Here is a 57,671-nt window from a genome sequence, read left to right as displayed (position 1 = left end):
CGTTGCGGGCCAGCCAGGTGATCGCCCCGATGGTGCCGGGTGCGTAGATGAACCGGTAGGTGTAGTACGGGGTTTCCTGTGCCAGCGCGCGGGCCAGGAACGTCGCCACCGCGATGCCCGCCAGGTTGTCGTTGGCCAGCGACGGGTGGCAGACGTGACAGGAGACGATCACCTCGTCCGGGACCTGCCCGGGGACCACGTGTTCGGCGTAGGTGAGGTGGCCGTCGGCGAGGGTGGAGTCGATCCGTACCTCGTAGTCGCCCTCCGGCAGCGCGTCCAGGGTCTCCTGGGCCAGGCAGAACCCCCACTCCGGCCGGTAGTAGCTGGTGCGGTACGGCACCCAACTCGGGTGCTCCGGAAGGGTGTACAGATGCGGGCGCAGCTCGGCCAGCGGCATGGTCGCCGACACCGGCACGCTGTAGCCGAGCACGTGCAGGCTGGACTCGGCGAAGTCGACGACGCGTTTCCCGGTGGCGTCGGCGACGTACGCGTCCCGGATGTTCCACTCCTGCGGCACCGTCCAGTCGAGGACCTGCGTCCCCGTCGGCACCTCGTGCACCTGCAGCGGGACGTACTCGCCGACGATCTCCAGGGTGGCGCGCACCCCGTCGCCCGTGATGCTCCGGCAGAGCGGGTACAGCCGCTCCACCAGCGCGTGCATCTCCTCGCCGACGCCTTCCCTTGCGCGCGTGGTCACCGGCGCCACCGCAGGGTGTCGTCGACGGCCCCGGCCTCGGACGCCGCGCGCAGCACGGCGAGGCGGGTGAAGCGCTGCTCGAAGTCCTCCCGGGTCAGCCCGAACTGCCGGTAGGCGTCGGCGAGTTCGAGCGCGCCCTGCTTCACCGTCCACTCGCAGTCGAAGCCTGGGATCGCGGCGCGGAACCGGGAGAAGTCCACCCGGTACGACCGCGGATCGGCACCCGTCTCCCCGGTGATCACCACCTTCGAGCCGGACACCGCCTCGGCGACCTCCTTGGCGATCTCGGCGACCGTGACGTTGTTGCTCTCGGTGCCGATGTTGAACGCCCGGTCGTGCACCGCTTCCTGGGGCGCGGTCAGCGCGGCCGTGAAGGCCCGCGCGATGTCGGCCGCGTGCACCAGCGGACGCCAGGGGGTGCCGTCGGACATCACCAGGACCTCGCCGGACAGGAGGGCGTGGCCCACCAGGTTGTTCACCACGATGTCGGCACGCAGCCGGGGGGAGTGCCCGAACGCGGTGGCGTTGCGCATGAACACCGGGCTGAAGTCGCCGTCGGCCAGCGCGTGCAGGTCGTCCTCCACCCGCACCTTGGACTCCGCGTACGGGGTCACCGGGCGCAGCGGGGCGTCCTCGGTCACCACGTCGTCGCCGCCAGCGGCGCCGTAAACCGAGCACGTCGACGCGTACAGGAAGCGCCGCACCCCGGCCTCGCGGGCGAGGCGCGCGAGCCGCACGGACGCGTGGTGGTTGATGTCGTAGGTGAGCTCGGGCGCCAGCGAGCCCAGCGGGTCGTTGGACAGCGCGGCCAGATGGATCACGGCGTCCACCCCGGCCACGTGCTCGGCCGTGACGTCGCGCAGGTCCACCCGGTGCCCCGGGGCGTCCGCGGGCGGCGGGCCGAGGACGCAGTCGGCGAACAGGCCGGCGTCCAGGCCGACGACCTCGTGCCCGGCCGCCGTGAGCACCGGGGCCATCACGGTGCCCAGGTAGCCCTGGTGTCCGGTCAGCAGTACGCGCAAGGTTCAGTCCCCCAGAGTGAAAGTGCCGAGAGCGAGCGTGAGTTTGGTGGCGGCGAACGCCTCCGCGTAGCGGGCGTGGCATTCGATGCCGCGGATCCGCGCGAGGCCGAGGAACGCCTCCCGGTCGTACCAGGGCCGGTGCCGCTGCGAGGGGTAGTGCTCCTGCAGCAGCCGCACCTTGTCCTCGGCGACCTCCGGCGACAGCGGCTGGTACGCCGACGGACGGCCGAGATCGCCGTCCCACTTGACGATCTCGTAGGCGAGGACGAGGTGGTCGCGGAACGCGGTGGGGATCAGCCGCGCCAGGCCGCGGTGGTCCTGGTGCGCGTCGTCGGTGCGCGGGGCGAGGACGAGGTCAGGATCGGTCCGCTCGCGCAGCTCCTCGACCGCGGCCTTGGCCTCCTCCCAGTGCGCGGGCAGCCGGCCGTCCGGCAACTTGAGCACGGTCAGGTGGAGTTCGGCGCCCGGGCAGAAGGCGGCGAGCGCGGCCCGCTCCTCCTGCTCCCGCTCGCCGCCACCGCCAGACAGCACCAGGGCGTCGACGCGGAGGCCCGGCCGCGCGCGGCACATCGTCAGGAGCGTGCCACCGGCGCCGATGGCGATGTCGTCGCAGTGCGCGCCCACCGCGACGATCCGGTTCAGGGGCCCGGCCCCGAGCCGGATCACGCCCGCGCTCCGGCGGTGTCCCGCTCCCACACGGCCCACGGCCGGTCGCCGCGGGCGTAGGCGGCATCCAGCGCGGCGCGCTCCTTCACGGTGTCGGTCGGCTTCCAGAAGCCGCGGTGCTGGTGCGCCACCAGGCGTCCCTGCTTGGCCAGTTGGGCACAGCCGTCGGCGACCAGGTCCCCGTTCTCCGGTATGTGGTCGAAGACCTCCTGGCGCAGCACGAAGTAGCCGCCGTTCTCCCACAGCGGCAGCTCGCTCACCGCGGTGATGCCGCCCACCAGGCCGTCCTCGCCCAGGTCCACGCAGTGGAACGAGGACTGCGGCGGCACCACCATCATCGACGCACCCGCGTCGCGCCCGGCGAAGTTCTCGATCATCTCCGGCAGTGGGGCGTCGGTGAGCACGTCGGCGTAGTTGGCGAGGAACATCTCGTCGCCGTCCAGGTGGTGCCGCACCCGGCGCAGCCGCTCCCCGATCGGCGACTCCACACCGGTCTGCGCGAACGTGATCGTCCAGTCCGAGATGTCCGTGGACAGGAGCTCGGTCTTCCCGCCGCGCAGCACGAAGTCGTTGGACGTCGTCTCCTCGTAGTTGAGGAAGAAGTTCTTGATGTGGTGGGCGCCGTAGCCGAGGCACAGGATGAACTCCCGGTGCCCGTAGTGCGCGTAGTAGCGCATGACGTGCCAGATCAGCGGCCGCGGGCCGACCATCGCCATCGGCTTGGGCACGTCGTCCGCGGCGCCGCTGCGCATCCGCATCCCGTAACCGCCGCAGAACAGAACGACCTTCATGACGTCACCTCGACGATGCCCTCGACAATGCTCAGTTCCGGGATGGGAAAGACCAGGCGGCCGCCCCAGTCGTGCACGAAGGACAGCTGCTCGACCAGCTCGGTCCGCAGGTTCCACGGCAGGACGAGGACGTAGTCCGGCCTGTCGGCGGCGATCTGCTCGGGCGGCAGGATCGGGATGCGGGTGCCCGGGGTGAACCTGCCGTGCTTGTACGGGTTGCGGTCCACCGTGTAAGCGAGCAGGTCGGGCCGGATGCCACAGTGGTTGAGCAGGGTGTTGCCCTTGCCCGGGGCGCCGTAGCCGACGACCGTCTCGCCGCGCTCGGCCGCTGTGATGAGGAACTTCAGGAGGTCCCTGCGCACCTTGGCGACCCGGGCGGAGAAGTCGGCGTACCCCGACAGCTCCAGCAGGCCGGCGGCCTTCTCCCGGGCCAGTACGTCCGACACCTGCTGGCTCGGCTCGGCGGCCACCTCGGCCGGGCGGGCCCACAGCCGGATGGAGCCGCCGTGCGTGGGCAGCAACTCGACGTCCACGAGGGCGAGTCCGCCGCTGGCGAGGGCCCGGATCGCGGAGGCGACCGTGTAGTACTGGAAGTGCTCGTGGTAGATCGTGTCGTACTGGTTCTCCTCGATCAGCGTCAGCAGGTGCTGCACCTCGATGGAGACCCAGCCGTCGTCGGCGACCAGGGCGCGCAGCCCCTGCGTGAAGCCGACCACGTCCGGGATGTGCGCGTACACGTTGTTGGCGACGACCAGGTCCGCCGGGCCGTGTTCGGCGCGCACGGCCGCGCCGGTCTCGGGGCTCAGGAACTCGGTCAGCGTGGGCACGCCCTTGTCCCGGGCGGCGGCGCCGACGTTGACGGACGGCTCGATGCCCAGGCAGCGGATCCCCCGGTCCACCACGTGCTTCAGCAGATAGCCGTCGTTGCTCGCGACCTCGACCACGAAGGCCTCCGGGCCGAGGCCCACACGGTCGGCGGCGTCGGCGACGAACGTGCGCGCGTGCTCCACCCACGAGGTCGAGTAGGAGGAGAAGTACGCGTACTCGCTGAACGTCTCCTCCGGCGTGATCAGCGGCGGGATCTGCGCGAGCCAGCAGTCGGTGCAGACCCGCAGGTGCAGCGGGTACGCCGGTTCCGGCCTGTCCAGTTGGTCCGCGGCGAGAAAGCTCTCGCACGGCGGGGTCGCCCCCAGATCGACGACGCTCGCCAGTGTCGTCGAGCCGCAGAGTCGGCATCCTGTCATGTGCTGTCCCCATCCCCCCTGCTCGCGCGGGCGCCCCGCAGCGAGCCGGTGTTTCCATTTCCGGTGTTTCGACTTCCGGTGGTGCCATTTCCGGTCTTGCCATTTCCTGACGGCGGCGGGCTGTCGCCGCCGCCGGCCCGCCCCGCGATCGCGGAGCGGTACCCCTCCACCAGGCGGTCGAGGCCGACGGCCGGGCTGAAGCCCTGCTCGTAACGGCGTCGGGCCGCCCGGCCCATGTCCCGGTTGCGGCCTGGTTCGGCCGCGATCCGGCGTATGCAGGACGCGAGCGAGGCCGCCTCGCCCGGCCGGTGCAGGAGGCCGGTCACGCCGTCCTCGACGAGTTCGACGAAGGCGCCGTGACCGGCGGCGACGGTCGGGACCCCGGCCGCCATCGCCTCCACGACCACCAGGCCGAACGCCTCCAGCCACGTCGAGGGAGCCACCACGGCGACCGACCGCGCGATCGCCTCCTGGCACTGGGCCGAGTCGTAGAGGCCGACGTAGCGCACGTCGTCCCGGCCCGCTGCCCAGGCGGTCACCTCGCCCTCCAGCGGCCCCGTGCCCGCGATCACCAGCGGCACGCCCACACCGCCGCCCGCGGCGAGCTCGTCCCACGCGGCCATGAGCAGCCGCACGCCTTTCGCCTCCGCGAGGCGGCCGAGATAGAGCACGTGCTCGCCCTCGCCCGCCCGGCGGGCGTCCGGGTCGGGCACGAAGTTGTGCTTCACCGCGAGGCGTTCGGCGGGCATCCCGGCCCGCACCAGGACGTCGCGCTGCGCCGCGGAGATGCAGAAGAACCGCTCCACGCCGGACCACCACCGCCGCCGGTTGACCGACAGGCTGACCGCCAACGGCACCGTCGCCAGGCGGGAGCCCCGGTAGCAGCCGTGCCGGACGGCGGGCAGCGGTGCCTTCGCGCCGACGCACTCCGTGCACGGGCGGCCGTCCCGCTGCAGCGTGCCGGGCGGGCAGATCTGGGTGTAGTTGTGGAGCGTCGCGACGGCGGGCACCCCGGCGTCGGCGCAGGCGGCGAGCACCGCGGGCGACAGGAGCGGGAAGACGTTGTGGACGTGCACCACGTCAGGACGCCCGGCGCGCAGCTTCACGGCCAACTCCCGGCGCACCGCCGGGTTCCACGGCACGAGGAGCGGCAGCGCGGCCTTGCCGGGGAGGGAGCGGGCGGCGATGTCGTCGCTGCGCCGCTCGAACAGCTCGACCTGGTGGCCGGCCCCGCGCAGCAGCGCCACCTCCTGGTCGACGACCTTGTTCTCGCCGCTCGGCTGCGCCGAGGCGTAGCGGTTGTGCACCACGAGGATGTGCATGGTCAGGTCACCTCCCGGTCCCGGGCCCAGCTCGGGACGCGTCGGCGGGGAGCTGCGGGCGTCGACCGGGCGACGACGGGCGTCGCCGGGGGAGCGGCCGCGGCGGGTGCCGTCAACAGGGCGGCGGCCAGGGCCAGATGGAGCAGATACGGCGAGGCGTCGCCGAGCCCGGCCTCGGTGTACGAGGCGATCGCGCAGTAGCTGATCAGGAAGATCGCGCAGGCCCGCTGCAGCGACGGCGGCCGCAGCAGCGCGACACCGCCGAGGACGACGATGATCGCCGCCACGAGGGTGACACCGGTCCAGCCCTGCTCGTGGTAGACGGCCAGCCAGCTGTTGTCGATCGGCAGCCCGCCGAACGACTTGTCGCCGAGGCCCATGCCGAACAGCTGCTCCGCGGTCGACCGGGGCGCCGCGAGCAGGGCGTCCCAGACCTTGGCCCGGCCGGTGAGGCTGGACAGGCCCTCCTGGGTCTGGCCGCGCAGGTACCAGGACTGCAGCGCGGAGGCGAACCCCACCGCGGCCACGGTGGCGATCAGCACCGTCCACAGGAAGAACCGGCGGGCGGCGGCGCTGGTCAGGACGAGCGAGCCGATCGCCAGGGCGAGGCCGAGGAGCAGGCCGAGCGTGGCCGTCCGGGTGTGGCTCAGCGCGAGCAGGACGAGGGACGGCACGATGACGACCGCCGCACTGGCCCGGTCGGTCCTGCGGCCCAGGAGGAGCAGCACGGTGAGCCCGATGATCACCGCGGCGTACTGCCCGATCTGCGGCGGGGTGAGCGGCCACAACGCGCCGACCAGGCGCCCGCCGTAGAGCTCGGGCAGGGCCGCGCCCGGCGAGATGACCAGGCCCGCGGCCACCGACCCGAGCACCGCGAAGTACATCCGGATGTGGTGCCGGACGAACGTCAGACCGCCGTCCCACCAGCGGGTGAGCAGCCACAGCGTGCCCACGAAGAGCGCGAGGCGGCCGCAGCGGAACAGCGCGCCGAACCCGGACTCCAGGTTCGCGCTGGCGATCACGCTCGGCACCAGCAGCAGGGTGAGCAGCAGCACGTAGGCGCTGGGCCTGATCCGCAGCCGCAGGTTGACCGCGAGCGCCAGCGTGAACGCGGCGACCAGCGCGCCCATGGTGACCATCTGGATGAGGGAGCGGGGCAGCGGCACGATGGTCTTCGCCCCGGCGGAGCCGAGGGTGTTGAGGACGAGCAGCCCCCAGACGGTGCCGACGGTCCTCGGCGTGCGGTCCGCCGCCATCCCGGCCTCCGCCGTCGTCCCGGTCTCCGCCGCCATCTCAACCACCGTCCCGTGCGCGGAAGGTGCTGCCCGCGTCCTGCCGGTACGGATCGGCCTGCCACTGCCCGGAGTCGAGCACCCGGCTCGGGTCATGGGCGACGAACTGCCACGGCCCGATGTAGGTGTTGTGGTGCCAGCGGTTGTGCTGCTCGCGGGTGATCGCCTCGGCCACCCGCTCGCCCTTGTACGGCGACCACTTCGGATAGGTGCCGTAGTTGGCGAGCACCGCCATGCGGTCGCACTTGTCCGTGCAGTCGACGACGGATTTGTCGAGGGTGAAGCGGTTGTCGTGGATGTCCACCCGCTGGGTCTTCCACCGGCAGTCGGCGTAGAGCGGCGACTTGGCGATCGCCGGCTTCGCGCAGCGGTCGGAGCGCGGCACCAGCAGCGTGCAGTCGCCGGAGGAGGTGTTGGCCGGGCTGTTGCAGAACCGGTCGGCGTTCTCCCACAGGGTGATCCCGGACCAGTTGTCCTCCAGCACGTTCCGGTAGATCTCGACCTTGTCGGTGCGCGCGTCGATCCGGGGTTCGCCGCCGGACTCGGACAAGTAGACGGTCGCGAACGGGAAGTTGTCGCCGCGCTCGGCGTATCTGCGGCCCTCGACCCAGTTGTTCCGCCGGATCGTGTTCTTGCGGATGACCGCGTTGTAGCTGGTCTCATAGATCAGCGCGGCGCCGTCGTTGGCCTCCAGCACGTTGTTCTCGATGCGGAAGTCGTTGTTGTTGGTGTCCGCCCACAGCCCGGTGCCGCGGTTGTCGTGCACCCAATTGCCGCGTACATCGGCCCCGTTGACGGCCCAGAACTTGATGCCGCCCGTGCAGCCGCACCCCTCCTTGCGCCGCTCCCAGTCGCCGGTGTTGTTGCCCACGATCTCGTTGCCCTCGACCACCAGGTCGCGGATCGGGTTGCCTGCCTTGTACGCGTTCATTCCGTACTGGCCGTTGTCGCGCAGGCAGTTCGCGCGGACCTGCTGGCGGGCACCGGCCATCAGCCCGGCGCCGGAGTTGCGCTGGATCGTGGAGTGCTCGATCACCCAGCCGTCGGCCGAGTCGTGGTTGACCACGCCCTCGTCCTGCGGCGCGACGAACCCCTGCACGGTCAGATAGCGGATGGTGACGTCGCGGGCGCTGCCGCCGAACGCGTACTGGTTGACCTTCCGGCCGTCGAGCACCGCGCCCGGCGCGCCGAGGTAGCGGTTCCCCTTCTTGGGGACCACCTGGGAGTAGCGGTCCCGGTCGAGCCGGTGCGTGCCCGGCCGGAGCCAGAACGTGGTGTGCGGGGGGCTGCTCCTGGTCTTCGCGGCCAGGTCGCCGGCCACCTTGGGGTCGACCGTCACCGCGCCCTTCGGCGCCTTCGCCGGCCCGGCCGGGGGCGCGGCGCACACCCGGGCCCGGGTCGTGGTCGCGGACTGCTCGGCGCTCGGCTCCGCCGCCGGGGTGCCCGACGTGCTCATGCAGCCCGTCGCCAGCAGCGTGAGCGCCAGCGATGCCACCGGCACCGCCCAGGTCCGCCACTTGATCCCCATGGGTCTTCCCCCCTCTCTGCTCTGGCGCGCTAGTCGCGGAATCTGAGGACGGTCGTGAACTCGGCCGTGCCGTCGGCGAATCCGGTGCCGACGAGCGTGGTGGCGGGTTCCTTGCGCCCGAAGCCGGCCGAGTACCAGCCGAGGATGGGGTTTCCCCTGCTCGAAGAGCTTGGGGAAGGGTCGCTCTCGCCGCGGTGTGCCCGCCAGGACAGCTGCCCGGGCAGGTCGAGCACGGCGGAGCGGTCCTCGCCGTCCCGGGTCCAGGTGAGCACCGCCCGGTCGCCTGCCAGGACCGCGGTGACCGCCGGGCCGAGGTGGAACGCCAGGCGCACGTCGCGGCGCGGGCCGCGCCCTGCGCCGCGCACCTCGTCGACCACCCGCAACTCCCGTGCTGCGGCGGCCAGTTCCACCCGGCGACGGTGCACGGACTCCCCGTAACCGTCGTGCTCGGCGCACCACGTGGAGGTGTCCGCCGTCAGGACGCGGCTGCGGGCCTGCCGGGTCCACAGGAACGGGCCGCCGGAGACGGACTGGTCGGCGCCGTCCAGCTCCAGGGTGTTGTGGCCGAGGGTCGAGCGGAAGTACCGCCGCCACTCGGGCTGCCCGTGGTAGCAGTACGTCCCCGGGTCGGCGAGCACGTCGACGCCGTCGTGCCGGACCTCCACGGACAGGGCGTCCGCGTGGGCGTGCGCGGCGATGGAGAGGAAGCCGTGCGGGCCACCGTCGCAGCGGCACCAGATCTCGCCTGTGTCCCCTTGACGGCGCAGGACGGTGAGCCCCGCGTCCGCGAAGTGGTGCGGCCGGCGGGCCGGGCGGGTCACGGCCGGTGCGGTGCCCTTCTTCCCGTACGGGCGGACGAGCGCGGCGAGGAGCGGGGTGCGCACATCGGTGCCGGTCACCGCCGGCCACCAGTCGAGGCGGCCGAACACGGCGTCCCCGGTGGCAAGCAGCGAGGCCCAGCGGTCGGTGCCCGCGCCGTCCACGATCAGGCCGTGCCCGTCGTCCGCGTCCCCCTGGCGCGGCGGCCGCAGACGGCTGTCGACGACGGCCGCGAGCGCGTCGGTCATCCGCAGCAGCACCAGGCGGATCGTCCTGGGGACCGGCACCGAGGCGGCGTCCGCCTCGGCCACCGCCGCCAGGCCGAGTTCGAGGACCAGGCCGTGGTACTCGGTGGCCAGCTCCCGGTTGAGGCCGGAGAGGAAGGTGTTGCCGCGCAGGTGCCGCTCCAGCGACGCGAGCGCGGCGGCCCGCCAGCGCGCCGAGGAGGGGAACCACCCGAAGGCGCAGGCCGCGGCGAACTGCCCGGCGGCCTCGGCGATGACGTGGTTGTTCGCCGACGACCCCCGGCTGGGGAAGGCGGCCAGCCAGCGCTGGTGGTGCCAGATCTGGTTCAGGGCCACCGGGTTCTCCTCGAAGAGCCCGGCCGCGCCCGGCCAGCCGTCGAGGAGCCGGCGTATCCACACCCAGGACAGGAGGCGGATGCCCAGCTCGATGCCGCTGATCCAGTGCACGCCGCGCAGCGGCGGGTTGGCCGCCCACCACAGCCGCAGGTGCTGGGCCACGCGCTCGGCGTACCGCTCGTCCCCGGTGACCGCGTAGGCGGCGGCGAGCACGGTGAGGTACTGGTGCCGGGACGGCTCCCAGATCTGCTTGATGTCCCCGACCGCTTCCTCGTTGCGGTACGGCACGTCGAAGGCGTAGCCCCACGGGGCCCGGCGCCCGGTCTTCGGGTCGTACCACCAGTCCGGGTCGGCCAGGTCGTCGCGGGGCACCCCGAAGAACTCGGCGTGCCCGTCAAGGAGCCGGTCCGCCTCGGCGACGAGACGCTTCGCGGCGTCCGGCGGCACCGCGGCGAGCGCCCCGGCGGGCAGGGCCGCGGTGAACCGGGCGCCCGTCACGCTCGGGCAGCTGGGCCGCGCCGAGCGCCACCGGCGCCTGCGCACCGTGTCGCTCACCCGGCCGCCGATCTCCCGCGGCCCCATCCGGGACAGCCGCCGCAGGTACCAGCTCGCGCTCCCTGAGATCACGCTCATCGCGCCCTCGCCAACGTCACCGGTGCACCGCCCGCAAGACCCGCCTGCACGGCGAGGGTGGCCGCCGTGGTGGCGGCCAGGGACTCCAGCGGCACCGGCATCGGCCCGCCGGTCCGCACGGCCCGGACGAACGCGGCCAGTTCGGCCTCCTGGCCCTTGTCGCGGGCCTTGGGCAGCCGCGAACTGACCCACCGCTTGCGCCCGGCCGAGCCGTCGAAGTGCACCGAGGCGCGGACGAAGTCGTCGAGCCGCAGCACCTTGCCGTCCGCGACCAGGTCCAGCGACTCCTTGGGGAAGCCGGGGGCTCCGGTGGTGACGTAGCTGATGGTGGCGGTGGAGCCGTCGGGGTAGCGCAGGACGACCTGGAGGTCCTCGTTGCCGGGCGTGGTGACGGCGTACACGGAGACCGGGTCGGCCGCGAGCAGCCAGCTCACCGTGTCGATGAAGTGGCCGCCCTCGCCCGCGAACCGCGAGCCCTCGGTGCCCTGCCGGAGGTACCAGCTGCCGTGCTCCAGGCGGCCCGCGTTGACCAGGTAGCGGACGCTCGCCGGGCCGGTGCGGACGCCGAACTGCTTCCTGGCCTCCTGCAGCAGCGGCGCGAACCGGCGGTTGAAGCCCACCTGCAGCCGGTCGTTGCCGGACTCCTCGACCGCCGCGAGCACGCCGGAGAGGTCGTCCTCGGTGAGGGCCAGGGGCTTCTCCACGAACACGGCCTTGCCGGAATGCAGTGCCTTGCACGTCAGTTCGGCATGCGAGCTGTGCCGGGTCACCACGAACACCGCGTCGATGGACTGGTCGCCGAGCACGGCGTCGAGATCGGTGGTGGCCCGGGCGAAGCCGAACTTCCGCTGTGCGTTGGCCGCGGACAGCGCCGTCGTGGTGACGACGGTCGACAGCTCGACGCCCTCGCGCTCCGCCAGGTGCGGCAGCAGCATCGACGTCGCGTAGTTGCCCGCGCCGACGAACGCGAGACGCACCGGCGCCTTGGCGGACCGGGCCGGGGCGGACACTCCACCACCGCGCCGCGGCACCGCGGGCACGGCCACCTCGGGGGTCTCCTGCGCCTCGGCAGCGTGGTCGGGGTGGCCGGCGTACCGGAACAGCACGGCCACGGCCTTCAACTCGCCTTCCTTCAGGCGCTGGTACGTCTCGACGGCGTCCTCGAAGTCGGCCGTGTGGGAGACCAGGGGCGCCACGTCCACGCGGCCGCGGGCGACGAGGTCGAGGAAGCACGCCAGGTTGCGGCGCTCCGTCCAGCGCACATAGCCGATCGGGTAGTCCCGGCCCTCCAGCTCGTACTCCGGGTCGTAGCGACCGGGCCCGTACGAGCGCGAGAAGCGGACGTCGAGCTCCTTCTCGTAGTACGCGTTCCACGGCAGGTCCAGCCTGCACTTGCCGATGTCGACGACCCGGCCCCGGTCCCGGCTCAACTTGGCGGCCAGCTCGACGGGTTGATTGCTGCCGCCGCCCGCGGCCAGATACACCTGGTCCACGCCGTGCCCGTCGGTGAGCTCGGCGACGGCCGCCTCCACGGCCGCGGACCCGGGGTCGCCGCAGGCCGCTGCGCCGAGGCCCGCGGCGAGCTCGCAGCGCACCGGGTCGGGGTCGGCGCCGACGACGCGGACGCCCGCGGCGGCGAGGAGCTGCACCACCAGCTGCCCGATCAGGCCGAGGCCGATGACCAGGGCCACGTCGCCGAGTTGGGGCTCACCGCGGCGCACGCCCTGCAGCGCGATCGACCCGACGGTGCCGAAGGCCGCGTGCTGCGGCGCGAGGCCGTCCGGCACCGGGGTGTAGAGGTTCTTCGGCACCCAGTTCAGCTCGGCGTGCAGCGCGTGCTCATTGCCCGCGCAGGCCACGAGGTCACCGACCTTCACGTCGTCGACCCCGGCGCCGACCTGCTCGACCACCCCGCACAGCGAGTAGCCGAGCGGCGTGTAGGAGTCCAGCTTGCCCATGACCTTGCGGTACGTGGCGGGCACCCCGTTGGTGGCGACGCTCTGCACGACCTTGGCCACCTGGTCCGGGCGGGAGCGGGCCTTGCCCAGCATCGACATGCCGGCCTCGGACACCTTCATGAGCTCGGTCCCGGTGGAGATCAGCGAATACGCGCTGCGGACCAGGACACCGCCCGGCTTGCACCCCGGTACCGGAACGTCGAGCACCGCCAGCTCGCCGCTCTTGTAGTTCTGTACAACCTGCTTCACCCGAACTCCTCTGAATTCCTAAGCCGTTAACCGAGTGCTCTGACCGGACCCAGAGGTCGCGTCGCGATACCAGTACTCAAGGGTCAGCACATGCCACAGATGCTTGGAGAAGTCCCGCTGCCCGGCGGCGTCCTCGGCGACCATGCGCGCCAGGGCGTCGCGGCGCAGGAGCCCGCTGTCGACGAGCACGCCGTCGTGCACCACCTCGCGCACCAGCGGCGCCAGGTCCCGGCTCATCCAGGCCCGCAGCGGGGCGCTGAACAGGCCCTTGGGCCGGTACACGATCTCCTTCGGCAGGATCGAGGTGGCCGCCTCCTTGAGCACGGCCTTGCCCTGCCGCCCGACGATCTTGCGGTCACCGGGCACCGCGAACGCCGCCCTGACCACGTCGACGTCCACGTACGGCACCCGCACCTCGGTCGACGCGGCCATGCTGGAGCGGTCCGTGTACGTGAGGTTCAGGCCCGGCAGGAACATCCGGGCGTCGCCCAGACACATGCGGTTCACGAAGTCGTCGAGGTCGTTGTCCTCGTAGACGTCCGCGTGCTCCGTCAGCACGTCCTCGACCGTGCCGGCCAGGTCCGGGTCGACCAGGGCGAGCAGCTCCTCCTGGTCGTACATGGTGTAGCTGCGCCGGAACGCGGTCTCCTCCGGCAGCTCGGCGAAGGAGAGGAACCGCTTGGCGAACCGCACCGACCTGAATCCGCGCTTGGCCGTGGCGACCGGCAGCCGGTCCACGGCCGCGTGCACCCCGCGCCGCAGCGGCCGCGGGACGCGCTGGTAGCGCAGCGCGAGCGTATTGGCCAGGTGCTTGCGGTAGCCGGCGAACAGCTCGTCGGCGCCCATGCCCGAGAGCATCACCTTGATCCCGGCCTCCCGGGCGGCCGAGCAGATCAGATACGTGTTGATCGCGGCGGGGTCGCCGATCGGCTCGTCCAGGTGGTGCGTCATCTTCGGCAGCAGGTCGAGCACGTTCGGCGCGATCTCGATCTCCCGTAGATCGACGCCGAATTGGGCGGCCACCTGCCGGGCGTAGCGCAGGTCGTCCGGCATCGCCTCGAACTTGGCGTCCTCGGCGCGGAATCCGATCGTGTACGCGGCGATCCCGGGCTGGTGCCGGGCGGCGAGCGCGGTCAGCCAGCTGGAGTCGAGGCCGCCGGAGAGGAAGGTCGCCACCGGCACGTCGGACAGCAGATGCTGCCGGGTCGACTCCTCGACAATGGCGGCCAGGTCCGGCCGCTCGCCGGCCAGGGCCCGCTCCCGGCCCTCGGCGGCGACGTCCTTCAGCTGCCAGTACGAGCCGCGCCGCACCGTTCCGTCGGGCCGGATCCGCAGCCAGCTCCCCGGCGGCAGCTTCTCCGCCTCACGGAACGCGCAGCGCGAGTCCGGCACCCAGTAGTAGAGGAGCGAGGCCACCAGCGCCGCGTGATCCACCTCCAGCGTCCCGCCGGTCACGGCCGCGAGGGCCTTGAGCTCGGAGGCGAACACCAGACCCGGGCCGCGCCGGAGCAGGAACAGCGGCTTGATGCCCAACTGGTCGCGGGCCAGCACCAGTTCACCGGTCCGCTCGTCGAAGATCCCGAACGCGAACATGCCGCGCAGCCGGGGCAGACAGCCGGTGCCCCAGCGCCGCCACGCCTCCAGGAGCACCTCGGTGTCGGAGGTGCCGCGGAAGCGCACCCCGGCGGCCGCCAGTTCGGCGCGCAGCTCGGGCGCGTTGTACAGCTCGCCGTTGTACGTCAGCGAGAGGCCGTCCGAGACCATCGGCTGGGCGCCGGTCTCGGACAGGTCGATGATGGCCAACCGGCGGTGCCCCAGGTGCACTTCGCCGTCACCGGCGGCGTGGCTGTAGCGCCCCGCGCCGTCCGGGCCGCGGTGGGCGAGGGTGTCGGTGAGCCGGTCGGTGACGATCTTCCCGTCCGGCCAGCGGTACGTGCCTGCGATGCCACACATGTCCTAGCGCGCCTCCTGGTCGCTGTCCGGGACGCGCGCGGCCGCCCTCGACCGCCGCTCCGCTCGCTGCCCGCCCGACGAGTTGTGCCGGGCAAGGCGCTCGAAATGGCCGCGCAGCGCGGTGTGCTGCCCGTCCCACAGGGTGCCGTCGGTCCGGTCCCGAGGATCGGGGTCGATCAGCACCACACCGATCACCGGGACGCGCAGGTCCGCGAGTTGGCGCGCCACGGTGTGCAGCCACGTGGCGCTGCCGTGCCCGGCCCGTACGACGAGCACGGTCTGGCCGCCGAGGAACCGGAGGTCGGTCCACGCCGTGCCGGGCGCGACGGAGCCGACGCCGATCCGGCGCGCCTGCTGCGGCGCGGCCTCGGCACGCTCGCCACTGACCACGGCCGGGTCTCCCGGCCGCTGCCGGTGCGCGAGGTGCGGACCCGGCAGGCCGTCCACGATGACCACGGGACCCTCCGCTGCCAGCGCGCGGGCGACGTTCAGGGCGAGCACGCTCGTGGTGCGCGCACAGCCCAGTTCGAGCAGCGACACCGGTTCCGCGGAGCCGCGCACGGCGCGGGCCACGGTCGTGGTGAGCCGTTCACGGGCCGCCCGGCTCCGCTTGCGCTGCCACGGCCCGGCCGACCGGCGGGGCACATGGCGCAGCTCCGCGATGACCGAGGCGCCCAGGTTCGACGCGATCGCGCGGCGCAGCACGGGGCGGTCCGCCACCACCGAGCCGACCGCGGCCACCGCGAGGCCCAGGACGAGCCCGAGGACCAGCCCGATCGCGGCGTTGGTGGCGGCGGCCCTGGGCACGGACTGCGGCACCGCGCGCGGGGCGTCCACGATCTGCGTACCGGCGATGATCTTGGGGGTGCCGGTACGGGCGTCCGCGGCGCGCTGGTCGAAGTCGGCGATCCGCGAGTTGAGTTCGGCCCGGCGGGCGAAGAGCGACTCGATGGCCGCCGACGCCTTCGGGTCGGTCTCCGTCTCGGGCGACCGGTCGCCGATCTCCTTGTTCACCTCGGCGAGTTCGCCCCGCATGCGGTCGCGCTGGTCGAGCAGGGCCTTGGCCTCGGCCTTCGCGGTCTCCCGCATCCGCCGCACATGGTCCGCGACGAACGCGTCGGCCAGGGCCTTGGCGCGGGCCACCGCGTCCGCGTCGCTGTCGGCGGTCACGTCGATCTGCATCAGGTTGTTGGTGAGGCCGGTGCCCCGGTAGTCCTTCATGAAGTCCTCGGGTTTCTCCGGGGACTTGAGGGCCCGCAGTGCCTGTCCGGCGATCCGTGTGGTGCCCAGCAGGGCGACGTCGGTACGGATCAGCGTGCCGGAGTCGTTCGGCTGGTCCTCCTGGTGCGTGACCAGGACCTTGGCCTGTGCGGTCGGCGGCGGCGGCCGCAGCACCGCCACGGCCGCGCCGACCAGCAGCCCGAGCAGCGCCAGGGAGCACCAGAGGCGGCGGCGCCTGCGCACCGCCACCACCAGCGCGTGCAGGTCGAGGAGCGGAGTGGCTGCCGACGACTCCGAAGTCGTGCTCGTCGTCACACGGAACCTCCCGTCCCCTGGCCTCGAGCTGAGAGCGCCAACGTGGCGTCGTCCGGAGAAGCACCGGCGGACCGCGCCGTACGGGGCCGGACCGTTCCGGCGACGACGGCGGCGACGACCTCGTGCTTGCCGTCCGCGCACGCCTCGGCGATGCCGGCGAGCTCCCCCGCGGTCCAGCTGCCCGCGCTGAGCACGACCAGGGCGCCGGACTCGGCGCCGCGGTCCGGCACGAGCGGCCGGGACACCGAGACCTCCACCACTCGCAGCATGGGGTATCCCCGGCCCGCGGAGTTCCGGGACGGATCGTTCTCGGCCTCGGTGACGAGCTGCCCGGCGGCCCGGCGGGCGGTGTCGTCGCCGTCCGGCACGACGACCAGCAGCCGCCGGGGCGACGGGAGTTGGTCCCGCAGGCGCGCGCACACCCGCCGGTAGCGGATCCGTCTGCCGGCCTCGTCGCCGGACATCTGCGGGGCCGGTGTGTCCCACCGGATGTCGAGGCCGAGGAGCCGGCGGAACCAGGCCCGCGGGCCACTGCCCTTCGGCCCGTGCGCGGACCGTTCGGCGGGCACGTCGACGGTGCCGATGACCGTCGAGCCCAGCGCCGCGGCGATCTCCGGTTCGGTGCGCAGCCGGCGGTTCATACGGGCGGCGGTGAGGTGGCCGATGACCGCGACCAGGAAGAACAGCAGCGTCCCGGCGACGACGAACTGCGTCCTCGTGGGCGGTGCCTCGCTCGTCGGCCGGGCCGCAGGGCCCATGACGACCATGTTGGCCCGGCCCGCCGACGGGTCGGCGTCGTCCAGCTTCTTCATGGCCTCCTGCAGCGCGGTGCGCAGCTTCTCCAGCTCGGTGCGGGCCTGCACGCCCTCCACGGTCTTTCCCGGGTCGGCCGCGCGCGCCAGTTCGGTGATGCGGCGGTTGGTCTGCGCCACCTTCTTCCGCAGCGCCTCCGGTCCCGCCGATGTGTCGGGGTCGGGGTCGTCGCCCGCGATCCGCGCGGCGAACGCGACGAACTGCTGGGCCAGTTGATCGGAGAGCTGCTGTGCGCGCTCCGGGCTCTCGGCCGTGCCCGAGATCTTGATGATGTTCCCCTCGGCGGCCTTGGCACTCACGTCGTCCCGCACGTCGCTGCCGCTGACGCCCTTCCAGTCGAGCGCGGCGGCCGTGCGGTCGGCCACCGCCGAACTGGTCGCGATCTCCGCCTGCGTCAGCAGTTCGCGCTCCTCCCACTGCCCCGGCAGCAGCACCGACGCAGAGGTCGTGTACCGCGGGGGGAACAGCAGGGAGGCGCCGTAGCCGACGAGTGCGCCCAGCAGGGCGACGATGGCGAGAAGTCGCCAGCGCCGGCGGAGAATCCGCCCGATCGTGACCAGGCGTATCGTGTCCTCGCTCAACGGCGCAGCCTCTTCCCTGTGCGGACCGGGTCGCCCGCCGACGCCGCCGTGCGGTCACGGCAGGCGGCGGCGTAGGCGGCGAGCAGCGACGCCTGCGAGTTCTCCCAGGAGAGCGGTCCGCTGATGCGCTCCTGGCCGATCTTGCCCATCCGGGCCCGCTTCTCCGGGTCGTCGAGGAGCAGCGCGATGAGCCCGGCGAACTCGGCCTCGTCGTTGGCGGGCGCGTAGACGGCGGCGTCACCGGCGGAGACGCGCGCCTCCTTGAGGTCGAACGAGACGATCGGCCGGCCCATGGCCATGTACTCCAGGACCTTGTTCATGGTCGACACGTCGTTGAGCGGATTGCGCGGGTCGGGGGAGAGGCACACGTCCGCGGTGGACAGACAGCGCACCAGATCGGCGTCCGGTATCCGCCCGGTGAACTCCACCTGGTCGTCGAGCCCGAGCTCCCGGGACAGCTCCACCATCGCGTCGAAGGCGTCCCCGGCGCCGACGAACACCGCGTGCCAGTCGGTCCGCCCGACCTCGTCGCGCAGCTTCGCGAGGGCCCGTAAGGCGTAGTCGACGCCGTCCTGCGGTCCCATGACGCCCAGGTAGCACAGCAGATGGGGCTTGCCGCGCTTCAACTCCGGCTCGGGCGGCACCGGTTGGAACCGGTCGGTCTGCGGCGCACTGCGCACCACGAAGACGTCCTGCGGCCGCCGGCCGCCGCGGCGCACCGCGACGTCCCGGTAGCTCTCGTTCGTGGCGAGCACGATGTCGGCGGCCCGGTAGGTCCGCCGCTCCAGCGCGCACACGGCGCGGTAGAGCAGGTCCTTGCCGCGGCCGAACCGCGAGAGGTACAGCTCGGGCACCAGGTCGTGCTGGTCGAAGACGAACCGCGCGCCGCGTCTCCTCAGCCACCGGGCGGCCAGGAACAGCAGGTCGGGCGGGTTGCAGGCGTGGACCACATGGACCGGCCCGACCTTGCGGGCGAGCCGGGCCGTGTGCCACAGCGCCGATCCGTACTCCTGCAGATAGCCGGCGGGTCCGCCGGTGGCCGCGCGCAGCGGGTAGCGGTGGATCCGCACCCCGTCGACCACGGCCTCCGGCTCCGTGTCTCTCTTGGTCCCTTGGGGACAGATGACGTGCACGGTCCAGCCCGCGTCGCGCAGTGTGGTGCACTCCTGCCACACCCGCCGGTCGAACGGCACCGACAGGTTCTCCACCAGGATCAGCGCGCGACGGTTCAGCGCGCCGCCAGTGGTCGTGTTACCAAGCAAGGCCCATGTATCCCGGTTCGGCCCGGCGCGCCTCGGCGTCGGGAAGGCGGATGAGGTCGATCAGTACGGGTCCGTCGCCGTGCGGCAGCGCCGCGAGGACGGCCGGATCCTTGGTCCCGACCAGGCACACCTCGGCGTGCTCGAGCACCTCGTCGACGGAGTCGGCGAGCAGCTGCGCGAGGTGCGGCAGGCGGGTCTCGATGTACTCGCGGTTGGCGCCCATCAGCCGGGACAGGCTCACGTTGGCGTCGTGGATCTTCAGGTCGTAGCCCTTGCCGAAGAGCCGCTCCGCCAGCTCGACGAGGGGGCTCTCGCGGAGGTCGTCGGTGCCCGGCTTGAAGGAGAGCCCGAACAGGCCGACCCGGCGCTTGCCGGTGCGCTCGACCAGGTCCACCGCGCGCTGCAGATGGTCGGAGTTGGAGGGCAGTACGTGGGCGAGGATGGGCACCGAGATGTCGGCCCGCCGCGCCGCGTGGACCAGGCTGCGCAGGTCCTTGGGCAGGCAGGAGCCGCCGAAGGCGAAGCCGGGCCGCAGGTAGGCGGGGCTGATGTTGAGCTTGCGGTCGGCGAGGAACACGTCCATCACCTGGTGCGAGTCCACGCCGAGCGCCTGGTAGACCGCGCCCAGCTCGTTCGCGAAGCCGATCTTGAGGCCGTGGAACGCGTTGTCCGCGTACTTGATCGCCTCGGCCGCCGGGACCGGCACCCGGAACACCTCGCCGGGCAGGCCCTCGTAGAGCGACGCCACCACGTCGCCGCTGGCCTGGTCGAGCTCGCCGATGACGGTCTTGGGCGGGTCGAAGAAGTCCCGCACGCTGGTGCCCTCGCGCAGGAACTCCGGGTTGACCGCGACGCCGACGTCCACCCCGGCCGTGCCGCCGACGTTCTTCTCCAGGATCGGCACCAGCAGATTCAGACAGGTGCCCGGGAGCATGGTGCTGCGGAACACGACGGTGTGCCGCCCGCCGCGCCGACGAGGATCCGCCACCGCGGCGCCGATCTCCTCGGTGACCCGCTCCAAGTACGTGGTGCACAGGCTGCCGTTGGGCTCCGAGGGGGTGCCCACGCAGACCAGTGACACCTCGCTGCCCATGATCGCCTCGCGGACGTCGCGGGTGGCGCGTAACGCCCCGCTCCGCACGACCTCGGCGGTGAGCTCGCCGATCCGCTCCTCGACCACGGGCGCCTTGCCGTCGTTGACCAGGTCGACCTTCGCCTGGTTGACGTCCACGCCGATGACCTCGTGACCCATGCTCGCCAGGCACGCGGCCGACACACAGCCCACGTAGCCGAGCCCGAACACGCTGATTCTCATGACCCGTTCCTCCCCCCAGGCACGCCCTTGCGGCGGCCTGCCTTCCGTGCACCGGCCGGACGACGACGTCCGCACATCAGTAGGCCCCCTGCCCCTGGAGCACCGCCCGCAGCGTCTTCCACAAGATCACTGTGTCCAGGGCGAGCGACCAGTCCTCCACGTACCGCAGGTCGAGGCGGACCGCCTCCTCCCACGGCAGATCGCTGCGTCCGCTGATCTGCCACAGGCCGGTGAGGCCGGGCTTCACGAGCAGCCGCCGCCGGATGTCCGGGCCGTACGCGGCGGACTCCTCCGGCAGCGGAGGCCGTGGGCCGACGAGCGACATCGATCCGGTGAGCACGTTGAACAGCTGCGGGAGTTCGTCGAGCGAGTAGCGGCGCAGCACCGCTCCCACCCGGGTCACCCGCGGATCCCGGCGGACCTTGAACAGCAGCCCCGCGCCCTCGTCGCGGTCGGCCAGCTCGGCGCGTGCGCCGTGGGCTCCCGCGACCATGGTGCGGAACTTGAGGATGGTGAACTCGCGGCCGTCCTTGCCGACCCTGCGCTGGCGGTAGAACGCCCCGCCCCGGCTGTCCACCAGGACGAACAGCCCGACGAGCGCCATCAGCGGGGCGAACAGCAGCAGCAGGACCGCGGCGCCCAGCCGGTCGACGACTCCTTTGACGGCCCGGCGGCCCCCGGTGAAGATCGGCATGCTGACCCGAAGCAGCGGGATCCCGAGGACCGCGTCGACGTGCAGCCGCGGCCCCGCCACCTCCATCAGCACCGGGGCGACGACCATCTCGGCCTCGCTGCCCTCGAGGTTCCAGGCGAGTCGCTGCAGCCGGTCCGGCGACCAGTGCGGGTCCGGGGTGACCGCGACGACGCGGTAGCCGTCGCGGCGGACATGGCCCGCGACGTCCGTCAGTTGGCCGACGACCGGCACTCCGTCCAGTTGGTCACCGTCGAAACCGAGACCGTCCGGCGTGCACACCGCCTCCACGCGCCAGCCGAGGTGCGGGAACTTGCGGACGCGGGTGACCAGATCGCGCACGGTGGCCGGACTTCCGGCGGCGAGTACCGGTCTCAGGCAGCGGCCTTCCTTGCGCTGTTTGTGCAGCCAGAGGCGGAGCAGGTACCGCTCGGTCATGGTGACGAGCGCTATCGCCGGGATGGCGACGAAGATCCAGAGCTTGATGTTGCGCGAGGTGAGGGCGATCCCGCCGAGCGCCAGGACGACCGCCGCCGTGAACAGCGAGCGTCCGAGCCGGCGGAACTCCTCGGCTCCCTGGCCGAGTACGGCCGGGGCCCAGGCCCGGCTCACCGCGAGTGCCCCGAGCACGAGGAGCTCGGTGCCGAAGGCCAGAAAGGCCCAGTTCTCATGCCAGTTGGCAGCGTCCCGGACCCCGAAGAAGCCGCCGATCGCCGCCACCACGAAGGCGGTGGCCACGGTATCGCTGGTGATCACGGTACGGCGGTACCGCTGCTCCCAGTCGATAGCGGGCTGAGTGATTGCCCCGTTCACCGGACGCCCGCGCGCCGGTAGGAACGGGCTGACTAATTCCCCCTGTTGCACAGCCCCCCCCAGGTCGCCAGTGCGCTCGACATGATTGCTCCACACGGTTCCTCCCCCCGGGAGGCCCTCGCCCCCCGCACTGTTGCTCCCCTCGGGAGGCCCCCGCCCCCCGCGCCGCGCTGTTCCTCATCCCGGGGGCTCCCCGCCCCCGGGCGTCACATCCCGGCTGTTGCAGCGCTACATGCACACCCCAGACCGACGGCAGCGGACGCACTTGGCCTGCCGGACTCTTGTGGTGTGCGGGAACCCGCTGAACCCTTGAGTGCTCCCCACACTCAAGGCCCCTCCCCGGGCTCCGAACCTATAGATCATCATTTGTCGCCTCGTGTCCGCATGTGAAGCACGGTCAACATAGACCATCGCGGCCCGTCTGAAGAGGGGATGTGTGGAACTTGTGCTCAACCGTTGAAGCCGGATCCATCCAACTGCGCGCCCCCGCCGGCGCCTTGGCGACGACGGCATGCCGCGTGACCTGGGAGGACGGCCCGTCGGAGCACTGTCGGCGCCCGCGCCCCCGAGGTGTCACCCCACCGTGAACTGGGCTGATAACGGCGCCTGTTGGGTAGATCTTGTTGGTTCAGGATGAGGGAAAGTGGAGTGTCCGGTCACGTGTAGGGCGTGCGCGAGCGGGGTAGCTCGATCACGGCTTTCTGCCGACGGCGCCGAACTGCGGCAGCGCGACGGCGGATTCAGGCTCGGTGCGCCATTGCGGGCACGACACGAGACCGGGTGGAAGGAGTTCCAGACCGTCGAAGAAGGCGCCGATTTCCGTACGGCTGCGCGCGGTGATCGGCGGAGTGGCGTTCTCGTTCCAGAACTTCATGGCCGCGATATTTCCTTCGCCACCGAGTTCGGAATCGGTGGTCGGGTGGGTCAGGGCGAGATAGCTGCCGGACGGGGCCGCGGCCATGATCCGGCGCACGATGTCCTGTGCCCGACCGGTGTCGAGAACGAAATTGAGGATGCCCAGCATCATGACCGCGACGGGCCGGCCGAGATCGAGAGTCGCCGCGGCGCTCTCGATGATGCTGTCCGGGTCGTGCACGTCGGCATCGATGTAATCGGTGGCTCCCTGAGGGGTCCCGACGAGCAGGCTGCGGGCGTGGACGAGCACGATGGGATCGTTGTCGACATAGACGATCCGGGACTCGGGTGCGATCCGCTGGGCGATCTCATGGGTGTTGTCCAGCGTCGGCAATCCGGTGCCGATGTCGAGGAATTGCCGCACTCCGCAGTCGGCGGTGAGGAAGCGGACGGCACGGCCGAGGAAGTCCCGGTCGGCGCGGGCCACGTCCCGGATCACGGGGAACATCGTGGCGACCTGATCACCGACCTGCTGGTCGACGCGGTAGTTGTCCTTCCCGCCGATCCAGTGGTTCCACACCCGGGCGTTGTGCGCGACCCCGATGTTCAGCCGGTCCGACACGTCCTTCGGGTGCTGGCTCTCCCGCACGTCTTCCCCTCTCGTCCGCCTCGCTCACTCGTGTGTCCATTGTCGTGCTCATGGCTCACGGTGTCCGGGAGTTCGGCCCGGTGCTGTCCGGCGCGGTGAGTCCCGCGCGGTACGCGAGCAGAGCGGCCTGGACCCGGTTGGTGACGTCGAGCTTGGCGAGGAGGCGGCTCACGTGGAGCTTGACCGTGGAGGTGCTCATGTGAAGGCGGCCCGCGATGTCGGTGTTGGTGAGCCCCTGGCCGAGGAGGGAGAAGACCTCACGTTCGCGGCCGGTGAGGGTCATGAGCCGTTCACGTTCGGCGGGCGTGAGGGAGTCGTCGCCGTCCTGGACCGCGGTGAGGACGCGCCGTGTGACCGAGGGGGAGAGCATCGCCTCGCCGGCGGCGACCACGCGGATGGCGTGCAGCAGGTCGCGCGGCGGAGTGTCCTTGCGCAGGAACCCGCTGGCGCCCGCGCGCACGGCCTCGTCGATGTGCTCGTCGAGGGCGAAGGTGGTCAGGATGATCACTTCCGGTGGCGCGGGGAGATCGGCGAGGGCACGGGTCACGGCGATGCCGTCCTTGCGCGGCATGAAGATGTCGAGCACGACCACGTCCGGCATGCGCTCCAGGGCCTGTGCGATGGCGGCCTCCCCGTCCGCCGCCTCGCCGATGACCTCGATGTCGTCGGCGGTTCCCACGATGGTGCGCAGGTGGGTGCGGACCATGGCGTCGTCGTCGACCAGCAGGACGCTGATCGGGGGCGTGGTCATCCGGTGTGCTCCTCTGCGCCGGCGGTGCCGGGTGTGGACAGCGGGATCTCGGCGTGTATCTCGAAGGTCCGCAGGGGCGTCCGGCCCGCGGAGAAGGTGCCGCCCAGCAGCTCGATGCCCTCACGCATGCCGGTCAGCCCCCGCCCGGATCCGCTGATCTGCTGCGGCCGGGGCTGCGCCATGGTGGGCGGTCCGTTGCTGACGTGCACGGACAACCGGTCGACCTGGTGGTCGAGCCGTACGAGGACGGCCGCTCCCGGGGCGTGCTTGGCCGCGTTGGTGAGCGCCTCCTGGGCGAGGCGGTAGAGGGCGCGCTGCGCGGCGGCCGGGACGTCGTCGTGGCGGGGGCCGGTGACCGTGAGCGTGGCGTAGGTGCCGACCGGTTCCCAGCTGCGGATGAGGTCCGGGAGGCCGGCCAGCGTCGGCTGTGCGGAGGGGGTGGCCGGCGTCGACGAGGCGGTGCCGGCTGCCTCGGCGGCCGCCCCGGCGCCTGTCTCCGCGGCCGGCCCTTCGGTCGCGTCATCGGGCTCGCCGGTCATCGGGGCTGAGGCGTCGCCCGGGTGCGCGCGATCGGTGTCCGCTCCCTCCGCTCCCTCCGCTCCCTCCGCTCCCTCAGCTCCCTCCGCTCCCTTCGCTCCCGGCGCTCCGGTGGTCGCCTCGGGGCAGGGCTGCATCGTCAACACCCCCAGGACCTCGTGGAGTTCGTCCACCGCACGGCGCCCCGTCTGTGCGATCGCCGCGGCCTCGCGGGCCACCCAGGCGCTGCCCCGGTCCGCGGTGAGTTCCAGGGCTCCCGCCCGCAGCACCATGTGGGTGACCTGGTGGGTCACCACGTCGTGCATCTCCCGTGCGATGCGGGCCCGTTCCTGCGTACGGGCCCGCTGGCGGGCCTGTTCCGCGGTGCGGGCGGCCATCTCCCGGCGGGTGCGGACGAGCATGCCGGCGGTGACGGGGCCCGCGACGAAGCCGAGGAGCTGGGCGGTGATCCGGCTGATGCCGTCGACGCCCCAGATACCGACGAGGGCCGTGTGCACCATCGTGGCCGCGGCGACGGTGCCCCAAGTCCAGACCTTGGAACGGCACTTGGCGGCCACGGTGAAGAGCGCGACGGCCAGCGGGAACGGGGCGAAGGCGACGATGTCGCCGACGACGGCGGCCCAGGCCACCGTCAGGGGGAAGCGCCGCCGGAACAGCAGCAGCACTCCGAGGACGACAGCGGTCGTCAGCTCGTCGCCGAAGCGCCCGGCGAGGACGCCGAAGTCCGCCACGCCCCGGGTCGCGTACGCGTCCGCGACGCCCAGCAGCGTGGCGGCGGCGCTGAGGCCGAGGTCTGTTCTGGTGATGTGCGTGCTGTCGTGGGGCGTGATCGTCGATGTCCTGTCAGCTTGCCTCACGGCCGTCTTCCTCGTGCGTCGTGGAGCGGGTGGCGGTGCTTCTGCGTCGTGGGGCGGGCGGTGGTTCTTCTGCGTCGATGCGGCGGCCTGAATTCGCGGTGTCAATTCATCATGCCTGGCGTCCCTGTGCTTTAAGTTGCCTGCGGCGATCAAATTGGCCGAGCGGTCAGACCCGTATACATCCTTTGGGCAGTCCGGGCGGGAATTCGCTCTCCCAACGTCCCCTTGAATTTCGCCCGTTGCCCGATTCCTGTACCCAAGTGCGCCCGGCACAGTGGGAGTAAGTCATCCGAAAGCGAGAGTTCACAGGGGAGTCGGGTTTGCCTAATCATTGGCGAAACTTTGCCTGCCTCGCGGGATTTCCCGGCCGTGCTCTCCGCTGTGGGAAGGCCGAATCCCGTACGGAACGGAGGTGAGGAATCGTGTCGGCAAGCGTGGACACGAGGACCGGTATTGCGCCGGGAATCCTGGGAACCATCGGCTCGACGCCGCTCATAGGGCTCGACCGGCTGAGCCCGGGTCGCGATGTGAAGGTCTTCGCCAAGCTCGAGGCATTCAATCCCGGCGGCAGCATCAAGGACCGGGTCGCCCACTCGCTGTTGGCCGCGGCCCTGCACGAGGGAGAGCTGGTGCCCGGGCGGTCGACGGTCGTCGAGTCGAGCTCGGGGAATCTGGCGATCGGCCTCGCGCAGCTGTGCCGGTTCCACGGACTGGACTTCATCGCCGTCGTGGACGCCCACACCCCGCGGCACACCCTGGCGCGGCTGCGCGCCTTCGGGGCCCGGATCGAGCAGGTCTGCGAGCCCGACCCGGACAGCGGCCAGTATCTGCCGAGCCGGCTGCGCCGGGTCCGTGAGCTGGTGGCCACCGTCCCCGGGGCGTACTGGCCGAATCAGTACGCCAACCCCCTCAACCCGAGAGCGCACGCGGCCACCTTCGAAGAGGTGCTGACGGCGGTCGACGGGCACCGCGTGGACTACCTGTTCGTGGCCACCGGCTCCTGCGGCACCCTGCGCGGCTGCGCCGACTACATCCGCCGGCACGCGCTGCCGACCAGGATCGTCGCGGTCGACGCGGTGGGCAGCGCCATCTTCGGCAGCCGCGTCGCGTGCGAGCGGCTGATCCCCGGTCACGGCGCCGCGATACGCCCGGCCCTGTTCCACCCCACCGACGCCGACGCCGTCGTGCACGTCTCGGACGTGGAGTGCGTCCGGGCCTGCCGGGCCCTCGTCCGGAGCGAGGCGATCATGGCAGGCGGCTCCTCGGGAGCGGTCACGGCGGCCTTCGAGTCGTTCGGCCCGCGCCTGCCCTCGGGATCCGTCTGCGTGCTGATCTTCCCCGACGACGGCGACCGCTACCTGGAGACCATCTACTCCGACACCTGGGTGCGCGACACCTTCGGCGCCGACGCCCTCCGGGAGAGCGGCCCGGCCGAGGCGGTGACGGCCCCGTGATGCCGGTCCACGCCCTGTTCCCCGGCCAGGGCGCACAGACCCCCGGCATGGCGCGGGGCCTCGCCCGGGCCTTCCCCGAGGCCGACGCGGTGTTCGAGGAGGCGTCCGAGGAGCTCGGCATCGACCTGCGGACCCTGTGCTGGGACGCGCCGCCGCAGCTCCTCGCGGCCACCGAGAACGCCCAGCCCGCGCTCCTGACCGCCGCCCTCGCCACCTGGCGGGTGCTCGAGCGGCGGGGCGTGACCCTCGCCTCCGCGGCCGGGCACAGCGTGGGCGCGGTCGCCGCCGTGGTGGCCACCGGCCGGGTGGAGCTGGCCGACGCGGTACGGCTCGTACGGCTGCGCGGCACCTTGATGGCCTCGGCGCCCGGGCGCGGCGGCATGTGCGCGCTCGCCGTCGCGGGACCCGAGCAGCGCGGCGACCTGCTGGCCCGGGCGCGGGGCGAGGGCCTCGACCTCGCGGCGGACAACAGCCCGCGGCAGTGCGTCGTGTCCGGCGAGATCGCCGCGGTGCGCCGCTTCGCCGCACAGATCGGACCACGGGCCAGACCCCTGGACGTCTCGCACGCCTTCCACTCGCGGCTGATGGCTCCCGTCGCCGACGCCTGGAGGGACGCCGCGACCGCGCAGCGCCTGGCCGACTCGCCCCGGCCGGTCGGGCTCGTGACCCGCGGGGTCTTCGGCACGCGGACCGAGGACGTACGAGCGGATCTGGTCGACGCCCTGTGCGCACCGGTCCGCTGGCGGGAGCTGATGGAGCTGCTCGTGGCCGACCGGGGCGGCACGCCCGTGGCCCTCGGGCCCGCGCGCCCCCTGGTGAGCCTGGCACGGCACTTTCCCGGCCGCCCCGTGACCCGGCTGGTGAGCACGCCCCAGGAGGTCGGGGTGGTCCTGCGGGCGCTGGAGGCGGGAATGGAGGAGGGAACACGATGACGGAACCGCAGCGCCGCCGCACGGCACTGGTGACCGGCGGCTCGCGCGGCATCGGCCGGGCCTGTGCTCTGGCCCTGGCCGACGACGGGCACGACGTGATGGTCCACTGCCGCACCCGCACGGACGCGGCGGAGTCGGTCGCCGAGGAGATCAGGGCCAAGGGCCGGCGCGCCGCCGTGGTCCAGGCCGACGTGGGCTCGGAGACGCAGACCAGGGACATGTTCCGGGCCGTCCGCGAGGAGTGGGGGCACCTCGACGTGACCGTCGTCAACGGCGGCATCACCGACGACGGCTACCTGGCGATGATGAGCCTCGACAAGTGGGAGCGGGTGATCCGCACCAACCTCACCGGCACGTTCCTCGTGAGCCGCGAGTCCGTGAAGCTCATGCGGCGCACCGGCGGCGCCATCGTCCTGATGGCGTCCACCAGCGGCATCCGCGGCCGCCCCGGGCAGTGCAACTACAGCGCCAGCAAGGGCGGCATGATCGCCTTCGCCAAGAGCCTGGCCCGCGAGGTCGCCCCCTGGCACATCCGCGTCAACGTCGTGGCTCCCGGATTCACGGACACCGACATGTGGCGCGGCCTGCCCCCGGACGTCCGCACCCGCATGACCGAGATCATCCCCGCGGCCCGGCCCGGCACCCCCGCCGAGGTGGCGGCCGCCGTGACCTACGCGGCCTCGGACGCCGCCGGCTATCTCACCGGCCAGGTCATCGTCCTCGACGGCGGCATGACTGTCTGAACCCGCCGCCCCGGCAGCCGACATGACCGGCCCGCCGCCCCCGGCCCACCCCGTTCGCACCACCCACCCGAGAAGGGACACCCGTGTCCACGTACCAGGAACCGTCCACGTACAAGGAACTGCTCGACCGGGCGACGGCCCGCGCCGCGCTCAACCACCGCATCAAGGAACTCCTCGTCACCGGCCTCGGCCTGGAGACGCGTCCCGAACTCATCGGTGACGACCAGCCGTTGTTCGGCCGCGGACTGGAGCTGGACTCCCTGGACACGCTGGAGATCGTCGTCATGGTCGACGAGGAGTTCGGCGTCGCCATCAGCGACGACGACCGTGCCGTCTTCGGCTCCGTGAACAAGATCGCCGACTTCGTGGTGACCGAGCGCGGCGACATCCCGCGCGTGGGCGCGGCATGACGGCCGGCACGACGCCCCCGGTGTCCTTCAGCGCCGACGAGATCCGCGGGATGCTCCCGCACCGCTGGCCGCTGCTGCTCGTGGACCGGGCCTACGACGTCCACCCGGGACGCAGCGGCAAGGGCATCAAGAACGTCACGGTCAACGAGCCCTACTTCGCCGGGCACTACCCCAACCAGTCGATCATGCCGGGCGTCCTCCTGGTCGAGGCCATGGCCCAACTCGTCGCCGTGGTCTACGTGGCGGGCTGGCTCGCCGACGGCCAGGAGGACGGGGCGGAGCAGGTCGGCTACCTCGGGGCGATCCGGAACATGAAGTTCACGCGGCTCGTCGTGCCGGGGGACCGGCTGACCCTGGAGGCCGCCCTGGGGCGCCGGTTCGGCCCCCTCACCCATGTGACGGTCAAGGCGTCGGTGGACGGCGAGACCGCCGCCGAGGGAACGCTGACGGTGTCCCGGAAGGGCGGCCGGCCGTGACCCCGCCCACGCGCACGTCCCTGCCGGTGATCCGCCCGTACGACGACGCGGACGCCGAGGACGTCGCCGCGCTCTACAACCGGTACACGGACGTGCCCAACCCCGTGAAACGTCCGCTCACCGGGGACGTCGTCCGCCGTGAACTCGCCGAGCGCGGCACGGAGATCTTCCTCGTGGTCGAGCTCGACGGCGCGGTCGAGGGCACCCTGGGAATGTTCCGCGGCAACGGGCGCTGGCCGGTCGCCGCCGACGAGGTCTTCGGCGACATGCTGTTCCTCAGCCCCCGGGTGCGCGGCGGATCCCTCACCGGCGAACTGTTCGTGACCGCCCTGCGCCGGCTGATCCAGCGCGGCGTCGAGGTGCTCCGCCTGACCGCCAACCCGTGCAACCGGCAGGCGTTCCCGCTCTACCGGCAGCTCGGGTGCACCCTCACGGGCCCGCTGGAGGCGGGCGAGGACGGCAACGTGGAACTCGTCAACCACCTGCTGCGGCTGCGCTCCCGGCTGGCCGAGGAGTACGGCCACCTGGTGCCGGACACGGCACGCACCGGCGCCGTCCTGCGCTACCTGGTGGGCGATCCCGCCCGGCGCGGCCTCGCGGACGACACGGAAGTGGTCGCAGGGCGCCGGGTGCTGCGTACCGAAGTCGTCGTCTCCGGCGTCGAGTTCAGGGCGCTCCTGGACCCGGACAGCGGCGAGGTCCTCTTCTGCGCCCTCGGCAAGGGCGCGGACCCCGAGCGGCTGCCGCCCGCGGCCCCCGCGCCCGCCGCCGCGCCCGAACGCGGGCGCCGCGACGGCGAGTTGAGCTTCGGCATCTGCGCGCGCACCGGACTGCTGCGGGTCCGCCACGACCGGTGGACCGGGCCGGTCCTGACCATGACGTGGCCCGTCTTCGGGCCGCCGTTCCTCACCGGATGGCGCCGCACCCTGCCCGTCGCGCTGCGCTTCACCGAGATCGCCGACGGCTGGCGCGTCGCGCAGGACGTCGGGGCGGGCACCCTGCACCGGGAGGTGCGCCTCCACGGAGGTGAACTCGCCCTGTCCACCTGGTGGGAGGGGAACGAGACCCCGACGGACACCGTGCGCTCCGTACTCGTCAACGGCCTGCGCGGCGCCTGGCTCATCACCGGCGACGAGGGCCGCAGCGAGTACCGGCCCGGCGGGCGTGGCCTGTGCCCGCCGGACACCACCGAGATACCCGCCGCCGGCTGGTCGCTGCCGAGCGCCGGGGCCCTGGCCTGGTGGGAGCCCACCGACGGCTGGTGCGTCCACGTGGACCGCGAAGCCGGTACGGACACCCGGCTGATCACCGACTCCGTGGTCCACCTGGACGCACCGGCCGCGCACCGCCTCACCCTGCGGTTCTCCCGCGCCGACACCCCGGAGCGGGCGGTGCCGGGCAGCGCGCCCGAGCGGAGCCCGATGGCCCGGCCGACGCCCGAGACCGGTCACGCGCCGCCCGCGCCTCCTGTCCCCACGCGGGACCCGGCCCCCGTATGCGACGTGACTGCCGCATGGGAACCGCACACGGTGACCGGCAAGGACTGCCGCAGGCTCCGGGCCGGCGAGGACACCCTGATCCTGTCGGCGGACGCCGGCGGCCTGGTGTCCTGGCGCTCCGCCGACCGCCCCGTGCTGGCCTCCCCGTTCCCCCGGCAGGGGTCGTTCGCCTGCAACCCCCGCTGGCGGGCCGGGATCTGGGCCACCCGCGAGCGCGTCCGGGAGGACCGGGAACACGGCGTCGGCTGGGGCACCGCGCACGACGCCCGACCGTGGCGGTACGCGGCCGACGGGCTCGACGCCCCCGACATGTCCTGGGGAATCGAACCGCGGCCGAGCGCCGCCGGGACCCTGCTGCGCCTGCGCGTGCACGCCGAACCCCACCTGCAGGAAGGGGAGTCGGCACTCTGGCTGACCCCGGCGGCGCCGCGCCGGGCCCGGCTTCTCGTGCCCGGCCCGGGCGGGCGCGTGTGGACCGTCACCGAGGAACCCCCTTGGCAGCTGTGGACCGGCCGCCTCGCCCTCGGTCTCGCCGACGGCCGGTGGCTGTACTGCTCCGCCCGCTCGGGGGACACCCCGCACATCCTCTTCCGCAGCACCCGCCAGGGCCCCCTGCTGGCCCTGCTCACCCGCAACCGTCCCCGGCACCGCTCCGCAGCGGTGTGGGAGGTCGGCTGCCTTCCCGACGCCGCGACCGCCGAGAGGTGGATCGCCGCTGCCACGCGACCCCAGGAGGACCGCACATGAGTGACCACGCCCCGCACATGAGTGACCACGCCCCTGTCACCCTTCGCACCACCACCACCACCGCCACCACCGCCGAGCAGTACGCGCTGCTGCGCACCTCCGTCGGCTGGTGCACCCCGTACGCGAGCCTCGTCCGGATCGAGGGCATGGAGCGGGCCGACGTGCTGGCCCGGCTCCTCGCCCGCGACAGCGCCTATGTGGAGCCCGACACCGTCCGCGACAGCCTCGTCCTGGAGGAGGACGGCGCGATCCGCGACGTGGTCACCCACATCGAACTCGACGAGTCCAGCTGGCTGTTCTCCCCGTCCCGCCCCGACCTGGCGGAGCTGGTGCGCGAGACGGTCCGTGAGTGCGGCGTCGCCGAGGCCGTCACGGTGACCGACGCCGCCGAGGACCATGCCGCCGTCGCTTTCGAAGGGCCCGCCTCGTGGCGGATCGCCGAGAGGCTCCTGGACGAGGAGATCTCCGGCCTCGTCCTGCACGGCGTCGGCCACGTCCGGCTCGACGGCACCGACTGCGTCATGGCGCGCACCGGCACCACCGGCGAGTACGGCTACCTGCTGATCGCGCCCCGACCGGCCGACGCGGCCGCGTGGGTGGCGGAACAGGCGCGGTCCCTCGGCGGCGGCCGCGTCGATGCCGACGCCCTGGCACGGGCCCGCGGCGAGGTCCGCCACCCGGTGCTGCCCGAGCTGACCGAAGGGCTCTCGGTGCGCGAGGCGGGCCTTGAATGGCTGGTGAGTTGGGGCCGCGAGGATCCGTTCCGGGGGGCGGCCGCGCTGGCTTCCTGCGACCGGCGTGCTCGCGGTCTCACGCCCGTGCTGCTCGCCGCTTCGGAGCAGGGACCGGCACCGGCACCGGCACCGGCACCGGCATCGGCACCGGCACCGGCACCGGGCACGGCTGTGTACGCCGGTGACCGGCGCGTCGGCGAAGTGCGGTGGTGTGCACCGGCCGTTGGTGCACCGGTCGTTGACGCACCGGCCGGTGGTGGACCGGCAGCCAGTGGCGGACCGGCGCTGGCCTTCGCGGTCCTCGACGCCCCCTTCGACGTCCCCGGGCTCGACCTGGTGGCCGACGGAGGCACCCCGGTGCGCACCGTCTCCTCGCCCGTCGTCGTGCCGACGTCGTGGTCCGAGCGGCTCGGAGACTGACATGGCCGTCGTCATCACCGGCATCGGGCTGATCACGGCGCTCGGCGCCGACACCGAGACGTGCTGGACGGGGATGAAGCAGGGCCGCAGCGCCCTGGGGCCCGTCGAAGCCGTGGACACCGAAGGGCTCTCGACGCGGGTGGGCGGTGAGGCCCCGTACAAGGACCGCCCCGGCGTGGACCGTTGCCTGGGTCTGGCCACCGCCGCCGCGGGCGAGGCCGTCGACGCCGCCCGCCTCGCGGCCGCGGGCTACGACCCCGACCGCGTGGGCGTCGTCGTCGGCAGCAGCCTCGGCACCATCCGCACGATGGAACGCTGGCACCGTCAGTACCTCACCCAGGGGCTGCGCAAGGCGGACGTCCGCCTGCTCACGGGGTACGCCCTGCACAGCGTGGCCGACGCCGTCGCCGCGGCCACCGGCCTCACCGGCCCGCGCACGCTGCTGTCCAACGCCTGCGCGGCGGGGGCCGTCGCCATCGGGTACGGCCTGGAGCTGCTGCGCGCCGACGAGGCCGACGCCGTCCTGGTGGGCGGGGTCGACCCGCTGGCCGGGCTGTCCTTCCACGGCTTCAACAGCCTGGGCGCGCTGGACAGGGAGCCCTGTTCGCCGTATTCGCGCTCCGGCGGGCTGACGCTGGGGGAGGGCGCCGGATTCCTCGTCCTGGAGCGGGCCCCGGGCGCGGCCCGGCGCGGCGCGCCCGCGATCGCCGAACTTGCCGGGTACGGGCTGTCGACGGACGCCCACCACCAGACGGCCCCCGACCCCGGCGGGCGCGGAGCCCTGCGCGCGATGAAGGCCGCGCTGCGGGACGCGGGCGTGGCCGCCGCGGACGTCGACTACATCAACGGGCACGGCACGGGCACCCCCGCCAACGACTCGGTCGAACCCCGCGCCATCGCCGCCCTGTTCAAGCCCGCGCCACCGGTCAGCTCGACCAAGTCGATGGTCGGGCACACCCTGGGCGCGGCCGGTGCGGTGGAGGCGGCGTGCTGCGCCCTCGCCATCCGGGACCAGATGCTGCCGCCCACGGTGCACACCGAGAAGGGGGCGAGCCCGAGCGGGCTGGACATCGTCGCCGAGCAGGCCCGCCCGGCCACGGTGGACGTGGCGGTCTCCAACTCCTTCGCCTTCGGCGGCAACAACGCCGCTCTGGTGCTGCGCACACCCGGCTCGGGGCGTGGTCGCGGCGCATCGGCGGAGCCGGCCGAGGCACCGCAGGACGTGGTGATCACCGGCATCGCGGGCATCGCCGGATCCGCCGTCACCCACGACGCGCTGGTCCGCGCGCTCGTCGACGGCGAGCCCGTCTACCGGGACACGGTCGACGTCCCCGAGTACGGGCCGCGCACCGTCGGCCGCGTGGACCGCGCCGCTCTCACCCGGGGCATCAACCCCGCGGCCCTGCGCAAGATGGACCCCACGGGCGCGCTCGCCGCCGGGGCGGTGGCCGAACTCCACCGCCGGCACGGCAGGCCGCCCCGGCACGTCGCCGACGAGACCGGGCTGATCTTCGCCACCGGGCTGATCCCCGGCACACCGGTGGAGAGCTTCCACCGCGGCGTGGTGCTGCACGGCGCGAGCGGCGCGAACCCGAAGCACTTCCCCAACACGGTGGTCAACGCGGCCGTCGGCCACGTCGCCATCCTGCACAGGTTCCGCGGCGTCACCGCCACCGTGTGCAGCGGCGGCACCAGCGCGCTGGGTGCGCTGCACTACGCGTACCGGCTGATCCGGCGCGGCGCCGCGCGCCGCATCACCGTCGTCATGGCCGACGACTGCCCGGAGATCCTCGTGGCCGGGCACGTGAAGATCCCCGGCTTCCTCAGCGCCGGGGACGTGCGCCCCTACGCGGGCGGCGGCACGGTCCTGTCGTCCGGTGCGGTGGCCGTCCAGCTCGAATCGGCCGCCCAGGCACGGGAGTCGGGGACTCCGGCGCTGGGCCGCGTCGCGGGCTTCGGGCTCGCCAGTGACCTCAGCGGCATCGCCGGACTGCGCGGCGACGGCCGGGCCTGGTCGCGCTCGCTGACGCAGGCCATGCGGGCGGCGTCGGTCACCCCGGACGACATCGACCTGGTCGCCGCCGCCGCGCTCGGCCGCCCGGCGGTCGACGACGCCGAGGCCGGCGCGCTCACCCTCGCCGGTCTCTCCGGCACGGCGGTCACGGCGGTCAAGTCGGTGGTGGGGGAGACCCAGGGGTCCGCCGGGGGGTTCGGTCTCGTCGCCGCCCTGGAGGCCATGGGCAGCGGCCGGATCGCCGCGACGGCGGGCACCGGGCACGCCCCGGGCGCGGTGCCCGGGCTGGTGCCGTCCTCGGGGGCCGTGGCGCCGGTGGCGCACGCGGTCGTGTCCAGCTTCGCCTACGGCGCGAGCCACGTGGCGATGGTCGTGTCGAGGTGCGCTCCGTGAACGCGCCCGGCAACGTCCTGGAGGCGACCGGACTGACCAAGCGCTTCGGCCGGCGCACCGCCGTCGACGCGCTCTCCTTCGACGTGGCCGAGGGCGAGATCGTCGGCTTCCTCGGCGCCAACGGGGCGGGCAAGTCGACCTCGATCGCCATGCTGTCCGGATCGCTCACCCCGGACGCGGGCACGGTGCGGGTCGGCGGCGTCGACCTCGCGGCACACCCGGCGGCCGCAAAGCGCCAACTCGGCGTCGTACCGCAGGACATCGCCCTGTACCCGACCCTGACGGGCCGCCAGAACCTGCGGTTCTTCGCCGGGGCCCAGGGCCTCTCCCGCCGCGAGCGGGCGCACGCGGTGCGCTGGGCCCTGGACGCGGTGGGCCTGGCCGACCGTGGCCGCGACAGTGTCGCGACGTACTCCGGCGGCATGCGGCGCCGCCTCAACATCGCCGCCGGGGTGCTGCACCGGCCCCGGCTGCTGTTCCTCGACGAGCCGACCGTGGGCGTGGACCCGCAGAGCCGGCACCAGATCTTCGAGACGGTGCGGCGGATGCGCGCGGACCACGGCATGGCCGTGGTCTACACGTCCCACTACATGCCGGAGGTCGAGCAGCTGTGCGACCGCGTCGTCATCCTGGACGGCGGGCGCATCCTGGCCGCCGGCACCTGCGCCGAACTCGTCGCGCCCCTCGGCGGCGGCATCCTCGTGTGGCCCCTGGACCCCGGCGAACTCGCCGCCCTCCCCGAGGGCGTGACCACCGTGGCCGTGGCCCTGCGGAACGCCGGTGACGTCACCGTGGAGGGCGCCACGATCCGCGTACGGGTCGAGGGCATGCGGCGCACCCTGACCGAGGTCCTGCGCGTGGCGTCCGAGCTGAACCTGTGCGTGGGGGGTCTGCGGGTCCTGCACCCGGACGTCGAGACCCTCTTCCTCGACCTCACCGGCCGCACCCTGAGGGACGGTTCGTGATGCTCGCCATGATCCGCAAGGAGATCGCCGTCCTGGTGCGCGACCGCACCGTCCTGATCACCCTGTTCCTGTCGCCGCTGCTGTTCATCACCGTGATGAGCCTCGCCCTCGGCCAGTCGTTCCACGACCTCGGCTCCGCCCCGAAGGTGACCGTCGCGGTCGTCGACGAGGACCACGGCGCGGGGGCCGGCCGACTCGTGCGGGAACTGCGGGGCGAGCAGGGCGTCAAGGTGGACGCCGGGTCCGGCGACAGGCCGCTGTCCCGGGCCGCCGCCGACTCCATGGTGCGGCGCGGGGCAGCGAGCCTGGCCGTCGTGATCCCGCCGGGGTTCACCGCCTCGACAGAGCAGGGCAGGACCTCGCAGCTGTCCTTCGTGGTGGACCCGACGGCGCCCCGCCAGACCGTGGACCCGCTGCAGGGCGCGATCCGGGCGACGGCCGACGCGGTCGCCGCCAACACGTACAACATCGCCCACCTGCAAGGCGAGTTGAAGCGGACCACCGACGAGAACCGACGCGCCCGGCTCGAGCAGGCCATCGCCAAGGCGAGCAGCGGCGGCCGGGTCCACGCGACGACCGGCACCCCGCAGGGGAGCGCCAAGCCGGCCTACCCGTCGGTCTACCAGCAGAACGTGCCGGGCTACGCCGTCATGTACGCCTTCTTCATCGTGACGCTGCTGACCGCCTCGATCATGGCGGAGAAGCGCGAGGGGACCTTCCTGCGGCTGCTGTCCACACCGATGCCGCGCCGGGCCGTCCTCGCCGGGAAGATCGCCCCCTACCTGCTGGTCTCACTGATCCAGGTCGCGACGATGTTCGCCTTCGGCCGCCTCGTCTTCGGGATGGACCTCGGCGCCCATCCCCTCGCGCTGGTCCCGGTCACCGTGGGCCTGGCCGTGTGCGCCGTCGGGTTCGGGGTGCTCCTGTCGGCGTGGGCCACCAGTGAGTCGCAGGCGAGCACCCTCGGCACGATCACGGTGATCGTCCTCGCCGCGCTCGGCGGCTGCATGGTGCCGGGCGTCTTCATGCCGGACTTCATGCGCCGCATCGCGGAGTACGTCCCCCAGGGCATCGCCCTCAACGCCTACCAGGACGTGCTGGTCCGCGGCTCCGGAGCGGCAGGCGTGCTGCCCGCCTCGCTCTGTCTGCTCGGCCTGGGGGTGGCGGCCTTCGCCGTCGCCCTGCCGAAGTTCCGGTTCGCACGATGAAAGGGATCCATGTGAGCGGCACCGATGTGAGCGGCATCCATGTGAGCGTCACCCGCACCGCCACCCCGAAGGACCACTTCGGGCGGCCGGCCAGCCCTTCCGGGCGGGCCCTGCTCACCGCGCTCGGCCGGGGCAGGCCGTCGAGGTGCCCGGACGGGCGCTGGCACTGGCCCGCGTCCGACTGGCGTGGCTCGGTGTCGCACACGGGTGCCGTCGGCGCGGCGGCCATGGCCGAGGGCAGCTGGATCGGCGTGGACATCCAGGAGGACCGGCAACGCCCGGCGGCACTGCGGTGGTTGGCCACCGTCGTGGGCGCGCCCGTCGGCATCCGGGAGTGGGCCGAGGTCGAGGCGCTGCTCAAGGCCCAGGGCCGGGCGGGCAGCAGGCCCACCCGGGTGCCGCTGCCCCCGTGGCGTCCGGGCTGGCGGGCGGCCGGGGACGGCTGGTGGGTGCGCAGCTCGCGGATCGAGCCGTGCCTTCATCTCGCCGTCGCGGCGGAGGGGCCGTTGCCGGTGAGGGGCGAGGGAGCGGTGGTCGGTGGAGGGGTGGTCGACGGAGCGGCGATTGACCGAGCGGTGGTCGGTGGAGGGGCGGTCGGCGGATGGGCGGCTGACCGAGTAGCGGTTGGTGGAGGGGCGGTCGAGGGAGCGGTGGTCGGTCGAGCGGCGATGAACCGAGCGGTGGTCGGTGGAGGGGCGCTCGGCCGAGGAGCGATGGACCGAGCGGTGAGCGGCCGAGGAGCGATAGAGGGAGCCGTGGTCGACCGAGCCGTGGTCGACCGAGCGGGGCGGTGGTGACATGTACGTCCGCAGGATCTCTCCCACCGAACGCCTTTACGTCGCCCGGGCGTTGGCCACCCCGCCGATGGCCATCCAACTCGTGGTCGAAGGCACCGGCAGCCTCGACGCGGCGGCCCTGACCGACGCCGTGGCGGCTGCCTCGCTGAACTGCCCCGGGGCCCGGGTGGTGCGGCGCGGCCGGGCCTGGGTCGACACGGGGCCGGAACCGGCCGTGCGACGCGTCGCGGACGCCGTGGACGGCCGGCGTTTCGAACACCCCGCGCTGCGGGCCCCCTTCCACGCGTCGACCGGGCCCAACTGCGAGGTCCTGCTCGCCGGGAGGGCGGCGGACACCGTCGTCTTCCGCGCCTTTCACGCGGTCATGGACGGGCAGGGCGTCCTCACCTGGGCCGCGAACGTCTTCGCCGCCCTGCGCGGCGAGCCGGGCACCCCCGCCCGGTCCACCGTCACCGAGACCGACGTCGTCGACGCGTTCCCGCCCCGGTCACGGCAGGCTCCGCTGCCCCCGGACTGCGCCTCACCCCTGCTCCGCTTCCCGGCGGTCCCCCAACACCCCACCAACGGGCTGTGGTTGTGGCGGCGCCGGACGATACCCGGCCGCCATCGCGCCCTCGCGGCGAAGGTCGCCGCCGCGGTCGCCGCCCTGGGGGCGGACCCCTGCCGGTTCGTGATCCCGGTGAGTCTGCGCCGCCACGGCGAGGGTTCGGGCCGCCACGGCGAGGGTCCGGGCGGTCACGGCGAGGGCTCGGGCGGGCGCGGAGGCCCCCTCGTCTCCACCGCCAACCTGACCCTCCCCGTCTACCTCGACGTGCCCGCGGGCAGCCCGTGGCCGCAGGTGCGCGACCGGCTGCGCGACGCGCTCGCCGAACGCCGTGAGCTGGGCTCGGGCGGACTCGAGCCCGTGATCGAGAGGGTCACGGACCGCACCATCGCCGCGGGCAGCGCGGTCGCCTCCCACGGACCGCTCCTGCCCTGCACGGCGGTGATCTCCAACGTCGGCGCCGTCCACCCCGCGTCGTTGTCCGCCCCCGGTTTCACGGCCCGCACCGTCTACTCGCTGCCCATGTACGTCTCCTACGCCCCCGTCTTCTTCACCGCCTACCAACTGCCCGGCCACGTCGAGCTCTCCCTGTCCTGTGCCGACGGACCCGGGACGGGTGCCCGCGCCGAAGCGCTGCTCGACCACGTCCACGACAGCCTGCTGCGCCGAGAGGGGACCTGAGGTGACGAGGAACGAGAAGTGGGACGCCATCGTCGTCGGCAGCGGCATCGGCGCCCTGGTCTGCGCCGCCTACCTCGCGGCGGACGGCCGCAAGGTCCTGGTCTGCGAGCAGCACTCCGTGCCCGGAGGCAGCTCCCATGTCTTCCGCCGACGGCGACGGCAGGGACGGTACGAGTTCGACGTCGGCACGCACTACATCGGCGACTGCGGCCCCGACGGGCTGCTGCCCGCCGTGTACCGGGGGCTCGGCCTCGCGGACCGCGTCAGGTTCAGGCCGCTGGACCCCGGCTGTTTCGACACGGTCCGCTTTCCCGGCCGCACCCTGGAAGTCGGCTCGGGCTGGGACGCGTACCGACGGCGCCTGAGCGCGGCCTGCCCGGGCGACGCCGACGGCATCGGCCTCTTCCTGCGCGTCTGCGCGGGCATCGGCGAGGAGAAGCGTGCCGCCCTGCTGGCCGAACGCGAGCCCGCGCCCGCGGAGTTGGGCCGGGGCATGCCGTACGCGACGCGCTGGGCGAACCGTCCGCTGTCCGAACTCTTCGACCACTGCGGCCTGTCGCGGCGGGCGGCGGCCCTGCTGGCCGCGCAGTCCGGCAACTACGGGTCGCCGCCGAGCGAGACGACCGTGCTCACCCACGTGTACATGCTGGACAGCTATCTGCGCGGCGCCTACTACCCCGAGGGCGGGGGACAGACACTCAGCGCCGCCCTCATCGAGTCCCTCCGGGCCGACGGCGGGGAGGTGCGCACCAGGTGCCGCGTCGAGCGCATCCTCGTCGACCGCGGCAGGGCCGTCGGGGTGCGCCTGGCCTCGGGCGAGGTCCTGACGGCACCCGTCGTGGTGTCGGGCGCCGACTTCCCGCGCACCGTCCTGGAGCTGGCCGGCCCCGAGCACTTCCCGCCCGCCCTGGTGCGCAGGACCCGCCAGGCGCGCATGCGCATGCCGGTCGCCGTGCTCTACCTGGGCCTTTCCACGCCGCTCGACCGGCTGCCCGACGCCAACATCTGGTTCCACCGGGGCTGGGACATCGAGGACGCCTACGCGCAGCTGCGTGCGGGCTGCCCTGAGGGACAACTCCCCTTCGTCTTCGTCTCGTCGGCGTCCCGGAAGGATCCGGCGTCGGCCACCGTCTGCCCGCCGGGGCACAGCAACGTCCAGGTGATGACGCCGTACCGGCTGCCGGGCTCCTACCCCCTGCGCTACCGGCGCGACCCGGGCTACCGGCAGGACAAGGAGCGCGTCCAGCGGATGCTCCTGGACGCGGCCCGGGAGGTGTTGGGCCCGGTGGGCGCGCCGGGTGCCCTCGGCCCGCTGGAGCAGCACATCGTGCACGCCGAGACCTCCACCGGGCTGACCCACGAGCGCTACACCGGATCGACCGGCGGCACCCCCTACGGACTGGGCACGTGGGGCACGATCAGCGCCAGGCCGGGCGTCGAGACCGCCGTCAGGGGGCTCTACGTCGTCGGCCAGAGCACCCGTTACGGCAGCGGCATCGTCGGAACCGCCCTGAGCGGAATCGTGGCCGCGGAGGCCGTCACCCACTGCCGCCTGCTGGCCCGCGCCCACCGCGGCGCGCAACTCGCCGCCCCGGCACGGCTGCCGGACCGGCCCGCCGACTGGGACCCCGTGCAGGCCGCCGTACGACCGGTGGCGCCGCGAACGCACAACGGAGCACAGACATGACCGTCGACCACCGCAAAGGGCCGCGCGCAGAAGACAACGGACTGCGCGCGGGAAACACAGGGCTGCGCGCCGGAGACGCCGAACGCGACCAGGCCGTCGAAGCCCTCGGCCAGCACTACGCCGAGGGGCGCCTCGACGCGCGGACCTACGAGACACGCTCGGCGGCGGCACTGCGCGCGACCGGCGTGAGTGAACTGACCGCCCTGTTCACTGACTTGCCCGCCCCGCGGCCGCTGTACGCGGGCAGAAACCCCAAGAGGGAGAGCGGCGGCATCCGTTCCCGGCGCGTCGCCCTGGCCGTGGCGGGCGCCGTCTGGCCGCTCACGTTCCTGATCGTGATCGCCACGGGCATGTGGCAACTCGTCCTCGTCCCCGTCGCGTTCACCTCGATCACCGGCATCCGGCTGCGCAGGAGCAGCAGGCGGCCCCGGCGCCGGGGTGACGACAGGTGAGCGCCCGGGCCACCGCCGCCACCCTCCGGTATCCGGCGCTGACCACGGCCGCCTGCTGCGGCGGCGTGGTGATGAGCCTGCAGGAGACCACGGCCGCCATGGCCACCCTGCGCGCGATCCAGGACGACCTTCATGTGCCGCCGGGCGCCCTGAGCTGGATCGCGAGTCTCTACACGCTGATGGTGGCCGTCCTCGTCCTCACCGGCGGAACGGTCGCCGAACGCTTCGGCCGGCGCCGCGTCTACATGCTCGGCACCGTCCTGATCGCCTGCGGCTCGCTCACCGCCGCGACCGCCGGGTCCTACGCCCAGCTCCTCGCCGGGCGCGCCGTCAGCGGTGTCGGCGGGGCGGTGGTGCTGCCGACCTCGCTGGCGATCCTCTCGCTCAGCACCGACGATCCGGCCCGTCGCATGCGGCGCGTGTCGACGTGGATCACCTCCTCCGGCGTCGCCCTGGCCTGCGGTCCCGTCCTGGGCGGACTGCTGGTCGACCGCGTCGGCTGGCACGCCGCGTACCTCGTCAACGTCCCCCTGGCCGCGATCACCCTGGTCCTGACGCGCTGGGGCGTACCGGAGTCGCGCACTCCCGGGCGGAGCCTGGACCTTCCCGGCCAGGTCTGCGCCATCGCGGGCCTGGGGCTGACCGTCTACGCCATCACCCGCGCCGGACACAGCGGTTACGGCGACCCGGTCACCCTCACCGCGCTCGCCCTGGGCCTGCTCGGTGTGGTGGCCCTCGTCCTGGTCGAGCGGCGGGCCGCCGACCCCATGCTGCGGGTCCGCCCGATGGCCCGACTGCCGCACCTGGCGGGGCTGTTGCTCGCCTGCTGCGCGATGCTCGGCTTCGTCGGCGCCTGCTATCTGCAGTCCCTGTTCTTCCAGAGCGCGCGCGGCCTTTCCCCGCTCGCGGCGGCCGTCCATCTGCTGGCCCTGGTCGTGCCCTTCCTGGTCACCAACACCGTCAGCGGCCGACTCCTGGCCCGCTTCCACCCCCTGAGCGTGGCCGTTGTCGGCTTCCTGCTCTCCGCCGCGGGCGCCTGCGTCCTGGCGCTCTGCCAGACGGCCCGCGCCTCCGACGCCGTGTCCGCGGGCGGCATGGCGCTCCTGGGCGCGGCACTCGGTCTGACCGTCACGCCCGCCACCACCGCCGCCATCATGGCGGTCGGCCCCGAGGACGCCTCGGCCGCGTCCAGCAGCGCCACCGCCTTCCGCCAGTTCGGCTCCGTGCTCGGCACCTCGGTCCTCGGCAGCGTGTTCGCCGCGCGGTTCGTCGCCGGTCTGCCGGGCGCGCTCACCGGCGCGGGACTGCCGTCGTCGATGGCCGAGAGCATCGCCCGCGCCGTCCGCGACGGCGCGGGCCACTCCTCGTCCCCTGCCCCCGCCCGGGTCACCGAGGCGGTCGCCGACGCCCTCGCCGAGGGCGTGTCAACGGCCTACCTCACGGCCGCGGGCGTGCTGCTCGCCGCCGCGGCGCTCGCGGGCTTCGCCCTGCTCCGGGCATCCCGCCCATCCGGACCTTCCGGACCTTCGGGCCCGTCCGGTCCGTCCCGCCCGTCCCGCCCCACTCTGAAGAAGAGGCACAGCCGTGAACGACATTCTGTACTTGGACACGCCCTCCGTAGCCGCCGTGCTGGCGGATCTGCCCGTCGTGGACGCCATCGCGCGGGCGCAGCGTGACCACGCCCGAGGCACGGTCGTCCTGCCGGAGGAGGCGTATCTGCGCTGGGACCACACGGAGGGGTGGGCGCGGAGTCTGTGTCTGCCCGCGGCGCTCGGCACCCCGGCCACCGTCGCCGGCACAAAGATCATCAACAGTTGTCTCGGCAACCCCGCAAAGGGCCTCCCGCGTGCGGGCGGACTGCTCGCGCTGTACGACGTCGAAACCGCTCACATACGCACGCTGATGGCGGCCGCCGAGCTGTCCGCCACCCGTACCGCCGCCGTGAGCGCGCTCGGGGCGCTGCACCTGGCCCCCGCCCCGGTCACCGATGTCGCGATCTTCGGCGCGGGGCCCATCGGCCGGACCCACGCACGCGTTCTCGCCCGCACCCTGCCCGAGCCCCCGCGCACCATCCGCCTGTACGATCTGGACGCCGCACGGTGTGCCGAAGCGGCCCGTGTCCTCGCGGCGGAACTCGGCCCCGTCCGCGTGCGCGCCGCCGCGAGCCCCGCCGAGGCCCTCGACGGGGCGTCGCTCGTCGTGGCCGCCACCACCACGGACCGGCCGTACCTGGACCTCCACGACGTGCCCGCCGGGAGCCTCACGGTCAACGTGGGGCTCGACGACTGCGCCGAGGGGCTGCTCATGGGCGCGGACGTGCTGGTCGTGGACAGCCGGCAGCTGGTGGCGGCCGACCACCGACGACTGCTCGGCAGGCTCATCGCGGACGGCAAGGTCACCCGGCACCCCGTACCGGACATCCCTCCGAACACCCCGCCCGCAGCGCGCGCCGTGGACGCCGAGATCGGTGAACTCGTCGCCGGGCAGCGGAAATTGACCCTCCCGCCGCGCGGCCGCGTCGTGTTCAACCCCTTCGGCATGGCGGTCAACGACGTGGCCCTGGGCAGCGTGATCGACCGCGAGGCCCGCAGGCGGGGGCTGGGGATCCGGCTGCCCAGCTGAGACCGGGCCGTGGCGGCCACCTGATCAGCACGAGTCGACGAGCGAGACGAGGACGCATGACAGAGCACGACCCGCACGCCCACAGCGTGGAACTGGGCACCACCGGCTGGCGCGTCTGGCGCGACGCGGTGCTGCGCACGGCCGGATTCCCGGTCGACGGGCTCACCAGGTTCGGCGCACCGGACTGCGCCGACGTGACGGACCGCCACCTCGCCGGGGCCGGTACCCGCGAGGAGTTCGAGACCGCCTTCGGGCGCGCCACGGACCACTGCGCCCGCGAGATCGGCGCCGTGGCCGCGGACCCGCTGCTGCGCGAGGCCATGACCTGGCAGAACCGCGGCGCCCTGACCCTGCTCGACTCCCTGCGCCGCGGCGGCCCGACGCCCCGCAGGAACACCACCCGCAGGCGCCGCGAACAGGACCTGAGCCGCTACTGGCAGCGCTACTGCGGCAAGGCCGAGACCATCGGCTTCTTCGGCCCGTCCGCCTGGGTCCGGGTGGACCCCGACGCCACCGCTCTCACCCTCACTCCCGGCAGCACGATGCCCGGCCGCCGACAGGTCTTCTTCGAACCCTGGGCGCTGGCCGCGTTCGGCGCCTGGCTCGCCGAGGACCCCGGGATCAGGGCCTGGCTGCCCCCGACCCTCCATCCCCATCTGGCAGTTGAGGGGCAGCGGCTCCTGCGCCAGGGGGCGACGCCGATACGTCTGACACCGCTCCAGGCGGCCGTCGCGGCGCTGTGCGACGGGGAGACGCCCGCCGCCGTGATCGCCGAACGCCTCCTCGCCGACCCGGCCCCGGACCCAGACCTGGATCTGGACCCGGCCCCGGACCCGGCCCCGGGCACCGGGCTGTGCCGCGCGGAGGACGTCCACCGCATCCTCACTCAGCTCTCGCGCCGACGGCTGATCGCCTGGGACGCCAACCTGCCCACCGACGCACGGGCCGAGACCGCCGTGCGCCGACGGCTCGCGGCCATCGGCGACCCGGTGGCGGCGGCCCGCGCACGCGCCGCCTTCGCCCGGCTGTGCGTCGCACGCGACGACGTCGCCGCGGCCGCCGGTGACAGCGAACGCCTGGCCGCCGCCCTGGACGCCCTGGACCGGGAGTTCACCGCCCTCACCCGGCGCGAGCCCAGCCGGGCGCAGGGCAAGACGTACGCGGGCCGGGGGCTCTGCTACGAAGACACCACGCGCGACATCGGCCTGACGATCGGCAGTGAGTTCCTGGACCGGCTGGCCCCGCCTCTGTCCCTCGTGCTCCAGGCCACCCGGTGGTTCAGCGCCGAACTCGTCGACGCCTACGACCGGGAACTGGCCAAGCTGTTCGACAAGGCGGCCGCTGCGGCCGTCACCACCCCTGACGCGTCCGGCCCGGAGGTCACCCTCGCCGACCTGTGGCGTCCCGCACTGCGGCTGTTCTGGAGCAACGACCGCCGCCCCGTGGACGACGTCACCGACGAGTTCGCCCGCCGCTGGCACACCCTCCTCGGGCTGAACCAGGACGGGGCCCGCGACACGTCCACCGTCCGGCTCTCCGCCGCCGAACTCGCCCCCGAGGCCCGGCGGATCTTCGCCGCCGAGCGCCCCGGCTGGTCCCTCGCCCGCATCCACAGCCCCGACCTCCAGATCTGCGCGGAGTCCGCCGAGGCCGTCAACCGAGGCGCGTACGAAGTGGTGCTCGGCGAGATGCACGCCTGCGCGCCCACGCTGCTCGTGAACCTGTTCACCTGGTCCGCCGACGACCCGGCCTTCGCCGGCCGGCAGGCGCACTCCGACTACCGGGCACCCCGCGTCGTGCCCCTGCTGCCCGCCACGTGGCCGCGGAGCACCGGACGCATGGTCCCGGCCGAGGTGATCGAGAGCGACCTGCTCCTCGGCTTCGCCCCGGCCCCGGGCGTCGACCGGCGCCGCCTCGTCCCCGTCTCCGCGGTCCGGCTGCGCCGCGACGGCGAAGCGGCGAAGGTACGGGCGGTGCTGCCGGACGGCCAAGAGCTGCCGCTCATCGAGATGTTCGGCGTCTTCCTCACGCTCATCGCGGTCGACGCCTACAAGACGGTCACGCACGGGGCGCACCTGCCGCGCGTCGTCGTCGACCACCTCGTCCTGTTCCGGGAGACCTGGCGCACCGGGGTGGACGCCGTGGCCCTCCCCAAGCGCAGCAAGAGCGCGGGCGGCAGCGAGCGGGAGGACTATCTGGCGGTACGGCGCTGGCGGGCCGGACTGGGCCTGCCCGAGCGGGTGTTCATCAAGGTCGAGGGAGAGATGAAGCCCGTCTACGTCGACTTCACCAGCCCCGTGTACGTGGCGTCGCTGTGCACCCTGCTGCGCGCCGCCCGGCGCCGCTCCGGCCCGGACGCGGACGCCGGACTCGTCGTCAGCGAGGCACTCCCGGGCCCCGACCGCGCCTGGGTGCACGATGCGCGGGGGCGCCGCTACGTGAGCGAACTGCGCCTGCACGTGGTGGACCCGGCATGACGTCCCAAAAGTGCGTTGACGTCCCACCCGCCACGGCGGAAGGTGCAGACCGAACGGCTTGTCATGTTCTGGTTCTCGTCCTCCGGGCTAGGAGTGAGCCTTGTTCCTCCGTCGTAGACGCATACGCGGCGTCCTCCCCGTCGCACTCCTCGGTCTCCTCGCCGCGGCCCTCGCCGCCGGGCCCGCACAGGCCGACCCGCACGCCGCCGACCGGCCGCACCGGCCCCCGCCCCTCGTCCAGCCGACCGACCCGCAGCACTGGCAGAACCCCGACGACATGACCTGGGCGGACTACCGCTCCGTCCCCGGCACCGACTGGTCCGACCCCCAACACAAGCCCAGTAAGCGGACGTTCAAGGGCGCCCTCGTGCTGCTCGACTACCCCGACGAGGAGTTCACCGCGAGCAAGGCGGCCGGTTCGAGCCTCTTCGGGAATCCGCAGCCCGGCGCCTCCGACATCCCCCGCAGTCAACTACCGGCCTTCTACCGGGACTTGCTGAACAAGCCGGGCGCGCTCAACCACGGGCACACCATCAACGAGTACTGGATGGAGGACTCCGGAGGCCGCATCGGGGTCGACCTGACCGCCTTCGGCGTCTACCGCATGCCGTTCAAGTCCTACCAGTACGGCATCGAGCCGAGCATGAATCCCGGCGCCTGCCCGCTCGGCACCACCTGCGGGAAGAACATCCGGACCGACGGAAAAGCCGCCTGGACCGCCGACGTGGGCGGCGGGGAGACCGCGAAGTACGACTTCGTCTTCTACCTCACCGCCGGACAGGACGAGTCGTCCATCTGGCAGGAGTTCGGGCAGATGAAGTTCGCGGGCCCGCAGGACGTCCCGGCCGCCTGGGGGCCGCCCTCGCCCATCGCCTCCGGCACAAACGCCGCCAACACCCGCTACGTGCCCTGGACTTCGTGGGCCGCCGCCGCCCGCATCTGGCCCAACGCGGCGGACGGCTCGTCCACCCAGGCCGAGAGCTCCGGCATGGCCGTGTACGCCCACGAGCTCAGCCACATCCTGGGGATCGGCGACAACTACAACAACCCGTACGGGACTCCGCTGCGCCGCTCGTACACCGGGATCTGGGGCATGCTCTCGCGCGGCTCGTTCAACGGGCCCGGCGGGCCGCACACGCGCTGGCAGATACCCGCCACCAACGGCGCCTCGATGGGGGCCCAGCACGTCCTGCGCGACAAGCTCAAGCTCGGGATCGTCGACGAGAAGAACGTGCTGCGCCTGGACCGGGACGCCCTGAAGGGCTCCGGAACCGTCGTCGCCCGCGTCACCGCCCGTGCCGCGCCGCCCGGCGACAAGGGGCTCAGCGGCGTCAACGTCACCATGGGCCGCGACCTCTCACCGGCCTGCGATCCGGCCGCCGATCCGCTGTGCGACGGCGGCGGCTACGACAACTACACCGTCGAGGTCGTCGACCGCATGGGCATGGACTCCTTCACTCCCGACCACGGTGTGCTGCTCGCCAAGACCAAGAACCAGGACCGGGCGCCGTTCGCCTGGGTGGTCGACGCGCACCCCGAGGACATCGACATGGTGGACTTCAAACGCCCCGACGGCACCCCTCAGAAGATCACCATGGGCGACTACCGCCAGCTCAGCGACGCCCTGCTGCACGCCGGGGCCGACTCCGGCAGCCAGTACGAGTACGTCGACGAGGCCAACCGGCTGCACTTCTACGTCCTCGACCTGCAGCGCGGCCCCACCGGCGTGCTCTCGTACACCATCGCCGTGAAGTCCCTCGACGGGGCGGGCCCGCAGCTTAGGGGCGTGGATCTCGGCCGCGGCAAGGCCAAGGGCAACCCCGCGCGCCGGGCCGTGTGCTCCTTCGACCTCGCCAACACCGGGCGGGCCGCCCCCGCCGACCAGGGCAAGGGGCTCGACCGGTATCTGGGGTCGGACGTCTACCGGCTGACGGCCAAGGCATCCGGCCGCGGCTGGTCCGCCTGGCTCCCCAACCGGCTCGCCACTGCGAAGACCGGCCGCTCGGCCCAGGTCGAGGTCGCCGTGAACGCGAAGCCGCACGCCGACCGCCACGGCAAGGTCACGCTCACCGCCCGCTCCGAGAGCGACCCGGGCAAGACCGCCAAGGCGTCCTGCACACTGAACAGTTGACCGTTTGAGCTCTCGTCCGCCTGGATCTGGACACCTCCGCGCGAAAAGCGGAGATTTGTGTAGGTGAGCACGGACGACGAGCGGGGTGAGGGGTTCTTCGCGCGGCTGCGCGCCGAGGAGTTCGGCTACCTGGACGAGGCGGGGGAGGTGTATCTCGACCACACCGGCGCCGCTCCCGTACCGCGGCGCCTCGCCGACGCGCAGGCGGCGCGGCTGCGCAGCAGGGCGTTCGGCAATCCGCACACGGAGAGCCCGGCGTCACGGGCGTCCACGGCGCTGGTCGAGGACGCCCGGGCGCGGGTGCTCCGGTTCCTGGACGCGGATCCGGAGCAGTACACCGTGATCTTCACCGCCAACGCCTCGCAGGCCGTGAAGCTGGTGGCGGAGGCATATCCGTTCAACCGGTGGTCGAGGCCGCTGCTGCTCACCCAGGACAACCACAACTCCGTCAACGGAGTACGGGAGTTCGCGCGCCGTGCGCGGGCGAGAGTGCAGCTGGTGCCGTTCTCCGGGAACGAGCTGAGGGTGTCCGGCGGCGCCGTGCGACGCGCGCTCTCGGGGCGGCGGCGAGGGCTGTTCTGCTTTCCGGCGCAGAGCAACTTCAGCGGCGTACGGCATCCGCTGGAGTGGGTCGGCGAGGCGCGCGCCGCCGGCTGGCACACGCTGCTCGACGCCGCCGCGTACCTGCCGACGGGGACGCTGTCCCTGCGCCGGGCGCCCGCGGACTTCGTCGTGGCCAGCTGGTACAAGGTCTTCGGCTACCCGTCCGGCGTCGGCAGCCTGGTGGCCCGGCGCGACGCGCTCGCCGCGCTGCGCCGCCCCTGGTTCGCGGGCGGCACGATCCAGGTCGTCAGCGCCCGCGCCCGGTGGCACCGGATGGCCCAGGCGCCCGCGGCGTTCGAGGACGGCACCCCGGACTTCCACGCCGTCCCGCAGATCGTCACCGGCCTCGACTGGTACGAGTCGGTGGGGGCGGCGGCCGTCGCGGACCACGTCTCGCGTCTCACCGGGCGGCTGCTGAGCGGCGTCGCCGGGCTGCGGCACCGGGACGGGCGGCCGCTCGTCCGCGTCTACGGTCCCCGCGGCACCGAAGGGCGCGGCGGCACGGTCGCGTTGAACGTCCTGGACAGCCGCGGGCACGTCGTCGACGAGCGGATCGTGGCGCGGGAGTGCGCGGCGGCGGGCATCTCGGTGCGGACCGGGTGCTTCTGCAACCCGGGCGCGGGCGAGGAAGCCTTCTCCATCGCGCCCCGGCTGCTGCACCGCGCGGGCGGCGGCCGCTGGCGCGCCGAGACCATCGACGGCTACATACGGCGGCTCGGCCTGCCGTCCGGCGGCGCGGTGCGGGTCTCGCCGGGCATCGCCAACACCGCGGCCGACATCGACCGGTTCGTGGAGTTCCTGCGCGAGACGTTCGCCGCCGGCACTCCGGAGCGGGGTGCGCTGGCCCCGCGCGTCAGCTGCTGAGCGCGCGCACGGCCCCGGCCGGGGGCGAGGGGATCAGCCACCGATGCGGTGCGCCGACGCCGGGCAGCGCCGCCGCAGAACCAGCCAGGCGGCCGCGAGCAGGACCACCGCGCACCCGGCCAGGACCACCCAGCCGCAGCACGCCGGACGCCCGAAGCTGTCCCCGTACGAGACGAGCAGCGCCCGCCCCTCCGCGCCGCCGCCCCGCCACAACTCCGCAAGCCCGGCGCCCGACCCGAGCGCCTCGAACGCCCACCGGTTGGTCATCCCGACGCTGATCCAGCGGCCCCCCGCCGCCATCCGCGGCACCGGCACGAAGGCACCCGAGAACAGCACCTGCGGGAAACAGAGCAGCGGCAGCACCAGGGCGGCCTGGCTCGGCTCGGAGACCAGCGCCGAGCAGCACAGGCCCAGGGCGAGCGCCGCGAACGAGGCGAGCGCCGTCGTCGCGAACAGCGAGGCGTGGACGGACAGTTCGGCCGCGGGCAGCCGGTCCAGGGCGCGCAGCACCACGAGCAGCAGGGCGTCCGCGAGGAGCAGGACCGGGCCGAGCACGGTGAGCTTCGCCAGCAGATACGGGCCGAGGCGCAGCACGGTCCGACGCTCGCGGCGGAGCACCGCCAACTCCCCGCAGATCTGCGGAAGCCCGTATGCGAGACCGAAGAAGAACGCCCCGAACGCGATCCAGAACAGCACCATCGCGGACGCGGCGGGGGACGGGCGGTCCGGGTCGAAGACCCCCGGGCGGAACAGCAGCGCGAACATGGCGATGATGATCAGCGGCGAACCGGTCGTGATGGCGGCGGTGAGGCGGTCGTGCCGCAGGAGCCGCAGATCGCGCCCGGTCAGGACGGCCCACTGGCGGAGCCGCCCGGTGGCCGGGACGAACAGAGCCCGTACGTCGGCCCCGTCGGCCCCACCCGCCTTGTCTGCCCCGTTTGCCCCCTCTGCCTCATCCACCCCGTCCACCCCGTCCTCGGGCTGCGGCACGGTTGCCGTCACCGCCGTCGTCACCGCCGCCGTCGACGCTGCGGCCGCCACCGCGTACAGCGCCTCGAACGTCCCGTCCGGCGACGCCCGCAGCACCTCGGCCACAGTGCCCGACATCCCCGGGCGGCCGTTCGGCGCGATGAACAGCACCTGGTCGCAGCGGTGCAGATCGGCGGGCGTGTGCGTGGTGAACACGACGGTGACGCCCGTGGCGGCGAGCCGGACCAGATACTCCGTCAACTGAGCCCCGGCCAGCGGGTCGAGCCCCGACGTCGGCTCGTCCAGGAACAGCAGCCCGGGACGGGACAGCAGCTCGATGGCGATGCTCGCCCGCTTCCTCTGACCGCCGCTCAGGGTCCGCACGGGCTGCCCGGCCTGCTCGGTCAGCCCCAACTCCGCCAAAACCAGCGGAACGTGGGCGAGGTCCGTGCCGCGCAGCCGGGCGGCGTACTCCAGAGCGGTGCGGAGCGGCAGCGCGCGGTGCACGATGTCGTCCTGCGGCACGAACCCGTAGCGCAGTGCGCCGGGCGGGGCGCCGGGCGGCGTACGGACCGCGACCCGGCCGGAGTCCGGTGCCCGCAGCCCGGCGAGGACTTCAAGGAGCAGGGTCTTGCCCGCGCCGCTGCCGCCCGCGATCCCCAGCACCTGCCCGGGACCCACCGCGGGCACATCGATCCCGGACAGCACCACGGCCCCCGCGAGACGCAGCCCGACCCCGCCCGCCGAGACCTCCGCACCGACCCGCTCCCCGGCCACCGCCATGCGTCCTCCCCTTGCTCGTCCGGTCCCCTGGACCTGCCCGGGCGAGGCCGGGGGTACTCAGCCGACGGGGCCGGGCGGCAGACAACCGGTCGCCGGATAACGGCCGTTGACGTACGCCCGCACACGGTCCTTGTACATGGCGCCGGTCACGCAGGCGGTCGCGCCGATCCAGATGCCGTACTCGCTGCCCTCCGCCTGCTGCGCCCCGTCCGCCGAGCGCGCGTCGTCCACGGAGACCCGGGCCCGGCCTGCGAGGTCCGTGAGTGCGCGGCGCACGTCCGCCGGGGCGACCGTGCCGCGACGGCGCAGCTTGTCGAGGGCACGCTCGACCTCAGCCCGCTTCTGGACCGCCTTCTTCGCGTCCTCGGGGTTCGGCGCGGCGGCGGACCCGGCCTCCGACCGCTGCGACGCGGTGCCGTTGAGGTTGGAGAACAGGTCGTCCGCGTCCTTGCCGCACCCGCTCACCGTGAGCGCGAGAAGCGAAGCGGTGAGGGCGGCGGCTGCGGTGGGCTTCCGTACGGGCATGATCCGATGCTCTCTGCCCCGCGGCGTGCGGTGCTTGAGTACGCGTACTCACCTTTCCCTCCGCTCACAGCTGCCGCAGATGGTCCCGGAGCGCGCGGGCCGTCTGGGACATGAGGGCGTCGGCGCCGGGCTGGACGCTGGCGGGGACGAGGGACTCGGTGAGGACGGCGATGGCGAAGGACTGGCCGTCGGCGTGCTCGACCACGCCGATCTCGTGGCGCAGGTTCAGGAGTGTGCCGGTCTTGGACGACCACGTGGTGGCGTCGGAGCTGAAGTCGGGGCCGAGGCGGTGGCGGATCATGTTGTGGGCCATCAGTTCGCGGACGCCGCGGGCCGTCTCCGCGGGGATCGCCGACGGGGTCCACAGGGCCTGGAGCAGATCGGCGTACGCGCGGGCGCTGCCCGTGTTGGCCCGGGTGACGTCGAGCTGCGGCACCCGGTGGCCGTGGTCGCCCGCGCCGATCGCGAGCGCGTGGGCCAGTGGCGCCTGCCCGCGGTCGAGGCGCTCCTGGGGTGTGTCGGCCAGCTCCCCGAGGGTGTGCCGGACGGTCAGGTCCAGCAGGCCGAACTCGCGCAGGAGCCCGGTGACGCGGTCGGGCGGGGTGAGCCCGAACAGGACGTCGCCCGCCGTGCTGTCGCTGATGCACGTGCTCAGGTAGAGCAGGTCCTCCACGGCGATGCGGGCCGGGTGGCGGAAGCGGCTCAGGCCCGTGGGGCCCGGCGTCGTGATGCGCCCCGGCGCCACGTCGAGCAGGGCCGCGCCGTCGAGTTCGCCCCGCCGGACGCGCTCCAGCGTCGCGAGTGCGAGCGGCACCTTGACCAGGGAGGCGACCGGCAGTTCGGCGTCCGGCTCGATGCCGAGCTCCCGCCCGGTGCGCAGGTCCCGGACGAGGAGGCAGGCCCGCAGGCCGCCGTCGTCGAGGCGGCGGCGCAGCTCGCGCAGCAGTTGCTCCGTGGTCCCGTACGCAGTCATGTGCTCTCCCCGTTCGCGGCCGGCGCCCACGGCGCCGCGCCCAGGCAGTCGGCGAGCGCCTCGCCGAGGCGGTGCTGGATGAGGTCCGGATCGCCGGCCTCGGTGGCGCCGAGCGCATAGCCGCGGACCAGGGCGAGGTCGCCGAGCGGGCGCCAGTGCAGGCCGAGCTCGCGGGCCTGCGCGGCCGAGCACAGCAACAGGTCCTGGGAGCACAGGACTTCGGCCGCCGCCGTGGTGAGGTCGGCCGCGACGGCGAGCTGCGCGGGCTGCAGGCCGACGGCGTCGCGCAGCCGCGTCAGCGGGTCGCGGACGTGCGGCACGTCGTCCTCCGGCTGGAGCCAGACCCGGCGGACCGCGTCGTCACCGCTCGCCCGGCCGCGGCGCAGCGTGTCGAGGTAGACGCGCCGCACCCCGGGGTCCGCGGCGGTGGCCAGGCCGAGCGGCACCGACCACGTAGCCCGGTCCGGTGCCACCGCGAGCAGCGCGGCCCGCACCTGCTGGGAGCGGATCAGCTCCGCGCGCCGCGCGGGCGCCGCGGCCCGCAGGTCCAGCATGACGCCCTGCCCGCGCGCGTCCGCCACGAGCCGCGCCAGGTCCGCGCTCGCGCACACCGCGGGCACGGCGAGGCGCCATGGCTTGCGCCGGGCCACGGCCGCCTCGTGCTCCAACACCTCGGCGGCCAGGACGAGTTGACGGGCCGTCGGCAGCATGTCCCGGCCGAACGGGGTGAGCACCGCCCGGCGCGAGGTGCGCTCGAAGAGGCGCTCCCCGAAGCGCTCCTCCAGAGCCGCGACGCGGCGGCTCGCCACCGACTGCGACATCCGCGCGGCGGACGCCCCGACGGTGAAGCTGCCGTACTCGCTCACGCTGATGAAGGCACGGCACGCGCCCACGAGATCCACGACGGCCCCCTTCCCTCCCCGTACGTCATGCTGAAACAGCATGAAAAGCATCAGAAGTGTATTGGACCGCATGAGCGCCGCCGGGTGAGGGTGGCTCCCTCGACCCGCACCGGAGGTTTCGGACCATGCCGCACAACCGTGCCCGCCGTGGCGTGCTCAGCGCGCTCGTCACCCTCTCCCTCGTCCCGCTCGTGGCCTGCGGGGACAGCGACCCCGAGGCGGAGAAGCCCAGGACGTCCCCGTCCGCCTCCGCCTCCCCGTCCGCCCCCGCCTCAGCGAAGCCGTATGCCGCCGCCCTCAAGGGACTTGAGCGCAAGTACGACGCCCGCCTCGGCCTCTACGCCGTCGACACCGGCACCGGACGCGAGGTGACCTACCGCGACGGCGAGAGGTTCGCGTTCAACTCCACCTTCAAGGCGTTGGCGGCCGGGGCCGTGCTGCGCAAGCACGGGCCGAAGGGGATGGACACGAAGGTCAAGTACACGAAGAAGGACCTGGTCGACAACTCTCCCGTGACCGAGGGCAACGTCGACCACGGCATGACCCTGCGCGAACTCTGCGACGCCGCCGTCCGCTACAGCGACAACACCGCGGCCAACCTGCTCTTCAAGGACCTCGGCGGACCGAAGGCCCTGAACGCCGTGCTCAAGGACCTCGGCGACGACACCACGCACATGGAGCGCTACGAGACGGCCCTGAGCATGTGGGACCCGGACTCCACCCGGGACACGACCACACCCCGCGCCTTCGCCGGGAACCTGCGGGCCTTCGTGCTCGGCGACGTCCTCGGCAAGCCGGAGCGCGCCCAGCTCACCACCTGGCTGCGCACCAACAAGACCGGCGACGAGCTCATCAGGGCCGGGGTGGCCAAGGAGAAGGGCTGGACGGTCGGCGACAAGACCGGGATGGGCAGCAACTACGGCGGCCGGGACGACATCGCCGTGATCTGGCGCCCGCACGCCGCGCCCCTCGTCGTGGCGATCATGACGAACCGCAAGGACGAGAAGGCCGAGCCCGAGAACAAGTTGATCGCCGAGGCGACGTCGGTCCTCGTCGACACCCTGAAGCAGCCGGCCTCCTGAAGCAGCCGGGCCCTGAAGCAGCCGGGCCCTGAAGGAGCGGGACCCTGGAGGAGCGGGCCCCGAAGGCGTCCCGCATTACCTCCGGCGTAATCGCACGCCCCGCCGTTCCCCGGCAAGGTGAAGTCATCCGCACCGGCGGACACCACTTCAAAGGCCCAACAGGAGGCTGAGCACGATGACTTCGTCCGCCCGCACCGCGTACGAGACCGCCGTCGCCCGCTACTTCGAGGCATGGAACACGCAGGGCGCCGACGACCGGGCCAAGGCCGTCGCGGCGGCCTGGACCGAGGACGGCACCTATACCGACCCGCTCGCCGACGTGGCCGGGCACGAGGGGATCGCGGCCGTGATCGCCGGGGCGGGGGAGCAGTTCCCGGGCTTCGAGTTCCGGCAGACCGGCACGGTCGACGGGCACCACGACACCGCGCGCTTCACCTGGGAGCTGGTGTCCGTCGCCGACGGCTCCGCGCCCGTGGCGGGCTCCGACGTGATCACGCTCGCCGAGGACGGCCGCATCCGGACGGTGCTCGGCTTCCTGGACCGTCTCCCCGCGGCCTGAAGAGGGCGGCCCCGCACACCGGTCGGCTGCTCACATCATCTCGGCGCCGGCCTTGATCGCCTCACGGATGCGGACGTACGTGCCGCAGCGGCAGATGTTGCGGATGCCGTCGAGGTCGGCGTCGGTGATGGTGCGGCCCTCCTCGGCGGCTCGGCGGACCAGGGCGACCGCCGCCATGATCTGGCCGGGCTGGCAGTAGCCGCACTGGGCCACGTCCTGGTCGAGCCAGGCCCGCTGCATCGGGTGCAGCTCGGCGCCGACCGTGGCGGGCAGCCCCTCGATGGTGGTGACCTCGTCGTCGGCCTTCAGGTCCTCGACCGGGATCGCGCAGGGGTTCACGGCCTTCCCGTTGAGGTGGCTGGTGCACGCCTTGCACACGTTGATGCCGCAGCCGTACTTCGGTCCGGTGACACCCAGGATGTCGCGCAGCACCCACAGCAGCCGCACGTCCCCCTCGACGTCGACGGTGACTTGTTCGCCGTTCAGGCGGAAGGTGTGCTTCGGCAAGGGGAACTCCTCGGGCGACGAGTGGGTGATGCGGTTCAACGGGCGTGCTGGGCGCCGTCGGTGGGGGACTGGGGGATGGGCGGCACGGTCGGCTTGGGCGTGAAGGAGAGCGTGCCGTGGTTGATCGGGAAGCTGGTCGGCATGGTCCCGGTGGCCCGGCCGTAGGCGCAGGCGACCGCCGCCATGGACGCGGCGACACCGAGCTCGCCCGCGCCGCCGGGCTTGCCGGTCGTGGTGGGCATGACGACGACCTCCAGCTCGGGCGGCGTGTTCCACTGCCGGGTGTAGAAGTAGTTGTCCCAGCTGGCTTCCAGGAAGTAGCCGTCGCGCAGATGCAGGCTGGAGGTCAGGGCGAGCGCGATGCCGTCCATGGCACAGCCCATCATCTGCGCCTGAAGGCCGCGCGGGTTCACGGCGAGCCCGGCGTCCACGGCGAAGACGACCTTGGTGACGCGGGGACCGGTGACGCCGTCGCGGACGGGCCGGTTGACGGTCTCCGGGCGGCAGTCGATCTCCACGAGGACCGCGCTCACGGAGTGGTACTCGGTGTGCAGTGCGATGCCCTGCGCGGTGTCGGCGTCCATCGGGCGCCCCCACTTGCCGACCTCCGCGACCTTGTCCAGGGCCGCCTTCGCCCGGTCCGCGCGCAGGAAGTCGCGGCGGAACGCGTAGGGGTCCTTGCCCATCTTCGCGGCGAGCCGGTCGACGACGAGCTCCCGGGCGCAGGTGACGTCCGGCGAGTAGACGCCGCGCATGCTGCCGGTGTTGAAGCCTTTGTCGGTCTCGTTGAGCAGCCGCGTGGCGAGGCCGAAGTTGTACGGCATCGACTGGGAGAGCTGGAAGAAGGTCTCGGAGAAGCCGATGTCGCCGACCGGGAGCTTCGCGGCCAGGGCGGTGAAGACCTCGCCGAGTCCATGGCTGAGGTCGGTGGCGACGCTGGTGTGCCGCTGCTCGTAGCCGAGGACCGTCTTGCCCAGGTAGGCGGCGCGGACGCGCGAGGTGGCCATGGGGTGCGTACGGCCCTGGCGGGAGTCGTCGGCGCGGTGCCACATCAGCCGTACGGGCTTGCCCATCGCCTTCGAGATCTCGGCGGCCTCCAGGGC

Annotated in this window: 46 protein-coding genes (2 of these 46 running past the window's edge); 21 read left to right on the top strand and 25 right to left on the bottom strand. The window is 73.0% G+C overall.

The window, feature by feature from the left end; genetic code table 11:
* The 19 genes from ACFWYM_RS14985 to ACFWYM_RS14895 all read right to left on the bottom strand — a co-directional run.
* Positions 1-661: the 5' portion of a DUF4910 domain-containing protein gene (locus tag ACFWYM_RS14985; RefSeq protein WP_384835725.1), read on the bottom strand. The gene continues 593 nt to the left of window position 1, outside the view; 661 of the gene's 1,254 nt are visible here — the first part of the coding sequence; the start codon lies at positions 659-661; its stop codon lies off the left edge, out of view.
* Between the two features lie 32 nt (positions 662-693).
* A complete protein-coding gene (locus ACFWYM_RS14980; RefSeq protein WP_384835618.1) occupies positions 694-1,719 on the bottom strand; it encodes an NAD-dependent epimerase/dehydratase family protein in 1,026 nt (341 codons plus the stop codon).
* Positions 1,720-1,722: 3 nt separating this feature from the next.
* The gene (locus ACFWYM_RS14975) at positions 1,723-2,385 is read right to left on the bottom strand and encodes a PIG-L deacetylase family protein (protein WP_384835616.1); all 663 of its coding nucleotides are present in this window, start codon (positions 2,383-2,385) and stop codon (positions 1,723-1,725) included.
* Positions 2,382-3,176, bottom strand: a complete 795-nt coding sequence (locus ACFWYM_RS14970) for a glucose-1-phosphate cytidylyltransferase (RefSeq protein ID WP_384835613.1) — start codon at positions 3,174-3,176, stop codon at positions 2,382-2,384. The genes ACFWYM_RS14975 and ACFWYM_RS14970 overlap by 4 nt, the downstream gene beginning before the upstream one ends.
* The gene (locus ACFWYM_RS14965) at positions 3,173-4,420 is read right to left on the bottom strand and encodes a methyltransferase domain-containing protein (RefSeq protein ID WP_384835610.1); all 1,248 of its coding nucleotides are present in this window, start codon (positions 4,418-4,420) and stop codon (positions 3,173-3,175) included. Before ACFWYM_RS14965 ends, ACFWYM_RS14970 begins: the two co-directional genes overlap by 4 nt.
* Positions 4,417-5,742: a glycosyltransferase gene (locus tag ACFWYM_RS14960; RefSeq protein ID WP_384835609.1), complete on the bottom strand. Its 1,326-nt coding sequence runs from the start codon at positions 5,740-5,742 to the stop codon at positions 4,417-4,419. Before ACFWYM_RS14960 ends, ACFWYM_RS14965 begins: the two co-directional genes overlap by 4 nt.
* A 2-nt stretch (positions 5,743-5,744) precedes the next feature.
* The gene (locus ACFWYM_RS14955) at positions 5,745-6,998 is read right to left on the bottom strand and encodes an O-antigen ligase domain-containing protein (protein WP_384835723.1); all 1,254 of its coding nucleotides are present in this window, start codon (positions 6,996-6,998) and stop codon (positions 5,745-5,747) included.
* Between the two features lie 37 nt (positions 6,999-7,035).
* Positions 7,036-8,562 (bottom strand): right-handed parallel beta-helix repeat-containing protein, encoded by a 1,527-nt coding sequence (locus tag ACFWYM_RS14950; RefSeq protein WP_384835607.1) that lies wholly within the window; start codon positions 8,560-8,562, stop codon positions 7,036-7,038.
* Between the two features lie 29 nt (positions 8,563-8,591).
* Positions 8,592-10,595: an alginate lyase family protein gene (locus ACFWYM_RS14945; RefSeq protein WP_384835604.1), complete on the bottom strand. Its 2,004-nt coding sequence runs from the start codon at positions 10,593-10,595 to the stop codon at positions 8,592-8,594.
* Positions 10,592-12,802 carry a bi-domain-containing oxidoreductase gene (locus ACFWYM_RS14940; protein WP_384835601.1) on the bottom strand — a complete coding sequence of 737 codons (2,211 nt, stop codon included), beginning with the start codon at positions 12,800-12,802 and terminating at the stop codon, positions 10,592-10,594. Before ACFWYM_RS14940 ends, ACFWYM_RS14945 begins: the two co-directional genes overlap by 4 nt.
* 18 nt (positions 12,803-12,820) lie before the next feature.
* A complete protein-coding gene (asnB, locus tag ACFWYM_RS14935; protein ID WP_384835598.1) occupies positions 12,821-14,755 on the bottom strand; it encodes an asparagine synthase (glutamine-hydrolyzing) in 1,935 nt (644 codons plus the stop codon).
* Positions 14,756-14,758: 3 nt separating this feature from the next.
* On the bottom strand, positions 14,759-16,291 hold the full coding sequence (locus ACFWYM_RS14930; protein ID WP_384835595.1) for a Wzz/FepE/Etk N-terminal domain-containing protein: 1,533 nt from the start codon (positions 16,289-16,291) through the stop codon (positions 14,759-14,761).
* Entirely contained in the window at positions 16,288-17,685 is a 1,398-nt protein-coding gene (locus tag ACFWYM_RS14925; protein WP_384835592.1) for a Wzz/FepE/Etk N-terminal domain-containing protein, read from the bottom strand. The genes ACFWYM_RS14930 and ACFWYM_RS14925 overlap by 4 nt, the downstream gene beginning before the upstream one ends.
* Entirely contained in the window at positions 17,682-18,947 is a 1,266-nt protein-coding gene (locus ACFWYM_RS14920) for a glycosyltransferase family 4 protein (RefSeq protein ID WP_384835589.1), read from the bottom strand. The genes ACFWYM_RS14925 and ACFWYM_RS14920 overlap by 4 nt, the downstream gene beginning before the upstream one ends.
* Positions 18,937-20,262 carry a nucleotide sugar dehydrogenase gene (locus ACFWYM_RS14915; RefSeq protein ID WP_384835586.1) on the bottom strand — a complete coding sequence of 442 codons (1,326 nt, stop codon included), beginning with the start codon at positions 20,260-20,262 and terminating at the stop codon, positions 18,937-18,939. Before ACFWYM_RS14915 ends, ACFWYM_RS14920 begins: the two co-directional genes overlap by 11 nt.
* Before the next feature lie 76 nt (positions 20,263-20,338).
* Positions 20,339-21,817 carry a sugar transferase gene (locus ACFWYM_RS14910; protein ID WP_384835583.1) on the bottom strand — a complete coding sequence of 493 codons (1,479 nt, stop codon included), beginning with the start codon at positions 21,815-21,817 and terminating at the stop codon, positions 20,339-20,341.
* 640 nt (positions 21,818-22,457) lie between these two features.
* Positions 22,458-23,270, bottom strand: a complete 813-nt coding sequence (locus tag ACFWYM_RS14905; RefSeq protein WP_384835581.1) for an SAM-dependent methyltransferase — start codon at positions 23,268-23,270, stop codon at positions 22,458-22,460.
* Between the two features lie 55 nt (positions 23,271-23,325).
* Positions 23,326-24,021: a response regulator gene (locus ACFWYM_RS14900; RefSeq protein ID WP_384835578.1), complete on the bottom strand. Its 696-nt coding sequence runs from the start codon at positions 24,019-24,021 to the stop codon at positions 23,326-23,328.
* Positions 24,018-25,415: a sensor histidine kinase gene (locus tag ACFWYM_RS14895; RefSeq protein WP_384835575.1), complete on the bottom strand. Its 1,398-nt coding sequence runs from the start codon at positions 25,413-25,415 to the stop codon at positions 24,018-24,020. Before ACFWYM_RS14895 ends, ACFWYM_RS14900 begins: the two co-directional genes overlap by 4 nt.
* A 422-nt stretch (positions 25,416-25,837) precedes the next feature.
* On the opposite strand from ACFWYM_RS14895, the gene sbnA reads away from it, so the two are divergent.
* From sbnA to ACFWYM_RS14800, 19 genes are all read left to right on the top strand, one after another.
* Positions 25,838-26,869 (top strand): 2,3-diaminopropionate biosynthesis protein SbnA, encoded by a 1,032-nt coding sequence (gene sbnA / locus ACFWYM_RS14890; protein WP_384835572.1) that lies wholly within the window; start codon positions 25,838-25,840, stop codon positions 26,867-26,869.
* Positions 26,869-27,801 carry an ACP S-malonyltransferase gene (locus ACFWYM_RS14885; RefSeq protein ID WP_384835569.1) on the top strand — a complete coding sequence of 311 codons (933 nt, stop codon included), beginning with the start codon at positions 26,869-26,871 and terminating at the stop codon, positions 27,799-27,801. The genes sbnA and ACFWYM_RS14885 overlap by 1 nt, the downstream gene beginning before the upstream one ends.
* On the top strand, positions 27,798-28,544 hold the full coding sequence (locus ACFWYM_RS14880) for an SDR family oxidoreductase (protein ID WP_384835566.1): 747 nt from the start codon (positions 27,798-27,800) through the stop codon (positions 28,542-28,544). The genes ACFWYM_RS14885 and ACFWYM_RS14880 overlap by 4 nt, the downstream gene beginning before the upstream one ends.
* 83 nt (positions 28,545-28,627) lie before the next feature.
* A complete protein-coding gene (locus tag ACFWYM_RS14875) occupies positions 28,628-28,954 on the top strand; it encodes a phosphopantetheine-binding protein (RefSeq protein WP_384835562.1) in 327 nt (108 codons plus the stop codon).
* Entirely contained in the window at positions 28,951-29,430 is a 480-nt protein-coding gene (gene fabZ / locus ACFWYM_RS14870) for a 3-hydroxyacyl-ACP dehydratase FabZ (RefSeq protein ID WP_384835559.1), read from the top strand. The genes ACFWYM_RS14875 and fabZ overlap by 4 nt, the downstream gene beginning before the upstream one ends.
* Positions 29,427-31,676 carry a GNAT family N-acetyltransferase gene (locus ACFWYM_RS14865; RefSeq protein WP_384835556.1) on the top strand — a complete coding sequence of 750 codons (2,250 nt, stop codon included), beginning with the start codon at positions 29,427-29,429 and terminating at the stop codon, positions 31,674-31,676. Before fabZ ends, ACFWYM_RS14865 begins: the two co-directional genes overlap by 4 nt.
* Entirely contained in the window at positions 31,673-32,830 is a 1,158-nt protein-coding gene (locus ACFWYM_RS14860; RefSeq protein ID WP_384835552.1) for a hypothetical protein, read from the top strand. The genes ACFWYM_RS14865 and ACFWYM_RS14860 overlap by 4 nt, the downstream gene beginning before the upstream one ends.
* Before the next feature lies 1 nt (position 32,831).
* On the top strand, positions 32,832-35,237 hold the full coding sequence (locus ACFWYM_RS14855; protein WP_384835549.1) for a beta-ketoacyl synthase N-terminal-like domain-containing protein: 2,406 nt from the start codon (positions 32,832-32,834) through the stop codon (positions 35,235-35,237).
* Positions 35,234-36,202, top strand: a complete 969-nt coding sequence (locus ACFWYM_RS14850) for an ABC transporter ATP-binding protein (protein WP_384835547.1) — start codon at positions 35,234-35,236, stop codon at positions 36,200-36,202. Before ACFWYM_RS14855 ends, ACFWYM_RS14850 begins: the two co-directional genes overlap by 4 nt.
* Positions 36,202-37,410 (top strand): ABC transporter permease, encoded by a 1,209-nt coding sequence (locus ACFWYM_RS14845; RefSeq protein WP_384835544.1) that lies wholly within the window; start codon positions 36,202-36,204, stop codon positions 37,408-37,410. Before ACFWYM_RS14850 ends, ACFWYM_RS14845 begins: the two co-directional genes overlap by 1 nt.
* A gap of 11 nt (positions 37,411-37,421) precedes the next feature.
* The gene (locus tag ACFWYM_RS14840; protein ID WP_384835541.1) at positions 37,422-38,207 is read left to right on the top strand and encodes a hypothetical protein; all 786 of its coding nucleotides are present in this window, start codon (positions 37,422-37,424) and stop codon (positions 38,205-38,207) included.
* 1 nt (position 38,208) lies between these two features.
* On the top strand, positions 38,209-39,432 hold the full coding sequence (locus ACFWYM_RS14835) for a hypothetical protein (protein ID WP_384835538.1): 1,224 nt from the start codon (positions 38,209-38,211) through the stop codon (positions 39,430-39,432).
* Between the two features lies 1 nt (position 39,433).
* On the top strand, positions 39,434-41,119 hold the full coding sequence (locus ACFWYM_RS14830) for a phytoene desaturase family protein (RefSeq protein WP_384835535.1): 1,686 nt from the start codon (positions 39,434-39,436) through the stop codon (positions 41,117-41,119).
* Positions 41,116-41,571, top strand: coding sequence for a DUF1707 domain-containing protein (locus ACFWYM_RS14825; RefSeq protein WP_384835532.1), 456 nt, complete (start codon positions 41,116-41,118; stop codon positions 41,569-41,571). Before ACFWYM_RS14830 ends, ACFWYM_RS14825 begins: the two co-directional genes overlap by 4 nt.
* Positions 41,568-43,247, top strand: a complete 1,680-nt coding sequence (locus ACFWYM_RS14820; protein WP_384835529.1) for an MFS transporter — start codon at positions 41,568-41,570, stop codon at positions 43,245-43,247. Before ACFWYM_RS14825 ends, ACFWYM_RS14820 begins: the two co-directional genes overlap by 4 nt.
* Positions 43,156-44,193, top strand: a complete 1,038-nt coding sequence (locus ACFWYM_RS14815) for an ornithine cyclodeaminase (protein ID WP_384835526.1) — start codon at positions 43,156-43,158, stop codon at positions 44,191-44,193. Before ACFWYM_RS14820 ends, ACFWYM_RS14815 begins: the two co-directional genes overlap by 92 nt.
* Positions 44,194-44,249: 56 nt before the next feature.
* Positions 44,250-46,670: a lantibiotic dehydratase gene (locus ACFWYM_RS14810; protein WP_384835523.1), complete on the top strand. Its 2,421-nt coding sequence runs from the start codon at positions 44,250-44,252 to the stop codon at positions 46,668-46,670.
* Positions 46,671-46,770: 100 nt separating this feature from the next.
* Positions 46,771-48,801, top strand: a complete 2,031-nt coding sequence (locus ACFWYM_RS14805; protein WP_384835521.1) for a M6 family metalloprotease domain-containing protein — start codon at positions 46,771-46,773, stop codon at positions 48,799-48,801.
* A gap of 63 nt (positions 48,802-48,864) precedes the next feature.
* Positions 48,865-50,268, top strand: a complete 1,404-nt coding sequence (locus ACFWYM_RS14800; RefSeq protein WP_384835518.1) for an aminotransferase class V-fold PLP-dependent enzyme — start codon at positions 48,865-48,867, stop codon at positions 50,266-50,268.
* Between the two features lie 33 nt (positions 50,269-50,301).
* Here ACFWYM_RS14800 and ACFWYM_RS14795 read toward each other — a convergent pair whose 3' ends face one another.
* The 4 genes from ACFWYM_RS14795 to ACFWYM_RS14780 form a co-directional block, all read right to left on the bottom strand.
* On the bottom strand, positions 50,302-52,020 hold the full coding sequence (locus tag ACFWYM_RS14795) for an ATP-binding cassette domain-containing protein (RefSeq protein ID WP_384835515.1): 1,719 nt from the start codon (positions 52,018-52,020) through the stop codon (positions 50,302-50,304).
* A gap of 57 nt (positions 52,021-52,077) precedes the next feature.
* Positions 52,078-52,545: a hypothetical protein gene (locus tag ACFWYM_RS14790; protein ID WP_384835512.1), complete on the bottom strand. Its 468-nt coding sequence runs from the start codon at positions 52,543-52,545 to the stop codon at positions 52,078-52,080.
* Between the two features lie 64 nt (positions 52,546-52,609).
* Entirely contained in the window at positions 52,610-53,518 is a 909-nt protein-coding gene (locus tag ACFWYM_RS14785) for a serine hydrolase (RefSeq protein WP_384835509.1), read from the bottom strand.
* Positions 53,515-54,420 carry a LysR family transcriptional regulator gene (locus ACFWYM_RS14780; RefSeq protein ID WP_384835506.1) on the bottom strand — a complete coding sequence of 302 codons (906 nt, stop codon included), beginning with the start codon at positions 54,418-54,420 and terminating at the stop codon, positions 53,515-53,517. Before ACFWYM_RS14780 ends, ACFWYM_RS14785 begins: the two co-directional genes overlap by 4 nt.
* Positions 54,421-54,545: 125 nt before the next feature.
* On the opposite strand from ACFWYM_RS14780, the gene bla reads away from it, so the two are divergent.
* Both bla and ACFWYM_RS14770 read left to right on the top strand, forming a co-directional pair.
* Positions 54,546-55,502 carry a class A beta-lactamase gene (gene bla / locus ACFWYM_RS14775; RefSeq protein ID WP_384835503.1) on the top strand — a complete coding sequence of 319 codons (957 nt, stop codon included), beginning with the start codon at positions 54,546-54,548 and terminating at the stop codon, positions 55,500-55,502.
* A 175-nt stretch (positions 55,503-55,677) separates the two neighbouring features.
* Positions 55,678-56,061 (top strand): nuclear transport factor 2 family protein, encoded by a 384-nt coding sequence (locus ACFWYM_RS14770; RefSeq protein ID WP_384835501.1) that lies wholly within the window; start codon positions 55,678-55,680, stop codon positions 56,059-56,061.
* A 30-nt stretch (positions 56,062-56,091) separates the two neighbouring features.
* Here the strand turns inward: ACFWYM_RS14770 and ACFWYM_RS14765 are convergent, their stop codons facing one another.
* On the bottom strand, positions 56,092-56,568 hold the full coding sequence (locus ACFWYM_RS14765) for a (2Fe-2S)-binding protein (RefSeq protein ID WP_384835498.1): 477 nt from the start codon (positions 56,566-56,568) through the stop codon (positions 56,092-56,094).
* 35 nt (positions 56,569-56,603) lie between these two features.
* Positions 56,604-57,671, bottom strand: partial view of a molybdopterin cofactor-binding domain-containing protein gene (locus ACFWYM_RS14760; RefSeq protein ID WP_384835495.1) — the final stretch only. Its footprint extends 1,221 nt past the window's final position; the window shows 1,068 of its 2,289 coding nt (coding positions 1,222-2,289); its start codon lies beyond the right edge, outside the window — the gene reads right to left on this strand; its stop codon occupies positions 56,604-56,606.

The sequence above is a fragment of the Streptomyces sp. NPDC059009 genome (assembly GCF_042740175.1).
Classification (GTDB): Bacteria; Actinomycetota; Actinomycetes; order Streptomycetales; family Streptomycetaceae; genus Streptomyces.
This window is presented reverse-complemented; position numbering and strand designations above follow the sequence as displayed.

Excerpts from the sequence above, each read along its gene's own strand:
- ACFWYM_RS14970 (WP_384835613.1), bottom strand. The coding sequence starts at position 3,176 with ATGAAGGTCGTTCTGTTCTGCGGCGGTTACGGGATGCGGATGCGCAGC.
- ACFWYM_RS14965 (WP_384835610.1), bottom strand. The coding sequence starts at position 4,420 with ATGACAGGATGCCGACTCTGCGGCTCGACGACACTGGCGAGCGTCGTC.
- ACFWYM_RS14960 (WP_384835609.1), bottom strand. The coding sequence starts at position 5,742 with ATGCACATCCTCGTGGTGCACAACCGCTACGCCTCGGCGCAGCCGAGC.
- ACFWYM_RS14955 (WP_384835723.1), bottom strand. The coding sequence starts at position 6,998 with ATGGCGGCGGACCGCACGCCGAGGACCGTCGGCACCGTCTGGGGGCTG.
- ACFWYM_RS14950 (WP_384835607.1), bottom strand. The coding sequence starts at position 8,562 with ATGGGGATCAAGTGGCGGACCTGGGCGGTGCCGGTGGCATCGCTGGCG.
- ACFWYM_RS14945 (WP_384835604.1), bottom strand. The coding sequence starts at position 10,595 with ATGAGCGTGATCTCAGGGAGCGCGAGCTGGTACCTGCGGCGGCTGTCC.
- asnB (WP_384835598.1), bottom strand. The coding sequence starts at position 14,755 with ATGTGTGGCATCGCAGGCACGTACCGCTGGCCGGACGGGAAGATCGTC.
- ACFWYM_RS14915 (WP_384835586.1), bottom strand. The coding sequence starts at position 20,262 with ATGAGAATCAGCGTGTTCGGGCTCGGCTACGTGGGCTGTGTGTCGGCC.
- ACFWYM_RS14900 (WP_384835578.1), bottom strand. The coding sequence starts at position 24,021 with ATGACCACGCCCCCGATCAGCGTCCTGCTGGTCGACGACGACGCCATG.
- ACFWYM_RS14885 (WP_384835569.1), top strand. The coding sequence starts at position 26,869 with ATGCCGGTCCACGCCCTGTTCCCCGGCCAGGGCGCACAGACCCCCGGC.
- ACFWYM_RS14880 (WP_384835566.1), top strand. The coding sequence starts at position 27,798 with ATGACGGAACCGCAGCGCCGCCGCACGGCACTGGTGACCGGCGGCTCG.
- fabZ (WP_384835559.1), top strand. The coding sequence starts at position 28,951 with ATGACGGCCGGCACGACGCCCCCGGTGTCCTTCAGCGCCGACGAGATC.
- ACFWYM_RS14860 (WP_384835552.1), top strand. The coding sequence starts at position 31,673 with ATGAGTGACCACGCCCCGCACATGAGTGACCACGCCCCTGTCACCCTT.
- ACFWYM_RS14855 (WP_384835549.1), top strand. The coding sequence starts at position 32,832 with ATGGCCGTCGTCATCACCGGCATCGGGCTGATCACGGCGCTCGGCGCC.
- ACFWYM_RS14845 (WP_384835544.1), top strand. The coding sequence starts at position 36,202 with ATGCTCGCCATGATCCGCAAGGAGATCGCCGTCCTGGTGCGCGACCGC.
- ACFWYM_RS14835 (WP_384835538.1), top strand. The coding sequence starts at position 38,209 with ATGTACGTCCGCAGGATCTCTCCCACCGAACGCCTTTACGTCGCCCGG.
- ACFWYM_RS14825 (WP_384835532.1), top strand. The coding sequence starts at position 41,116 with ATGACCGTCGACCACCGCAAAGGGCCGCGCGCAGAAGACAACGGACTG.
- ACFWYM_RS14810 (WP_384835523.1), top strand. The coding sequence starts at position 44,250 with ATGACAGAGCACGACCCGCACGCCCACAGCGTGGAACTGGGCACCACC.
- ACFWYM_RS14795 (WP_384835515.1), bottom strand. The coding sequence starts at position 52,020 with ATGGCGGTGGCCGGGGAGCGGGTCGGTGCGGAGGTCTCGGCGGGCGGG.
- ACFWYM_RS14790 (WP_384835512.1), bottom strand. The coding sequence starts at position 52,545 with ATGCCCGTACGGAAGCCCACCGCAGCCGCCGCCCTCACCGCTTCGCTT.
- ACFWYM_RS14785 (WP_384835509.1), bottom strand. The coding sequence starts at position 53,518 with ATGACTGCGTACGGGACCACGGAGCAACTGCTGCGCGAGCTGCGCCGC.
- bla (WP_384835503.1), top strand. The coding sequence starts at position 54,546 with ATGCCGCACAACCGTGCCCGCCGTGGCGTGCTCAGCGCGCTCGTCACC.
- ACFWYM_RS14770 (WP_384835501.1), top strand. The coding sequence starts at position 55,678 with ATGACTTCGTCCGCCCGCACCGCGTACGAGACCGCCGTCGCCCGCTAC.